Genomic DNA, 57,671 nt, shown 5'->3' with positions numbered 1-57,671 from the left:
TGTGTTCGGTAAATTCAGCCGGGCTGTTGCCGGTATCAATCGCATATTGTTCCGCTGGCAGACCAAAAGCATCCCAGCCCATCGGATGAAGCACCTCATAGCCTTGCATGCGTTTCATACGGGAAAAAATATCTGTCGCTGTGTAGCCTTCAGGATGCCCGACATGCAAGCCGGCTCCTGATGGATACGGGAACATATCCAGTGCGTACACTTTTTCCTTATCTGAAAAGGTATTGGTTTTAAATGTTTGATGTTCAGCCCAATAATCCTGCCATTTTTTTTCGATTTCCTGATGGTTAAAACTCATGTGCCTTCCTCCTGTTATTCATTTTTAACAACTCGTGCATCGTTCTATAGAAAAAACTTCCCATCCCAAACGAAGGGACGAGAAGTTTATCTCCCGCGGTACCACCCAAATTAACGCATTACTCGCGCTCACTTGTTTCCTTAACGCGGAGTTGACGGCAAAGATTACTGCTATTCATCTTCGCAACTTAAAGGTGAGTTCACAAACTCTCAGGGACAGTTTTCACCAGCCACTGTCTCGCTTGACCTGTGGGAGTTTCTTACTGATCCTTTTCATCGTCGTTCATTCCTGTATAGTTTGAAGTTTAACCAAGACGTTGGATTTTGTCAAGATATGACAAAGCCAGTTCTTCCCAATCGTTTGCCTTTCATGCTAAAATATGAACAATGGGAAAGCGAGGTTCGCACAAATATGTTAAAAGGAATCATTAACTATTCACATCATTTAATGGAAGAGGCCGTCATTCAGGGGGACACGGTCATTGACGCGACATGCGGAAACGGTCACGATACTGTTTTCCTCAGCCGGCTTGTCGGTGATGAAGGCCATGTGTTTGGCTTTGATATTCAGGATCAGGCGATTGCCAATACCCAAGAACGCCTGAGGCAAAACGGCCTGACGAATACGAGGATTATAAAAGACAGCCACAGCAATTTCATCCATCATATACCAGTTGATCAATTGACCAGGCTGGGTGGTGCAATTTTCAACCTTGGCTTTCTACCTGGCAGTGATAAGTCGATCATTACCCAAAGTGAGACAACAATATTGGCAATTGAAGGCATCCTGTCACATATGAAGCAAAATGGTATGATCGTACTCGTCGTCTATCATGGACATGAAGGCGGAGATCTGGAACGTGAGCAGCTTATGCGCTATGTCCACCTGCTTGATCAAAAGCTATATCACGTCCTCTACTATGGCTTTATCAATCAAAAAAATGATCCCCCGTTCATACTGGCTATCCAAAAGAGAAATTAAAACATGGGAAGCCCGGGCACAGTTCATGCCCGGGCTTTTGTCATGCGGTGATACAGTTTTGTATTCCAGTGAAAAAACCGTGCCTTATACCCGCTTACCCGCAGTAAATCACTGGTTATGTCCAACCCGTTTTCAAGACTTTTCACTTTTGGATCTCCTAAGTACAGCCCGACCAGTCCATGGTGAACCATCTCATGAAACGTGTGGTCAGGCAGATGCTGCACATGACTGTCGGCCTGTCTGATAAAATAAATCAGCCGCTTTTTCATGCGATTCTGGTTGTCGTAATAATGACAGAAGTTCAAATCACCCTCACGTCTGTCTTCGTCCTGATCAATATAATAATCCAACAATATATGTAAACCCTGCATAAATGGAAAATAGCTTTCAGTGATCGTCTCCGCGAATCCTACCGTCATTTTTCTACCCAGTCCATACGAGACAAGGCAGAAAATCCCCAGCGTCGATCCGGCAGCCGCCGAAAATTCATACCAGTACAGCGGCGAATCAACTGTATGGTCATGATACCAGTTCACAAGCCTTGGTACCCGCTCTTCCAGCCTGACATGTTTATGCACCTGCAAGTCACTATAAAGCTGTTCCAGTTCCAGCAAATGGCAGTGGATCACGTGATACGAGTCCAAGTGCCGCATTGTTTTCTGACACGTCCGCACCAGATCGGCTAAATATTCACCATCCCGCTGTTCCGCACGTAATGCATAATAATGCTTAATCGGGTTTTTCTCCGTCAGAGCATCAGCCATCGCCTCATGCAGCAATCGAAAATCATCCGGATCCATTGATGTGCTCCGATCGCACAGGTTATCCAAATAGTCACTGATGGTCTGATAAGCCACAATAAAACGGATCGCCTCGTGCCATCTGTAACCGGCAAGTAAAGCATAAACAGCCCCACCCAGACAATGGAATCGCTTTGAGTCGATACTTGCTAGTGCCTGTCTGCGCAGTTCTTCATCAGGGATTTCGCGAGCCCGTGTCTCCCAAAATTTCAATTCTGCATTGACGGCCGGGAAAATTTTGCGGTAAACAGCCGCCATTAATGTCAGTGGTGTCTTTGGTATGCTGTAACTCAACACCCATTCCTCCGATCATTCGATTCGAGTCCGAAACATTTGCTATACTATTTATATCACCACATTTTAGAGGGGGATTCAAATGATTCAGCCATACAAACATAAACAACCCGACATTCATCAATCGGTTTTCATCGCACATGATGCCGATGTTATAGGTGATGTGACCATCGACGAACAGTCAAGCATCTGGTTCAAATCCGTCATCCGCGGGGATGTGGCGCCGACACGAATCGGAAAGGGCGTCAATATTCAGGATTTGTCTTTGGTTCATCAGAGCCCGGATATGCCTGTTACAATAGACGATTATGTAACTGTCGGCCATCAGGTAACACTGCATGCCTGTATGATCCGCAAACACGCCCTGATCGGTATGGGCTCAATCATTCTGGATGGGGCCGAAATCGGCGAGTATGCTTTTGTGGGCGCCGGAAGCCTTGTACCACCCGGCAAAAAAATCCCGCCGCACACGCTTGCACTCGGAAGACCTGCGAAAGTTGTCCGGGACTTGACTAAAGCCGATTATCAGGAAATGGAACGCGTCTATAACACATACATTGAAAAAGGTAAGTACTACAAGAGAAACCTTTAATCAGCGAGCGGAGGGAATCTACGAAGATTCCTGTGGGAAAAGGCATAGGTGAGCCCCCAGCAAAGAGCGATACTTCCCACGGGTATGCTTCGAGTTGCGAGGAGTACCGCTTCACAGAAATCACTTGCAATACGACAAGAAACCCATTAGCGCGAGGTGGCTCACCAGCCGCCCACGGAAAGTAGTATATATCGAGAGCGGCTTATATACACCAGCTTACATATGGTTTTCACCAATATAAACATTGCTCAGCCTCTTCATAAATATGTTAAGACGTGAGGATTTAAAACACGCACTTATACAATATGTTCAGCCGCCAGATCAGACCGGTTCAATTCATCAATATCAAATTTCTTTTCCACAAAAATCTGATGCCAGAGCATAAATACGAGAACTGTCCATAGTTTACGGCTGTAATCTCCTTTTCCCTTACAATGCGCTTCAAGCAAGTCAAGAACATACGACTTATACAACAAATAATCGGTCTCACTTTCATGAATCAGCTGTTTTGCCCAACCGTTCAACTCATTCTTTAACCAATGACGAATCGGCACCGGGAATCCCAATTTTCTCCGATCAAGCACGTGATCCGGTATGATCCCGCGGGAAGCTTCTCGTAAAATGCGTTTCGTCGTACCATCAGCAATTTTCAAATCAACTGGTATTTCACTGGCCACGCGGAACACTTCTTTATCCAAAAAGGGCACACGTACCTCAAGTGAGTTTGCCATCGTCATTCGATCTGCCTTTAATAAAATGTCACCGCGCAGCCATGTATGAATGTCAACATACTGCATCTGGCTGACTAGCGGATAATGGCTGACATCATCAAACAGATTTCTTGTTATTTGCTGATAGGTCAAGTCTTGCTTCCAATTCTTCAGAAGACCCTGTTTTTCATCGTTCTCAAACATTTTTGCATTCCCGATGTAGCGCTCCTGCAAAGGGGTTGTCCCACGTTCAAGAAAGCTTTTGCCGCGAACACCTTCAGGGATAGCGTCAGCGACCTTTGACAGAAGGCTTTTGGCCGGTCCAGGAATCGACTGGAACATTTTCAAAGACTCTGGTTCATGATAAATGTTGTATCCGCCGAACAACTCATCGGAACCTTCTCCGGACAGTGCAACCGTAACGTGTTTACGTGCTTCACGTGCCAAAAAGTACAATGGCACACACGCCGGATCTGCCAGGGGGTCATCCATATGCCACATAATTTTCGGAAGCTTTTCCACATATTCCTCAGGTGAAATCGTATAGGCGATGTTGTCAACCCCCAGTTTATCAGCGGTTTCTTTAGCAACATCCACTTCCGAATAGCCTTCACGCTCAAACCCGACTGAAAATGTCTTAATATTCGGGTTGTATTCTTTGGCCATGGCTACAATAATGGTCGAATCAATCCCTCCAGATAAAAAGGAACCCACCGGTACATCACTGCGCATGTGCATCTTCACCGAATCGTACATCACGTCCTGAATGCGCCTGACCCAATTACTTTTATCCATCAGCACTGGAGCGAACGTTGCATGCCAATAACGATGGAAAGACACAGACTGACCCGGTTTTTTAACAAAATAATGACCTGGCTCAACTTTTTTGATGCCCTCTGTCATGGTCATAGGTTCCGGGACATATTGGAAACTTAAATAATGCTGCAATGCTTCATAATCCACTGCCTCATTTTCCATCATGACTGTCATACTTTTCTTTTCTGAGGCAAACAGGGTCCCCTCTTCCGTTTCACGGTAAAATAACGGCTTAATGCCGAACGGGTCACGAGCTCCATACAATGTTTCGTTTTCTTTATCCCAGACAAGGATGGAAAACATGCCGCGCAAATAGCGAAACGCCTGCTCTTTATGTTTGGCAAAGAGGGCTGCAATCACTTCTGTATCTGATTCGGTTGCAAAATGGAAACCCTGTTCCAGTAAATCATTGCGCAACTCGACATAATTATAGATTTCGCCATTAAAGATTAGCCAAAATTTGTCATCATCATAGCTCAAAGGCTGTTGTCCGCTGTCAATATCAATGATACTCAACCGTCTAAACCCGAACGAAACATAATCATCATGATAATACCCTTCGTCATCAGGCCCTCTATGTGTCACCATATTATTTTGCTTTTTAAAATAATCTTGCTTCTGGTTATTTGGGGTAATGGGATGATTGCGGATCATACCAATAAAACCGCACATGTTGATTCCTCACTTTCTCCTCGTTCTTTTTTACCACAGCTATAAAATTATATCATAAGTGATGCGGACATACGTGAAATGCCGTTAACTTTTTCAGTTTCTCAAAAATAAGTTTTCCTGACAAACAAGCACCCTACTCAAGGATTCATATAATGAACGATTTTACATCGAAAAGGTTTTTAGAAAAACTCGGCATTCGCCTCGTCTTATAGCGAGTGCCGAAGTTTTTCTTATAAGGTCAACCATAATTTATACATTCTGACGTTGCAAAGAAAAAAGATGCGGACACCGCCGCACCTTTTCCTGTTTCCGGGCTTCACGATTCACTTTTCACGAGCGCCTGCAACGTTTCCGTCTTATCGATTTTCTCCCACGGGAATAAAATATCGGTTCGCCCAAAATGGCCGTATGCTGCGGTATTTTTATAGAGTGGCTTTTTCAGATCCAACATCCGGATAATACCAGCCGGACGAAGATCAAATACTTTCCGGACCGCCTTGACCAGTTCTTCTTCACCAACAGTGCCCGTGCCAAACGTATTCACGGAAATCGACACCGGCTCTGCGACACCAATGGCATAAGCAAGCTGTACTTCACACGTTTTAGCCAACTCAGCCGCCACAATATTTTTGGCAACATAGCGTGCTGCATACGCTGCCGAGCGATCAACTTTTGTATAATCTTTTCCGCTGAATGCACCACCGCCGTGACGCGCATAACCGCCATACGTGTCAACGATGATCTTTCTTCCTGTCAATCCTGCGTCACCCTGTGGACCGCCGATCACAAAGCGGCCTGTCGGGTTAATGATATAATTCGTGGTTTCATCCAGCAGACTCACCGGAACAACCGGCCGAATGACATGTTCAATCAGATCTTTCTCAATTTGTTCTGTTGTCATATCCTGATGATGCTGTGTGGAGATAACGACGGTATCAATTCTGACTGGCTGATCATGTTCATCATATTCAACGGTAACTTGGGTTTTCCCATCAGGACGCAAATAATTCAGAATGTTTTCTTTGCGGACATCTGCAAGCCGTTTTGCCAACTTATGCGCCAGCGAAATCGGCAGCGGCATCAGTTCCTCTGTTTCATTGCAGGCAAATCCGAACATCAGCCCTTGGTCACCTGCACCAATGGAGGCGATTTCTTCATCGCTCATTTTTCCTTGCCGTTCTTCCAATGCCGTATCAACGCCGCTGGCAATATCAGGTGACTGTTCATCGATTGCCGTTAGCACAGCACATGTTTCAGCGTCAAAACCGTATTTTGCCCGAGTGTAGCCGATATCTTTAATGGTCTGCCTGACAATCGCCGGAATATCCACATATGTTGTTGTGGTGATCTCCCCCGATACCAGTACCATTCCTGTTGTAACTGTTGTTTCACACGCAACACGGGCATTTGGATCGTTTGCCAGCATTTCATCCAATATCGCATCCGAAATCTGATCACTAATCTTGTCCGGATGCCCTTCTGTCACAGATTCAGATGTGAACAAACGCTTGTTTATAGCCATGTGGCTATGTCCCCCTTACAAATTGGTACGGAACTCTTTTTCAGTATATGATCATGACGAATTTATTCCTTAGAAAAACTCGCATTCACTCGTTTTTCAAGTGAATGAGCAGTTTTCTTACAAGTTCATCCATAACTTATACTTTCTGACGTTATAAAAACAAAAAAACCTTCCCTGCATCATGAGGAAAGGAATCTGAGGCCTTTCGCTCTTATTGTTCAAGGACTGATCCTTGCATCAGATTAGCACCTTTTCACACGTTGTGATGGTTGCCGGGTTTCATCGGGTCTGTCCCTCCACCAACTCTGAATAAGAGAGTATCCGTTCGGAAATAATCGTATCGGAATCTCCGAGCGATGTCAACTGTTTCACCGGATACTGAACATTCACATGAAAATTTCATATAATTAATTACAAAAATAGTATGGACTAATATATCGAATGTGTTATACTAATAATCAAATTAAGTCATGATGATTGTTAAGTTTGATTGAATCCACGAAAAGGCAGGTATCCAAAATGAAAACTGAAGAAGATGCCCTTTTAACGAAAGATTTGTTAACGCATCACAATATACAGACGAACCTTGCAGTACCGAAATTAGCTGAAAAAATCCTTGAACGTAACGAAGGTGTGCTTAGTGCTACCGGTGCAGTATGTGCCACCACTGGGATGTATACGGGCCGCTCACCGAAGGATAAGTTCATTGTACGGGACGACATGTGTGATGAATTGATTGATTGGGGTGACATTAACCGCTCCATCGATGAAGCATCCTTTGACAAACTTTTGAAAAAAGTGACCGCTTATTTGCATGATCAACAGGAGCTGTTCCATTTCAAAGGGTTTGCCGGTGCTGACCCAAGCCACCGCCTGCCAATTGACGTTATTAATGAATATGCGTGGCATAACCTGTTTGCACGTCAGCTGTTCATTACACCGACTGATGAAGAATTGAAGAACCATGAAACGGGATTCACGGTCATTTCTGCCCCGACATACAAAGCGGATCCCGCAGTTGACGGAACGAATTCCGAAACGTTTATCTTAATTTCATTTAAAAAGCGGATTGTGCTGATCGGCGGAACCGAATATGCCGGTGAAATCAAAAAGTCGATCTTTTCCGTCATGAACTATCTTCTCCCGCAAAACGATATCTTGTCAATGCACTGTTCGGCCAACGTCGGCCAGGAAGGTGATGTAGCGTTATTCTTCGGGCTGTCCGGAACCGGTAAAACAACCCTGTCCGCCGATCCATACCGGCGGCTGATCGGTGATGATGAACATGGCTGGAGCCCAAATGGTATCTTTAATATTGAAGGCGGGTGCTATGCCAAGTGTATCAATCTGTCGCAAAAAAAAGAACCACAAATTTACAACGCGATCCGGTTTGGCTCCGTTCTGGAAAACGTCATCCTTGACAAGGACTCCCGTGAACCCGACTATGACGACACATCGCTGACAGAAAACACACGGGCAGCTTACCCGCTGGACAATATTGATAATATTGTGTCACCTAGTGTTGCCGGTCACCCGAACACCATTATTTTCCTGACAGCCGATGCGTCGGGTACGCTGCCACCAATCAGCAGACTCTCCAAAGAACAGGCGATGTATCATTTCCTAAGTGGTTATACGAGCAAACTGGCTGGCACAGAACGAGGCGTGACACAGCCCCAGGCAACGTTTTCCGCTTGTTTCGGTTCGCCGTTCCTGCCGCTGGCGCCATCGAGATACGCTGAAATGCTTGGTGATAAAATCGACCAGTACAGTTCCAGTGTCTTTCTAGTAAATACTGGCTGGACCGGGGGGTCATATGGTGTCGGAAATCGTATGAAGCTTTCGTATACCCGGGCAATGGTACACGCGGCCTTGGAAGGTGAACTGAATAATATCGAAACGGTGACAGACGATATCTTTGGCCTGAATATCCCGCTGCATGTACCGGGGGTACCGGATGAAGTGCTCGTTCCGCGAAATGCCTGGGGCGATCAACAAGCGTACGATACCGAAGCACAAGAGCTTGCGAATAAGTTTCATAACAACTTTAGCAAATTCACACAGGCAAGTGACGCAATCCGAAACGCGGGCCCGGTATACCAAGGTTAGTTAGTTGAAGTACATTCTGCAAAACGTGTTTCCTCATCCCAAAAGGATTTAATATATGAAGGAAAATATCGGCAGCTCTATGCTGGCAACCGGTCTCATGAATGGAGACCGGTTTTTTTGCGGAAGCCTCCCCCCTCCCACCTTCTAGCATCCGACATCACGTTTCTTTATTCATAGGCATTCACACATTTTCTCTGGGCGCATAAACTATGTTGACATAACACCATTCTGATGTGAAAGGGACGAATACTATGAAAAAACGTTTCTGCATTGCTTTATTTTCGAGCCTTCTACTTATCATAACAGCAGCTTGCGGCTCCGGCAGTCAGACGTCCAACATTCAATTGGCCGAAGTGACACGTTCAATCTTTTATGCCCCCCAATACGTTGCGATTGAAAAAGGCTTTTTTGAAGAAGAAGGGCTCGCCATTGAACTTCAGACAACATGGGGCGGCGATAAAACCATGACGTCATTGCTTTCGGACGGTGCAGATATTGCACTTGTCGGATCGGAAACTTCCATTTACGTTCAGGCCCAGGAGTCAAAGGACAAAGCCATTAATTTTGCCCAATTGACGCAGACAGACGGCACATTTCTGGTTGCCAAGGCACCGAAACCTGACTTCAAATGGGAAGATCTCAGAAACAGTACATTTCTTGGACAGCGTGTCGGTGGTATGCCGCAAATGGTCGGAGAGTATGTGCTCAAGCAGCATGATATTGATCCGCATGCCGATTTAAATCTGATTCAAAATGTTGATTTCGCGAATATCCCGGGTGCATTTGCTTCCGGTGACGCCGAATATGTCCAGCTGTTCGAACCGACTGCAAGCACGTTTGAAAAAGAAGGGAAAGGACATATTATCGCTTCGTTTGGAAAGGAATCGGGCCATGTTCCATATACGACTTTTATGGCAAAAGAAAGCTTTATGAACGAAAACAAAGAAACGGTCAAAAGCTTTACGAAAGCGGTCTACAAAGCCCAGCAATGGGTACAGGAACACAGTGCAGAAGAAATCGCTGAAACGATCCAGCCGTATTTTGAAGATACTGAACCGGAAATGCTCGCCGCTTCCATTGACCGCTACAAGAGCCAGGATTCCTTCGCCACAGATCCGATTCTTGGTAAAAAAGAGTGGAATAACCTGAAAGACATTATGGATGAAGCCGGGGAATTACCGGAAGATGTTCCGTATGATGAACTTATCAACACAAAGATAGCTGAGGAAGTCATTGGAAACTAAGGAGGAGAACGTATGTCATTTCTTACCTTAGATCATGTATCACATCATTATTTCTCCAAAAAAAATTTCACAAAGGCACTCGACGATATTACGTTTTCGATTAAGGAAGGTGAATTTGTTGCACTTCTGGGCCCAAGCGGGTGCGGAAAATCAACGATACTCTCCATCATTGCAGGTATTATCGAACACACCGCCGGAGAAATCTATGTGAATGATCAGCCATTGCAACAGGCTGAACTAGATATCGGATATATGCTGCAGCAGGATTATTTATTCCCGTGGAAATCGATTATCGATAACGTATTGATTGGACCCAAAATCAGTCATGACCAGTCAGAAGAAACAAAGAAAAATGCAGTGGATCTGCTGAATCAGGTCGGATTATCCGGCATTACTGAAGACTATCCGGACTCCCTATCCGGCGGGATGCGGCAGCGGGTTGCACTCGTTAGAACCTTAATCACCAATCCCAAAATTTTGTTGCTTGATGAACCTTTTTCAGCCCTCGACTATCAAACCAGATTAAAACTGGAGGATCTTGTCTGGGAGCTACTTGGTTTATACAGTAAAACATCGATTCTCGTGACACACGATATTGGTGAAGCCATTGCGATGAGTGACCGCATTTTGCTGATGGATGCCAATCCGGGTTCGATTGCCAAAACGTTTGAAGTGCCTGTGGAGCTTCGTAATGAAAAGCCGTTTCTCGTACGACGGCATCCAAAATATCAAATTCTGTTTGATAAAATATGGGAAAAACTTAACAAAAATGAAGCGAATTCGCTGCAACATGAGGTGGTGGAATCCCCAAATGAAACATGAATCCGATCATCAATTGTTTGAAAATTATCAGCGTAACCTAAAGCGCGAGAAAAAATTCGTTCTTGTCCTGCAGCTGATTATACTCGTTTCGTTTTTCGGATTCTGGGAATTAGCCAGCAGCATGTACTGGATTGATCCGCTCATATTCAGTTCCCCTTCTGAAATTTACAGCGTCCTGTTAGACAAATTTTCAGATGGGTCAATGCTTACTCATCTGCAGGTGACGCTGTTTGAAACAGTTTTGGGATTTCTGATCGGGACCATTCTTGGCATTATCATGGCAACTGTCTTATGGTCATCCGAGCGGTTATCCAACATTATGGATCCCTATTTGGTTGTCATGAATGCCATGCCTAAAGTTGCATTGGGGCCGATTATCATCGTAGCCATAGGTCCCGGCTATTTATCGATAATTACCATGGGAGCCATCATTTCCGTCGTGATTACGACATTAGTGGTCTATTCGGCGTTCAGGGAAGTCGACCCAAACTATGTGAAAGTATTGAAAAGTTTCAAGGCATCACGCGGCCAAATTTTTAAGGAAGCTGTGTTTCCGGCCACTATTCCAGCTATGATTTCGACGCTTAAAGTGAATGTCGGACTGTCATGGGTAGGTGTCGTCGTCGGGGAATTTCTCGTTTCCAACGAAGGACTGGGTTATCTGATCGTTTATGGCTTCCAAGTATTCGACTTTTCACTTGTCATGTCAAGCCTAATCCTCATCTCTATTTTTGCTGCCGTGATGTATAAAATCATTGAGCGCATCGAAACATTTTTGATTAAGCATACCAAATAAGTCTTATTCAAAGGAAAGGATCAGATGGGATCATAAAGGATGCAGTTCCGGGAAAGAAAATGCTAATATCAAGGATAAAACACCTGGCTGGCATCCTTTTCATCTGTAAAATAACAATCAAAAATAGCAAACAAAAATGCTCAGACATAGGTACCCCCCTGAAAGTTAGAGGAAACACCTGGCTTTTGGGGATAATCACCGTCATCTGAGCGTTTTTGAAATATTATTATTTTGTATGTTATTCCACAATTGCGCCCGCTGTTGGAAGAATACTTATGTAAACATAAAGGCTTCTATATTTAGACTATTTTACCAAAAAAGAGATACTAAACCATCTGTGATTTGCATCCCTAAATAATACATTATTACTACTCCCTCTCCCAAAACGGAACCTCCTGGACTATTACCGGTTCCTTTTCCTTTGTTTACCGATAAATTTCATGCAGTGCTTTAATACGTCATCTTTCATAATAAAGCTATATTGCATATTTCGTTTAACATTCGTTGGAATTTTGGCAAGCTGAACAGGGCCTTCTGTTTCATAATAGCTCCCCTGTAGGGTCAGCTCCCTAATTTCCGCAAAATAAACATTCTTAATGATTGTGGCACCTTTACCAGCGACAATGTATTGGCCAACATATCGGATAGATTCAACTATACCGCCAGTCTCTTCCTTCACTTCCCGAATTGCTGCCTCTTTTGCGGTTTCATTTTCCTCAACCTTGCCGCCCGGAAACTCCAGACCGCGCTCCTTATGTTTCGTCAAAAGCCACTTACCGTTATGACGACATATAACCCACACGTGTTTCGGGTCCCGGGAGAAAGGATGGTCATCAAATGATAGTGTTACGTCATTACGATAATAATCTGTAAATCGATACATGTTTTCAACTGCTTTCATCATTCGTTCAATTTAATTGTGATCAATACTGGTTATCGTCCATTGATTATCTTCCCACGTGAATTCAAATGTTACGGTGTATGTTCCGTACAGGTCGGTCTGATTCGTCTGGACAACTTCCACCGTATTGTCATCTTTTTTTATCTTATCATAGTCATGTTGTTCTTGAAACCATGGCGGCGTTTCCGTTGGTTTGATATATAGTCCGTCAGATTGTTCATCAAAATAATACTGGACATACTTGGAAGCCACTTCTTTTGCCGCAATTTTTTCAAATTCGCCTAGCAGATCACTTTTCGTATCATAATGGATCACTTTATTCCGATTATCCGTTTCTTGTAAAAGATTGTCCATAAATTGATCAGTCATGGAGGTAATTTGTTCATGGGAAAGGTCGTGTTGAACGTTATCTTTCACCGATTCTGGTGTCTCCTTTACCCCATTTGACCATGCTACTTCGGACAGTTGATGACTTTGGGATGATGTATTGGTTGAGTACACTTGTTGTGCACTTGATGGCATAATAATGGATACGGATAGTACGATGGCCATTCCTAAAACGAAGCTTGTATACCTGAACCCCTTATGATTGATCACCGTTTAGCCCTCCCTCTATAATGTATAAGCCTATTTATGGTATATTATTCCTCTTTTTAGTGTCTGGCTAAACATCAAAACAGGAATAAGCGTTTTTTTCTTATTCCTGTTTTTCATCACATTCGGCTATCTGTTAAAATACCTATGTCATCAATGTGTTTTTTGGTTTCTTTATCCCCGAGTTCATAAATCATTTGAAACGCTTCTGTTACACCAACATCGTAATCGTCATTCGGTTTATCATTGTGGTATGGCATGATCGGTACATGAGATCGGAAAAAAGACCGCATATCAGAATCATGCATCCCATCCAGTTTACCTCTCAATGTTCGAATCTCGTCATCAGTGGCAAAAATAATCAGTGCGTCATTATTGTCGTATTTGATTTGCGAAATCTCCTGGCTTCCTAAATTGACATAATATTTATTTTTCATGATCCAGCACCTCCCGTTATTAACGTGCCTCAAACAGGAAGACTTTATGATACATTAATTGCATATTCTGCGCCCGATGCAGGTAGTACAGGTAGGTAAGAAAAGCGCAGGGAACCTTATTCACCCCTGAAAAGCTTAAGCAAGAATTTGTAGTGGTGGGTTTTGCCACGTAAAATGATTGCTTAGAACCTCGAGGGGGTAGACGCTGGAACTGCACATGGCCATTGCTGACAAAGAGCTTCATATAGCCGAAAATTTTATTAAAAAAACCCGTCAGTCCGTTCAGACCAGCGGGGTGCGTTATCTTATTCAATTAGCGGCTGACTGTTGAAGCCCGGCCTTTTCAGCCAATATACAGCGTCCTCTTCCATGCGGAATACACATCGGCGTGCCGAACATCGGATCAAAAGTCACATCACACTTCATTTGAAAGACGTCATGCACTAAGTTGCACGTGACAATTTCTTCCGGTCTTCCCTGTGCAAAAACATCCTTATCTTTGATAGCAACAATATGATGAGCATAACGACAGGCAAGATTTAAGTCATGCAGCACCATGACAACTGTCCGTCCGTCTTTTTCATTCAGATCGAACAAAAGATCAAGAACATCAATCTGGTGTGTCATATCCAGATATGTCGTCGGTTCATCCAGCAAAATAGTGTCCGTTTCCTGGGCAAGGGTCATCGCAATCCAAGCACGCTGCCGTTGGCCACCTGATAATGAATCAACCGGACGATCTTTGAAGGCCAGCATGTTCGTCGCTTCAAGTGCATGGTGGACAGCATTTTCATCTTCCTTTGACCATTGCTTCATAAAGCCGCGATAAGGGTGTCTCCCCTGTTTCACCAATTCCATAACACTCAGACCATCAGGTGTCGCTGGACCCTGCGGCAAAATAGAAAGTTGTTTGGCCACATCTTTCGTGCCCATCTTCGCAATGTTTTCCCCATCAAGCACAACATCACCGCCTTTGGGTTTTAACAAGCGTGCCAGTGAACGAAGCAACGTGGATTTTCCACAGCCATTGCTGCCGATAAAGACGGTGATTTCTCCTTTAGGAATGGTTATGTTTAAGTCATCGATTATGATGTCGTCACCATATCCGAGTGTCAAATCCTTCGCTGATAACATCTGCATCGGAATCTCTCCCTATGTCGTACATAATCTTTCCCTAATGTATATTCAAGTCCATTATCAACTTAATCTTCTACCTACAGTTTATTTGGTTTTAGCCTGTAAGTCAATGACTTTGAAAATCATTATCAATAAGATAATTTTGTAACTTGATTCTTACAAGTTTATTAGAGGCATTCCGTGGTAATTCATCCACAAAATAAATTTCTTTTGGTATTTTATAGCCAGCAAGATGGTTTCCGGCAAACGCTGAAATGTCATCCGCTGAAACAGCCGGATCATCGGCCACTACAAAAGCAACTGGAATTTCGCCCCACTTCTCATCCGCTTTTCCAACAACACCAATTTCACGAATCCCATCAAGCATAGTCAGGGCCTTTTCAATTTCCGTCGGGTATATATTTTCACCGCCGGAAATAATTAAATCTTTTCGCCGGTCAACAACGTATAAAAATCCTTCCTGGTCTATATAGCCCAAATCACCCGTTGCCAGCCAGCCGTCCTGAATGGCCTTCTGGGTTGCCTTATCGTTATTGAAATAGCCGTTTGTGACCATCGGACCCTTGACTAAAATTTCCCCAACTTCACCGGGAAATGCGTTAATCTTCAATCGGGCAGGAAACAGTGGTTTACCGGATGAGCCGATTTTTGCCAGTGCTTTGCCTGGGCTGAGGGTTACGATTTGTGAAGATGTTTCCGTCATACCGTATGATTGAAAAACAGGCAACTGACGGGCTTTCGCCTCCTCAAGCAATGCTTCCGGTGCAGGACCGCCACCAAGCAGCAAGCACCTAAGCGTATCGGGATACCGGTCATCACCCAACTGATTGATGAGATCTTTGAGCATCACCGTAACGACAGAAGCAATGGTAACACCTTTGTACATAAGCGCTTCATGAAATAGATTTTTATCATATGTCTCCAGCATGTAAACCGGGATACCGTAGATGACACTTCGCAATAGAATCGATAAGCCGCTGACATGAAACATGGGAACGGCACCCAGCCACTTATCCTGTTTATTGAGACCGAGATTCAACATTGATCCAACAGCACTCCACCAGTGGTTACCGTATGTATGGACGACACCTTTTGGAAAACCGGTCGTACCTGAAGTGTAAATAATCGTAAATCCTGCGTCCAGATTTATTTCCGTACATAGCTCACCCTGTTGTTCATGAACATTCCGGACTTCAGTAAAAGTCGCTATTGCTGCAACCAGCTCCTCGCCGTTATTCTGCGCGAGAACTAGTTCAACTTCTGCATCGTTGAGCTGGTAGTTCAGTTCCTGTTTCGTTAACCGAGTATTCAGCATCACTGCCACCGCTTCAAGATAAGTTAACGCATGGATGGCAACCACCATATCGATGTGGTTGCCGGACAGTATTCCAACCTTTGATCCTTTTTGAACACCCAGTCCCCTTAGTTTTCGGGCAAAGGATTGACTCTTTTCTTTTAATTCCAGAAATGTATATGTTGTTCCGTCCGTAAGCTCTATTGCGGTTTGATCAGGGGCCAGATCAGCCTGTTTTGTCAGCCAGTGGGGAATCATTTCAGCCATATTGACTACCTGCTTTCATAATAATGATAGAATTTTATAGGCACAGCGGTCATTAACCTGTTAATGAAAAGCCTTTGCTGGCGAGCAGCAAAGGCTTTTTTCAAAGTAACGTTGCCAATTACGGAAAGCGCGGGAATTGCTTGAAATCCGGTTTCCGTTTTTCTTTAAACGCATCGCGGCCTTCTTTTGCTTCGTCCGTTGTATAATAAAGCAATGTCGCATCGCCGCCCATTTGCTGCAGTCCGGCCAGCCCGTCTGTATCTGCGTTGAACGAGGCTTTCAGGAAACGGAGGGCAGTCGGCGATTTTTGCAGCATTTCTTCACACCACTGCAATGTTTCCTCTTCCAGTTTTTCCAGCGGTACAACGGTATTCACCAGTCCCATTTCAAATGCTTCATTGGCATTATACTGGCGGCATAAGTACCAGATTTCCCGGGCACGTTTATGACCAACCATCCGCGCCAGCAAGCCGGCACCATAACCTGCATCAAAACTGCCTACTTTCGGACCGGTCTGTCCGAAGACGGCATTATCAGCCGCAATGGTCAGGTCACAAACGACATGCAGCACATGACCGCCGCCGATTGCATAGCCGGAAACCATGGCAACAACAGGCTTCGGAATCGTCCGCATCAGTCTCTGGAGGTCCAGAACATTTAAGCGTGGCACCTGGTCTTCACCAACATATCCGCCATGCCCTCTAACGGTTTGATCGCCACCAGAACAGAATGCCTTGTCCCCTGCACCTGCTAATATAATGACTCCAATTGACGAGTCGTCCCGCGCATCCGCAAACGCATCAATCATTTCATTGACGGTCAGCGGTGTAAACGCATTGTGCTTTTCCGGACGATTCATAGTCACTTTGGCAATACCATTATACTTTTCGTAAATAATTTCCCTGTACTTTTTCGCTTCTTCCCATTGTACTGTCATCGTTATCCTCCTTTAATTCATGGCTATGTACGGCCAGTTTCGACAGATTTTAGAAATCCACTTACGATTTTACCAAAAATCGCTGGCTGTTCCACGTGAATTGCATGACCGGCATGTTGAACAACGGTAAGTTCAGCGGATGGCATACGTTTTGCCATCGATTGATTCATATTAATAAATTTTTGATCGTATGCGCCGGCCAGCAGCAAAACCGGAAGAGTCAGATTTGGAAGCTCTTCCTGCCACGAAGGCTGTGATCCTGTCCCCATCAACCGGAGTGACCGGGCGAGCCCTTCTGCTGATTGAGACAGGCGCTCTTGACGAATGCCTTTCCTTATGACTGCCGGCAATTGTTTTTGGGACTGAAAAAGCGGGATATTCTCCCAATAATCGACGAACGCTTTGATTCCGCCTGTTTCAATCCGCTGCGCCAACTTCTCATCATGCTGACGGCGTTTTTGCCGCGCTTCTGCATCAGCCAATCCCGGCGAGGCGCTTTCCAATGTCAGGGACTTTACTCGTTCAGGAAAAACAAGTGTAAATGACAGAGCGGCGCGCCCGCCCATCGAATAGCCAATCAGGTGGACTTTTTTCCATTGTAGGACCTCCAGCAAACCGGCTAAATCTCGGCAAAAATCGTCCATGGTTCTGTTCGGACCTTGCTTTGTCCTTCCGTGGCCAGGCATATCAATGGTAAGTGTCTGAAAATCCTCCAGCCAGCCGGAAACCATGTCTGACCATGTGCCACCCGTGCCGGTGAAGCCATGCAAGAGGACAACCGGCTCTCCTTCACCATTCAGTTCATACCAGTAATCAGTGTCATTTATCGTCAAATACACGTTATCATTCCTTGTCCGATCGAAGTGCGTCTTCAATCTGCTGCCATTTGTCACGGTGCCATTCCAAGTTTGCAGTACGGTCTGTTTTCACTTCAATAATAGACAGGCCGTGATCGTGATAACTTTCGTCCAACGCCTGTTTCAATGCAGCTTCACCTAAAGGCTGTCGATAGGTTCCCCCGTAAAGGTCAGCCACTTGCTCGAACGCAATGTCCAACGGTGTGCCGAATAACGCTTCAAAATGGGCTTCATGGCCGGCTTGCGGTAAAAATGAAAAAATACCGCCACCATTGTTGTTGACCACAAGAATCGTAATATTCAGCCCGTGATGTTTGGCCGCCAGAAGCCCGTTCATGTCATGGAAAAAGGACAAATCACCAAGCAGAAGCGTGACAGCTCCACTCGCAGCTGCTGCTCCCATTCCGCTTGAAACCATACCGTCAATACCATTGGCCCCGCGGTTTGCCAGCACCTCCACCGACTTAGGAGTGGACATAAAAAATGTGTCCAAATCCCGTACGGCCATACTGTTCCCGACATAGATACTACTTTTATCCGGAATCACATCCAAGAGACAGCGGACAGCCTCCCCTTCCGTGACAGCATCCGTATTATCAGGTTCCAATAAATGGCCTTTGGCGGTCTGATTCATTTGCTGCCAGGTTTGCAGCCAGTCCGCATCAAATGCCTCGTCCGTCATCGATGCCAAATCCCTGCACAACCATGTGGCATCGGCATAAATCATTTCTGTCTTGTTACCAGCAGGCTCGCGGTACCCGGCTGCATTTTCCACTACAAACTGTGGGATGTCACCATGCTCCTTCACATAGAAAAGATATGGTTTAGAAACCGGCATAGCCCCAAAGCGAATGATAAAATCAGGCTGAAGCTGTTTCCGGATGGATTCACTTCTTAAGATTGTATCATAGCTTTCAATCACCACATCTTTAGAATGCCCGCCTGCCCTTATTTGTGATAACGGATCAGCCAGAATCGGTACCTGCCAGGCTGCAGCCAACTCGGTCACAGCAGCAGCAAACGCTCGATCAGTTTGCGGTCCGCAGACAATTAGCCCTCTTTGAAAAGACTGCCATGTGCTCTTGAGCGTTTCCAACTGTTCCTGACGTAGTCTTCGCTTCCCGTCAACGTTAGCGTAAAAAGGTTTTTCGCCTCGTGCACCCCACACATTTTCCAGTGAAAAGTCGGGAATTAATGGCTCGCGGAATGGAAAATTCAAATGAACGGGGCCTGGGTTGTTTTCTTTTGCCGTATTAACCGCCCGCGATGCTTTACCCCGCGCATAAGTGAGCATGCTTCCTTCCACTTGCGGCAGCGCCATGTCATGGAACCATTTGGCATAATCACCGTATAGCCTGATTTGGTCGATTGCCTGCGGTGCGCCGGTATCACGCAATTCGTGTGGTCGATCAGCAGTCAAAACAACCAATGGCACCCGACTGTAAAAGGCTTCAATCATCGCCGGATAATAATTGGCAGCAGCGGTTCCTGATGAACAAACAAGGGCGACGGCATGCTGCTTCTTTTTGGCCATTCCCAATGCAAAAAAAGCAGCCGAACGTTCATCAATCACCACCCAATGCTCCAACTCAGGGTGCTCAGCTATCGTCATAGCCAGGGGTGTAGAGCGGGACCCGGGTGAAATAACAACATCGGTCAGTCCGTTTGCCGCAAGCTCATCAACAAAATTTGCCGTATAACGCGTTAATTCTTCAGTATGGTTCATCGTTCAACCTCCCAGTACAGACAACATGGGCAGAAATTTAATTTTCGTTTCTTCATATTCGGCCTCCGGGTCTGAGTCGCGTACAATCCCACATCCTGCAAATAATGATGCCTGATCTCCCTGAATAAGTCCGGAGCGGATCGCCACCGCAAATTCGCCATTGGAATTACTGTCAAGCCAGCCGACAGGTGCCCCATACCAGCCGCGGTCCAGCCGTTCATGATCCCGGATAAATGCAAGTGATTTTTCCCGCGGAACACCCCCGAGCGCTGGTGTCGGGTGCAGCTTTCCAACAATGTCAAAAATACTGTAGCCTTCTTTCAATCTCGCTGTTACAGGTGTATACAAATGCTGCAAATTCTTCAACGGATATAGAACCGGCTTATCCGGCACGTCAACGGCGAGGCAATAGTTTTCCATAGACTGTCTAATCATCCGGACAACAAAATCATGTTCACTTCTGTTTTTTTCATCCTGAAGCAATGTATTGCCGATCCGGTCATCCTCTTTGTTCGTTTCCCCACGCGGTGCTGTTCCGGCCAAGCAAGTGGACAAAACGACATCTTTTTCCTGTTTGACTAACCTTTCCGGTGACGAGCCGACAAAGCAATCACCATCACGCTCAAAAGCAAACACATAACTGTTCGTTTGTGTTTCAATTAAATTATTTAAGATCGGGGTTATGGCAGCGTTGTCCCGCAGTTTCACCTGTAACTCCCTGGCAAGAACAATTTTATCTGCATCGTCCTGTTTAATATAATCGGTGGCACGTTTGACCGTCTCTTTCCACTCCTCAGGCGCAACATCCGCTGTTGATTCAACACCGTTTTCCCCGTGAATGTAACCTGAATGGTCGAACAACCTATTTTCCATCCATTTGACCCGTTTGGCCAGTTGTTCCGGATGATCGTCTTCTGTCACCTGGATATTAAACGTTACATAACAAGTATCTCTTTCCTTCGTTAACATCAATGCCGGGATAAGGAATGACTGATGGCTGAATTTTTTCCATCTTTCTGATTTTCGGATGGTCGGATCAAACGACATACCGCCAATCGTGAGCAATCCTGTACCAGGCGTCCCATATGGGTTATGAATGATTGATTCATCCACCAGTTTCCGCCAATTCCTCTCTATTTGTTCGATACTATCTGCTCCGTCTGCTAAATCATAGGCACTGCCGACACCGACAATATAAAACGCTTCAGCAGTACTCGACCAGAATGTCCGGTTCATCGGTAACTGTTCAGCCGCTTCAAAGAAAAGAAGCGGATTAAAATCATCTATCTTTTTGGTCATGCTTAATAATGGTGTTGTATGATTATATTTCGCCTCATTTACGGCTTGATCAAGCAACGTGTGAAGTGTTGTTTCCTTTACTTCTATCATCTATATAAACCTCCGAAACATTCTACCATTTCAATGTAACACATCTATTTTATTCTTTTTTGTCATGTTCCTCAAGAAAATCCACCTAAACCTGCTCATTGGATGACTTTTCCCGATTGACACCCTCCGGGGAATTGCCTAAACTTAAAGAGACACGTAAAAGGAGCTGTTCAAAAAGTCCGGTGAAAATGACTCGTCGATAGAGACTATATCCCCCTTTTTGAACACGCAGTATAAAGGAGAGGGGAACCTTGAGTACCACAACATCTATCAAAGAAGAACTTAATGAAAAAGGCGGTTTCCAAATATGGTGGAGGCTGTTGCGCCCACATACGCTGACCGCTTCCATCATTCCAGTATTTGTCGGGACGATGTTTGCACTTACTGGTCATCATATAAACATACTACTATTTCTGGCCATGCTGCTAGCATCCATCCTGATCCAAACGGCCACAAATATGTTCAATGAATACTATGATTTTGTGCGCGGGCTGGACAACGAAAAATCAGTGGGGATCGGTGGAACGATTGTCCGTGACGGTATTTCCCCTAAAAAAGTTCTTGGACTGGCACTTTCATTTTTTGGTATCGCCATGCTGCTTGGAGTGTATATCTGCATCGAATCAAGCTGGTGGATAGCTGCCATCGGTTTAATATGTATGCTTTTTGGATATTTATACACTGGAGGGCCTTTACCGATTGCCTACACACCATTCGGCGAACTTTCTTCCGGTTTCTTTATGGGAACGGTCATCATTGGCATCAGTTACTTTATCCAGACCGAGACACTGACAACATCTGTGATTTGGCTGTCCATCCCAATCGCTATTTTTATTGGCGGCATCATGATGTCCAATAACATTCGTGATTTGGACGGCGATAAGGAAAACGGCCGAAGAACAGTCGCCATCCTTCTCGGCAGGAAAAATGCTGTACGATTCCTGGCGGCCATGTTCAGCAGTGCCTACTTTTTGACAGCATTCTATATTTTTGCAGGTGTTCTACCAATATGGTCCATTCTGGCATTTTTGAGTATTATTAAAGCCGCAGATGTCATCAAGAAATTCCGTGGCAAAACAAAGCCTCTGGAAATGATGCCAGCCATGGCTGCAACAGGCAAGACCAACACACTATATGGATTGCTGCTTGGCGTTTCACTGTTGGTCAGCAACTTTTTCTGATTGAAGGAGAGGACAATAAATGGCATTTGAAAACACATTAATGGAGTCGCTTGGAATTGAGACGGTGACACTCGATGAAGATCGGGTCGTCATGAAGATGCCTGTTGACCGCCGAACACTTCAACCGGCCGGTTTTCTGCACGGGGGCGCAAATGTCGCCCTGGCTGAAACAGCCGCCAGCGTGGGCGCCACTTTAAATGCCGACCTTGAAAAATTCAACGTATTCGGCATAGAAATTAATGCCAATCACATTAAAAGCAAGCGCGAAGGCACCGTGACAGCAACGGCAGAACCAATTCATAAAGGCAAAAAAACAATGGTATGGGGCATCCGTATAACCGATGAGCATGATCATCTGATATGTACATCTCGCTGTACGATTGCTATTGTTCACAAGTAATCGAAAGGAGTCTTTCCAATGCTAAACACAGAAGAATTTAAAAAACGGTTGCTGAAAATGAAACAAGATACCGAAGCGAAAATGGAGGCAGGTATTGGATCCAGCCCAAATGATGTGACCGGCGACCTAGCCGATTATGATAACCATCCGGGAGATATGGGAACTGAACAATTCGAACAGGAACGGCAAGCCGGCCTTAACATGGACAGAGCTGAACAATTAAAGGAAATAGATGACGCCTTGGAACGGATTGAAAACGGAACATTTGGATTAAGCGAAAAATCTGGAAAACCCATACCGGAAAAACGGCTTGAAGCAGAGCCCACAGCAAGATACCGTGTTGACGAACAATCATGAAGGACTGTCTAAAGGGACAGTCTTTTTTGATGGCTGGGGGTGTCGTCGATGTTTGCGGGTTTACCATTGATGATTGCACTTCTACCGTTGATGTTTGTGCCTCTACCTTTGATGTGTGTGCCTCTACCTTTGATGTTCCGCTCATACCATTGATATCAGCCCGTTCACCCTCGATATGCGCCCCTCTTCCGTTGATACCAGCCCGTTTCACCCTCGATATGCGCCCCTCTTCCTTTGATACCAGCTCTCCTACCATCGATGCCCACGCACCTACCGCTGATTCGTTTCCAAAAAACAATTAAAAAGGGAGAGTCTTTATCCTTAAAGACTCTCCCACTTAAGCTATGCTGCGAGATTCGCTTGTTTTTGTTCTATCCAAGCCTTCATTTTAATAAATAACGGGATAAACAACAGGCCAACAATAACGCCTTTTAGAAGATTAAACGGCAAGACGCCTGCTGAGACTGCCACCCATTTCGCAGTAGCTCCCGCCATTTCAGGAGCTCCGATAAACCAGGCATATGCCGGCAGAACCACGTAATAGTTCAGCACACTCATGCCGATTGCCATAACCATTGTTCCGGTTACCAGACCCGAGATAATACTTTTAACACCCTTAAATTTATGATAAAGGATGGCCACAGGTGCAATAAACATCACTCCCGCCAGGAAGTTTGCTGCCACACCAATCGGATCGGCCGCACCTGAAACAAGCAGATACAGTAGGTTCTTAATCCCCTCAACAACCACCCCAGCCAATGGTGAAAAAATAAGTGCTGCGATCAGTGCAGGTACTTCACTGAAGTCAATTTTTAAATAAGGCGGCAGGAACGGCAATGGGAAATTTAAGAAAAACAGTACCAATGAAATTGTTCCAAGCAGCGCCAGTATAATTGTTTTCAATAGTTTTGATGATTGGGCATTCCTCTGCATCATCATTATCCTCCCTCATCCTGATCGATTCACATCTCTGTCTGATGAAGGATAAGCCGTTTCCTGCAGTAATACGTAAGTAGTGGTGTTGTCGCCATGCCATCAATTTGATTAAATCCCAGATAACATCGTATCAGCACAACTATAAAAACCCTAAAACCTATTCAGGGCTTTAGGGTATTATTCACAGGAAATATCAAGGTACAAAACTGCACCAATTTCACGACTTGTCATCTTCTCCCATCCAGACTGTAACTGTCGGTTCCGGAATCACACCGGATCCACCGCCATGCCTTGACAAAGCGGGTCACGGACTTGAAACATGCAATCATGCTCCTTACCGTCGGTCGGGAATTGCACCCTGCCCCGAAGATGGAATCGATATGTTGTTGTGTACTTATTCTAACTCAAGTCTGATAAAATGGCAATAGTTATGCTTTACCTTTGTGTGTCATCTTTTTCCCGATCTAGTTGGAACGCCATTTCTCAGCACTTTTTGTACACTTTCCATGTCTACTGTCGATCATGTGAATACTATGTAAATGAAAATCCCCTGGACTGCATCCGTGTAGCCCAGGGGATTTTTTATGCAAAAACCTAATTATTCACCGTCCACATTAATGAACAATTGACCATCAGCTGTCTCGCGTGTTTCGTTGCCAAAGTCATCGGCAACTTTTACCTCAATGACAGCACCTTCTGCCACAACATTGTTGGTAGCTGTCCAGTAGCCGACATAGTGGCCGTCAGACATCTCCATCATTGGCAGTTCGGTCACATTGGTACGTTGAACGGCTGTGGCATTTGTCAGCGGCATATGGATAGAGAATGTAGCATTCTGTCCAGGCTCACTGTCAAATTCGATTTTGACACTTTCTCCTGCTTCTAAATTCGTATCATCTGTCGGCAGGAGATTCTCAATCGTTGGCGCGACGTAATCCACATCAATGGTGACTGCTTCGGTTGCTGTATTCCCTGCCAAATCATTGGCGACTACTTCAATTTCATTTTCGCCATTATCAAGCAGGATTCGCTGTGAATAGGATCCATCGTCTGCCACGTCAGCTTCACGCCCATTGACTTCGACGGTGTCCAAATTGGCATCGTCAACCGAACCCTCGACGGTGACGGTTTCACGATTGGTTTTATCGCCGTCTTCAGGATTGGCAATCGTGATCTCCGGACTGGCTGTATCCAAGGTCACTTTTACAGGTTCGGATTCTCCTGTTTCAGCACCATCCATTATAGATACTGCTTTCAATTCATTGTCACCCTCGGAGAGCTCCATAGGAATGGCAAATTCACCGCTATCGTCAACCTCAGTTGTCCCGGCTTCTTCGCCGTTATTCAGCAATTGAATCGTTGTCGTTGGTGAAGCTGTGCCCTCAACGGTTGTCTCCGCTTCGTTCGTGATCAGATCTGACTCCGGTGACGTAATGACCGGTGCTTCCACTTCATAGCTGACACGGGAACGGATCATATAGTTTCCTTCATCCGCCGGTGACTGTGACCATGTTCCGCTTACTTGCTGATAGCTGCGCTCGGCGTTCGTGCTGCTTTCATCCGTTGCAAGCCCTGGAACGTTCGGGTTAGCGCCTGTCTGAACATAGACCATATAGAAATCACCGTCAACTGTGATATTGTGCTCCCTCAGGTCAACAACTGTCCATTGATCAAGATCACGAATGGCTTCAGCTTCGACAGGACCGGCAATTTTTTCACCCGGCGTGCCGTCATCTCCTTTTGCATCCCATACTTCAACCGCGAATTCAGTTCCACCGGGGTCAGGGAACTCAGTATCATGGAATTGGAAAACACCATCCGTTACAACGGCTGAATCTTTTCCTTCTGGCAGCGACATTTTGACTGCCCACTTGTTGCCGGCGTCGTAATATGCCCGGGCATTCTCAGCAGTGCCGTCGTCATAACCGATTTCTCCGCCAGGATACGTGTAGAACGGTTCAAGTTCGATATCCTGTTCCTTATCTTCATCAAGCGTAATTTCCACTTCTTTACTGTAGTAATCTTTTGCCATCACTTTAAGCGTATAGCTTCCTTCATACCCTGTAATCGAATAATCACCATTTTCATCGGATTCGACAGGGGTGACGTTGGCATCTTCCACAAGCAAAACAGACGCACCTTTAATCGGCTCACCTGTTGCTTCATCCGTAATCGTACCTGAAACAGTAGATTGTGGAACTTCATCAAGTGTGAAGTTGGCCTGTGCGGAACCATCCGCTTCAAGAGTGACAGTCTGTTCTTCCGATGCAAATCCGTATGACTCTGCTTTCAGCGTATAGGTTCCTGCCGCATGGGACATGGAGTACTCACCGGTAGCCGGATCAGTCATGACGGACCTTCCGCTTTCCAGTACACTAACTTCCGCACTGATTGGCAGTAGGTTCGGGTTTACGGCATCGTCATTTTCAGGCAGATCTTTTTCTTCTGGCAATACAGGATGAATCTTATTCGGATCCACTTTTTCTTTTAATCCTGCTTTTTCGTTTGCCTTAATAACACCCAGCCCCAGGCCATTTCCATTGTGAATACCATTAAACAGACGATTGTTGCTGCCATTATTGCCTTTGGCTTTACTGTTTCCTTTGTTTTTGCCTAATGAAACTTTGCTGCTTTGAGACGTATCGGACAGTGCTACATCGTCAATATACCAGCCATCACGTGTCACACTTCCATCAGTTGTCACATTAAAGCCGATATATATCCGTTGGCCGCTGTATTCCGATAAATCAACTTCAGCACTTTCCCATCCGTCTGATTCACCTTTTATTTCCGATAGCTGCGTCCATTCTTCCTGGTCAGTTGAAACAAATACATGGGCAAAATCGTACGCTCTTCCGGAATCATATATTTCCATGTCATGCCATTGATTGAATTGCAAATACGTATTTCCTTCAGGCATATCAATTGGTGGCATAACAAGTGTTGCATTCATGTCACTGCCATATTCACCATCCAGGTTGGTTGCATAAACGTTCTCACCGGATGCTGCATTTTCGGGACCGGATGTTGGTGTGCCCAGCTCCCAGCTGTTATTTTCACCAAATGATGTCCAGCCTGTAGGGTCATTTTCAAAGTCCTCTGCATACCCTGTTGAAATACCCGGTTGTACGTCAATAACATACTCCTCACTAGTCACATCATTCTCACCGAAATCACGGACAACCCATTGATATGTCAGCGAATCTGCCGTGATTTCCTCACCTGGAATGGTGGCTATATAATCGCCTTCCTGAAAATCACCGGATACACGGTCAGCTTCAACTGTCTGCCATTCGCCATCCGTATCCTGGTATTCAAGTTCGACTGATGCCACGCTGGTGTTGTCGCTGGCCTGAATCGTCAGGTCAAGATCCATCCCCGCATAGGTTTCCGACGGTGCTGCATGATCGAATACGGGAGCTTCATTATCTTCTCCCTGCTTCGATACCTGGCCTTCAATCGTACCAATGCCGTCTTGTAGTGCGTTTACAGCATCATAGGCGTTGACCAAACCATATCCAAACCCGTTGTTCGGGGATTCCGGATACGTACCATTCGTTAATGGGGTAGCTGTATCCATCAGAACCTGCTCCATGTCATCAACGGTAATGTTCGAATCTACCTGACGCAGAAGGGCTGCGACACCTGATGCAGCCGGTCCTGCCATTGAAGTTCCGCTCATAGCACCATACCCGTCACCAGGTAAAGAAGAGCGAATACCAACTCCAGGTGCCGAAATATCCGGCTTAATTTCGTCATATGGTGAAGGACCTTCCAATGAAAAACTTGCTAAATTGTCATCACTATCTGTTGCACCTGTTGCGAAAGACTCCGGATAATTGGCCGGTGTCGCAACGGATCCAGGTCCGCCCGGGTTAAACAAATCGGTATTACCTGCCGAAAATTCAGGGAATATGCCGGCAGCCCGCCAGTTAGTCACTACATCGCGATACCATTCGTCAAGACCTGGTCCACCGCCCCATGAATTGTTGACAACATCGGGGGCTAAATCGGCACGCGCGTTTCCATCCGCATCGGTCGGTGCCATGATCCACTCAGCAGCTTCTAACAAATCTGCGTCTGTTCCGCCGTCTTCCGTGAATGCTTTTACTGAAATGAACTCCGCTCCCGGTGCAACGCCTACCTGATTGTCACCATCCGTTTCATGACCGACCATTGTTCCGATGGTATGGGTTCCGTGCCCTTGGTCATCATACGGCTCTGATTCGCCAGCTGTTGCATCAAACCAGTTAAAATCATGATCAACTTCACCAGTCGCTGGATCATATCCACGGTAGTTTTCCTTCAGTGCTGGATGATCCCATTGCACACCCGTGTCAATGCTTGCTACAACACTGCTTGATCCATCAATGCCCATATCCCATGTTTCCGGTGCACCGACACGCTCCACGTTCCATTCAACGTTGGCAACCCCGGATTCAGGAGCCTTGGCATCTTTTGTCTCAGGTACTAACAATGTTCGTGTTTCGTTCGGTAAAATCTTTTCAACTTCTTCAAAGCTTGCAATTTGTTCAGCAACATCTTTGGTTGCCGTAACAGCCATACCATTCACAATATGGTAGGTTTGGACATTTGCTGCATTCCCTTTATCCGATTCTTTCTGCAAAAAAGTCTTAACATGCTGCTGTGATTCAAGTGCAGTCGACTTCAGTTCAGAGATAACCGCTGAACGCTGCATAAATTCAGCTTTTTGTGCGGTCATATTGGCAGATTCAGCCTTTTTCCCGGCCTGCGCTGCCGCCTTTTTCGAATCAGCCTTTTCTTTAAATTTGACAAGGAAAGTTACCTTTTCATTGTCTTTAAACTGTTTTTGCAGCCGTTCACTAACCTTTACGGCAGCAATTTCCCGGGAGTTTTTGAAAGCTTTATGCGGCTTGCTGTTATGATCAACAGATTCAGCAAAAGCACTTCCAGGAGCCATCAAAGAAAAAACCATTAACGCGGACGCTGCAATACTAAAGGCTTTCGTTCGACGCTTTCTTCTCGGCATTGTTTCTCCTCCCCTTTTGGTTAATAAACTGCCAACCGGCCCCCCCTTCTAGAAAAATGCGTGTCGGCTCATCGGTGCCTTTTATGAAGAATGAATCTATGATGTTACTGTCACTATAATAGAAATGATAGAAAAAATGTGTCGATTTGTGTCGTCTTATATCTGAATTTTCGGAATTGATAGGAAAGTACTGTACCATCGTTCAGTTCACATCAACAAAAGTACCACATTTTGTAATAATAACAGGACATGAAAAGTAGCAAAAACCACCTGCGTCAGTCTTTTAGCCAAAAGGCCGCCCTTATTCCCATCGACATCTTTCATAGAACAGATAGAAAAAATCAGGTAAATTGTCACATTAAATCTATTTGTCATGATTTTTCTATATAAAATCACAAAATGACCCAGTAACAATTTCTCATTTTATGCAGAATTAGATCTGACACAGGCATTAAGAACTAGAAATAAGCGCGTTCATAGCAGTACTTAAAGACCACCGGGGATAAGGCAGAAACAGGTTAAACGTTGTAAAACTATGACGGCATTTTCTCTGTTCCTTGGGTACATATTTCCAATGAAGACCTCTTGCTTCGTTTTTCTGATGTAAACGAAGCTGTAACAAAAGTATTTAAAGCAAAGAGAAGTGGAAACATCGTGGACGACCAAAACTTCGTAGGATTTAAAAACCCCAAACCTGGAACCAGGTTTGGGGCATTTACAAGTTCAACCTTTTAGTCAAGCGGGTTCAGGCTTTCTTCACCGGTCAGTCTACTGAGCATCGTTACAAGAAATTCAATTTCTTCATCGATATCCTTCAGACTGGCGGTTTCAACCGGGGAATGCATATACCTTAATGGAAGGGATACCAGTGACACAGGCACTCCCGGACCTGACAGCCGCATACGGTCTGCATCTGTCCCAGTCATCCGTGGTGTCAGTTCATACTGGACTTTCATATTCAACTGACGAGCAGTTTTTTCCAATAATTGATTAATTTTAATATTTATCGGTGCCCCTTTTGCAAGTACAGGGCCACCATCAAGTCTGACGTCACCATGCTTATTTTGATCAACGGCAGGGTAATCGGTCGCAAACGTCACATCACAGGCAATTGCCATGGTTGGTTCCAGACCTGCTGCCGCAAAATACGCACCACCCATATTCGTTTCCTCGTTGACGGTGCTGGCTGCATACACCCCAACGTTGCAGCCTTTTTCTGACAACTGCTTCAAGACCTCAGCTACGATGAACGCGCCTGTCCGGTTATCAAGGCCGCGTCCTGATACATAGCGGTCCATCAAGATTTCCGGGTCTGTTTTATAAACGGCCAGGTCCCCTATTTGCACATGTTTTTCGGCTTCCTCTTTTGTCTTATAGCCACAGTCAATAAACAAGTCTTCCAGGCTGAAGTCATCTTTCAGTCCACCATGATGCTGGGCGTTGACACCGATCACACCTGTCACCTGATCACTGAATCCGAGTATCGTAACCTTCATGCCGACCGCTGCTTTTGGGTTGATGCCGCCCATTTTATCAAAGTGCAAAAACCCGTGATCATCAATCCGATTAATGACGAGCGCAATTTCGTCACAATGCCCTGCCAGCAGCACCTTGAATGGTGCATCCGGATTCAGAACGCCGATCGCATTCCCGGCATTATCCGTTCTGATTTCATCCGCGAAATCCTTCACATAATTGATCCATTTTTTCTGAATCACCATCTCACTGCTGGATGGCGATGGTGTATTTAATAATTCCATCAAAAATTTCCTGTTTCCTTGTTCCATTGCCAATACCTCCTTAATAAATTGAACCAAACCGAATGTTCTCAGACAATTATCCTGCTAAAGCATATCAGATTTCACAAAAAAATGCGCGGCCTACATGAGCTAGAGAGCACTTTTGTTTACGACATATCAGCAATTGGGTACACTTTATGGAGAAATTTTAAAAAGGAGTGGCAGACTTTATGGATTTGAATCAATGGTTTGAAAAAGGGATGGATCCTGATACGTACATTGAATCCATGCAGGAAAACAAAAACAACCTGTTACATATCTATAATCACTTCACTCCGCCTGAAAACGACGCATTTACTCAAAAACTGGCGGAGAGAAACTTGCGTGTTATCGTACTCACAGAAGATTGGTGTGGGGATGCCATGTTGAATATCCCGGTATTGCTTCATATGGCGGAACAAGCGGATACACCGGTTAAGCTTCTGCTACGGGATCAAAACCTGGAGCTGATGGATCAGTATTTAACAAACGGCACTTCCCGTTCTATCCCCATCTTTATTTTTATTGACGAAGATGGAAATGAGGTTGCCAAATGGGGGCCGAGGGCTGAAAAAATACAACAGTTTGTGGATGAATCCCAACAAAAACTGCCATCCAAAGAAGATGAAGACTATAAGGAAAAGGCAAGAGAAATGTACCTTTTCATGTCAAAAACATTCCGGGATAACCCCGATTTCTGGCAGGACGTTTATGCAAGCATTCAGTCAACACTCGAAACGAATGTAGACCTGTGAATGACTGGTCTGTATAAGTGATGACTTCCTTTGCCCATACTAACGGTGTGAAATTTGTTATAGGCAAAGGTGACAAACATGAATCTTGAATCTTTCAAACATATTTTCTACCGGATGCCGGTTGTCGTCAGGCTTTTGCTTGCCGTATGTGTGCTGATGCTGTTTTTCGGAACCATCATCCACCTAATTGAACCACAAGAATTTCCAACAGTGTTTGACGGTGTATGGTGGGCATTTGTTACAGGCGCCACAGTGGGTTATGGCGATTACATTCCATTGACAATCATAGGCAGAGTTGTTGGCATTTTAATGATACTCTCCGGCGGTGGAATGCTCACATTCTATATTACAACGCTTGCAGCCAAAACGATTAACCATGAAAGCGACTTGTCAGAAGGAAAAGTTTCATTTAATGGCAAAAATCACATTGTCATCGTCGGTTGGAATGAGCGGACCAGACAATTGGTCGAGATGATTGCGGATAAGGACGCGAATCAGGAAGTGGTTTTGATTGACCGGACACTTAGTGAGCTGCCATACAGGCATTATCCAGTTCATTATATCCATGGTGATCCAAGTGAGGATGCCGTATTGGTGCAGGCCAATATCGAGGAAGCTGAATCGGTCATGATCAGTTCCGATATTACCATAAAAGAACGTAAAGCCGATATTGACACCATCCTGACAACCGTAGCAGTCCGCGGCAACAATCAGGATATACCCATCAATGCGGAAATCCTGACCATCAGCCAGGTTGAAAACGCGATTCGTGCCGGTGCTGATACTGTCATCGGATCGAATGATTTTATGAGCACATTATTCTACCATGAACTTTTTCATAAAAAATATACACGGCCGTTCGAAACCGTCTTAAATCTTTTGAACGAACAGCAATTTTCCCATATCAAAACGCCGGAGGAACTGGAAGGGAGCTCGTTTAGAGAGGGGGTTGACTTTTTCCTGGACAACCATGAGCTATTGCTCGGTATTATCCGTGACGGTAATTGGATGATGAATCCGTCTCAGGAGATCATTCTTGACAATGACGATACACTGATTATACTATCAGCCTGGTAATAGAAGCTTTTTATCACTTTTTCCCCTGTCCGGCTTCAAGGTTCTCGGGAGGACAGATGTTGGATGGTCATGTCTGGTACGTTCCCTACAAGATCCGTTCTATCAGTGTTTTCTTTTTATCCTATACAAGCGAATTCGGATGATCGACCCGTGCCGTCACACCTTTCTCACGAATAGTCTTTCTATTTTTTGCTCGAATTCGGTATTTATGCTAAAATGTTTTATTGTGTGAAAATAATCGAATAAGTTATAGGAGTGTTCAACATGATAGACAATTTTGAAGCGGGTCAGATTTTGGATGGCAAAGTAACCGGTATTCAGCCATATGGTGCTTTTGTCGCGCTCGATGAGGATACACAAGGATTAGTTCATATTTCCGAAGTAACACACGGTTATGTTAAAGATGTTCATGATTACCTGGCAGTCGGTGATGATGTGAAGGTAAAAATCTTAAATGTGAATGCTGACAACAATAAAGTGTCGCTATCAATCCGTGCAACCCAGGAGCCGCCCAAAGATAATAAGAACAACCCCAGCCAAAAGAGTCAGGACTCAAAACAGCAGGATCAGGCAAATACAGGTTTCAATACGTTAAAAGACAAACTGGACGAATGGATCAAACAGTCGGAAGAACGCGAAGAAAATTTTAAAAAATAATGGTTCTTAAACAAAATCTAAGGTTGATAAATAAAAAGAGTATTTTATGTAGGCGATCGCTACGAAAAAACACTTGGTGCTCGTCGTGTTGGAAGTTATTTCGGGGAAGCAGCACTCCTCGCAACTCGCAGTTTACTCGGCAGAAGTTTTGCTCGTCGCTTTCCGTGGGCTTGTCCTCAGCTTTCTTTATTGTTCTCACTTTTATTCATTCGTTTCAACCATAGATTTTAATGTTGATCCAAAATAATAAGATCGAATCAAGAGGCTTTTTCGTAACTACATGTGAAAAAGCTTCTTTTTTTAAGATGGTTCATTCTTGATTCAGCCGTGTTGTATCGGGTAAAGTAAAATAGAATGCTGAGGCTTTTTGAACAACCTTTTAAGGAGGATACCATGACACATATCAACTTTTCCTATAATGAGGCGTTGAATTTTTTTGACCACACAGAGCTTGATTATCTCTCTGAATATGTTGAATTGGCACATGATAAGCTCCACCAAAAATCCGGTCAGGGTAATAGCTTTTTAGGTTGGATGGATTTACCGGAAAATTATGACCAGGAAGAATTCAGACGGATTAAATCAGCGGCAGAAACAATCAGAAAGAATTCAGACGTGCTACTCGTCATCGGGATTGGCGGTTCATACCTTGGAGCTAGGGCGGCCATCGACATGCTGACGCACTCATTTCAGAACCTGCTTGCTGATGAACAACGGAATGCACCACAGGTTTTGTTTGTCGGAAATCATCTGAGTTCCACCTATATTCATGAATTATTTGATCTTCTTGAAAACAGGGATGTATCGATAAATGTCATTTCCAAAAGCGGTACAACAACCGAACCGGCGATAGCCTTTCGCATCTTCAAGAAGTTCCTTGAAGACAAGTACGGAAAAGACGAAGCCAAAAAACGGATTTATGCAACAACCGACAAGGAAAAAGGGGCATTGAAAACCGCGGCTGATCAAGAAGGGTATGAAACGTTCGTAATTCCTGATGATGTCGGCGGGCGCTATTCAGTGCTGACAGCTGTCGGTCTGCTGCCGATTGCCGTGAGTGGCGTATCCATCGACGACATCATACAAGGTGCCAAAACCGCCATGAACGATCTGTCGGAGCCATCCCTTGCTGATAATCCAGCCTATCAATATGCGGCTGTCCGGAATGTTTTATACAATAAAGGCAAAACGATTGAAATGCTGATCAACTATGAACCACATTTGCAGTATTTCAGTGAATGGTGGAAGCAGCTCTTCGGTGAGAGTGAAGGGAAAGATCAGAAAGGTATCTTCCCGGCGGCAGCCAACTTCACGACTGACCTGCATTCGATGGGACAGTATATTCAGGACGGACGACGCGATCTGTTCGAGACCGTCCTACATGTAATCAACCCGAAAAAAGATTTGACATTGGAAGCTGACGACGAAAACGCTGATGGCCTAAATTATCTGGCTGGAAAAACGCTGAATGACATCAATGATAAAGCATACCAAGGAACGTTGCTCGCTCATACCGACGGCAGCGTGCCGAATCTTGTGATCGAAGTGCCCGAACTGAATGCTTACACGTTCGGCTATCTTGTTTACTTTTTTGAAAAAGCCTGTGCCGTGAGCGGTTATCTGCTGGGCGTTAATCCATTCAATCAGCCCGGCGTTGAAGCTTATAAGAAAAACATGTTTGCCCTGTTAGGTAAGCCTGGATTTGAAGATGCAAAAGCGGAATTGGAGAAACGTCTGAAAGCGTAAAAAGACAAAATCCCCGACAAGACACGGGATTATACTGTGAACGAGGATAGCGCTTTTTGAAGAAAATATCTCAAATTTTTTTATTAGATTATGTTTATCATTTTAATCACCGGGTAATACTATAAATGTAAGACTTTCTCGTATTCCCCCTGTAAGCAAGGCATTCTGAATGCCTTGCTTTTTTTTCGTTGTCTGGGAAATTCCAGATTGAAACTGCTGTAAATAACTGGCAGCCTTATCAGCCACGTCCAGCGACTAGCAAACTTCACACTCCTCCACTACGATAAGTCAACATCGGTTCGCCACAGGCTCACCGTGTTTCCTTTATCTCATTGCGGAGTGCTCCAGTTTGTACGTCGCTAAACGGGCGCTTGCGCTTTTGTTTTTCATTTTTGGCGGATTACTGACCATTACACGCGGGATAAAAGAATGCTCAAACGGTTAATCTTTTCTGGATTTTGCAGTATAATAGTGGTCAGGTCCTAATTTATACTTAATTTACAAGGAGGTTAACGATGGGAATTTTTGAAAATGTATATAATCGTAATAACACGCGCTCGGTCAAATGGGACATGCGGAATACTGTATTCCAATCCGATGATGTGCTGCCTATGTGGGTGGCCGATATGGACTTTAAAGCACCACAGGCGGTTAATGACGCTTTAATCAAACGTGCTGAACATGGCATTTTTGGCTATACCATTATTGATGATGATGTAAAAAATCCAATCATCAACTGGGTGTCCAAACGACACAACTGGAAGATAAACAAAGAATGGCTTTCATTCAGCCCCGGTGTCGTAGCCAGTTTACATATGGCCGTTCAGGCTTTTACGAAACCTGGAGACAACATTCTGATTCAAACACCTGTCTATACACCTTTTTACAACGTGATTGAATCACATGACAGAAAAATTGTAAAAAGCCCGCTGCAAAAACAGGACAACTATTATCAAATTGACTTTGCGGATTTTGAAGAAAAACTAAAGCAGGGCATTTCAGCATTTATCCTGTGCTCGCCGCATAATCCGGTTGGACGTGTCTGGAAACAAGAGGAACTGCAGGAAATAGCGCGGCTGTGCCTGAAATATGATGTGCTGATTCTGTCAGATGAGATCCATGCCGATCTGATTTATCCAGGTGAAACGCACATTCCGATTGCTTCCCTGTCAGAAGACATTGCAGCCAATACGATAACGTTTATGTCACCATCGAAGACATTCAACCTGGCCGGTCTGCAGGCATCCTATATTATCACATCTGACAAAAAGACAAAGGAAACCCTTGACAGCCAGCTCCTGAAACAAGGACATAACATGCTGAACACCATGGGCAATACGGCACTGGAAGCAGCGTACCGTTACAGTGAAGAGTGGCTGGACGAGCTGAAGAGTGTGCTGCAACAGCATAAGGAATATGTCACTTCGATGCTGGAAGAAAAAACCGATATACTGACTGTCACGCGTTCAGAAGGCACTTATTTGCTGTGGATCGATTGCAGCAAACTACAATTGGACAGCGACGCTTTAAAGAAATTTATGAACGAAACAGCCAAAGTCGGACTAAACGCTGGGGTGGATTATGGTGAAGAAGGTAAGCTATTTATGCGTATGAATATTGCCTGTCCACGAGAAACACTTGAAAAAGGTGTCAAACGGCTGATTAGTGCCGTGAACAACCAGTAATTTCAAAATAAGGGTGGACCCACTTCGATGTGGGTCCACCCATTTACCATTTTTTAGTTTTTCGTTAGTATTCCGACGGCAACTCTGTTTTTCTGCTCTTCTGCTGATTCTTTCGCCCTTCTGCCGATTCTCCCGCTCTTCTGCTGATTCCCGCGCTCTTCTGCCGATTCTTGTGCCCTTCTGCCGATTCTCCCGCTCTTCTGCTGATTCTCCGCCCTTCTGCCGATTCTCCCGCTCTTCTGCCGATTCTTCCGCTCTTCTGCTGATTCTTTCGCCCTTCTGCCGATTCTTCCGCTCTTCTGCTGATTCTTTCGCCCTTCTGCCGATTCTCCCACTCTTCTGCCGATTCTCCCACTCTTCTGCCGATTCTCCCACTCTTCTGCCGATTCTCCCACCCTTCTGCCGATTCTCCCGCTCTTCTGCTGATTCTCCGCCCTGTTCGATTCACATTTTCCGATAAACCATTATTCTTCCTGTTTCTCATTAAAATCAGTCGGATCTGTTGGTGTTTCTGATGATTTCTTTTCATCCTTGGCAATAAGACCGCACGCTATTCTGGTACCGGATTCGCCTCCAGGCTGACTAACACCATCATCCTGCCCCTCATGGATAATGAGTGATGTACCCTCCCCGCTAAGGAGTGATTTTTTCCCATCCATTAACGTTGCCTCTGGAAGCATCAACTCAGCATCCACGAGTCCGTCCGAATTCGTTTCAATATTCGGCAGATCTCCAAGGTGTGAGCCTTCCGGATGCATCAACCCATGCTGATTGCCGTCAGGATTAAAGTGGTTGCCGGCAGATGTGAAGTCCGGCTGATCACATTTCGGATACTCATGAACATGAATACCGTGGTATCCTTCCTCAAGACCTTCAAGCTTGATTTTAAAATCAACACCGCCATCTCCCTCTGTTAACTTGACCGTCCCAATCATATCACCCGATGAATTATACATATCGACAGTCCGCGATGTTTCATTATTTCCCTGACAGGCCGTCAAAAATACTAATAGCATAATCATACATAATACCCTTTTCATGAGTGGTGCTCCTTTGCAGATAATTTATTTTCAGTATCTGCAAATCAGCTAAAAATAAACAGGCCCATTTTTGAAACAAGCCTGCTTTCACTCCCGGTCTTCAGTTGTATATTCTCCCTGCCCGTATTGCTCATCAACCTTTTTCGCTTCTTTTTTGGAATACTTTATAAAAAAGTACATAGTCAGTACCGCGCCGATCATAAAAATGATCAGTATGATAACACCTGGAATATATTCCGATTTATCTTCCGGAAAATACAAAAATTCCATCATGATTGATCACTTCCTTTACCTTTATTATAGCTTTCCTGAAATACAAGCCAAACCAGAAACATAACCATTGCTGAATACGCTTGAAATTTGGCACAATGGTAGAAAAGGGGGTTACCAAAAATGTCAGTTTCCATTGGAGACATTGTTCAAGTCAAATATAATTCAGGAAAATACATAGGTGAAGTGCTGGAGGATCGTGGTGAACGCTACTTGGTAAAAGTTTACGCCGTTGCACAACATCCAAAACAAGGTGATCTGCATAATCCAGGTGAGACGGAAGGCGTCGTTTTTCAAGAACGTAAAGCTCTTGCACATTATGAAAAAATGAATGTCGTCAAGTCTGCCGTTAAAAACTTTGACGGAGAATTACCGGATTATCAAACATCACTGCAAAAAGCCGTCGACGAAGCAAAAGAGCAGCTTTCCCAAAAGGATTCTGCATACAACCAACAGTCCCTGAAACAAATTGAAGAACTTGAACAGCACACCTACACAAAAAGTTATTATAGATAAAGCGAAACTTCATTCAACAAGGCGATCTTTCCTTGTTGAATGTTAGTTGAGCCGAATCGGGCTTTTAAGGTCAGTTAGCCACCGCTCTTTGGCGGGTTACTGACCTTTACATGCGGGATAAAGCGAAACTTCATTCTGTGAAACGGTTTTTTCACTGAATGTTAGTTGAGCCGAATCGAAACATCACATGTTAAAAAAATGATAATGGAGCCAGGGGGCATTCACCCTGGCTCCACCATTTCATGGACACGTGTTGCGTCGGGAAAGTATGATCAATTTCGGCAATTATTCACCAAGATGTTCGTTTACTACCTCGGTAACACCTTTAATCGCTTCTGCTTCATCCCCGCCGGTTGCGGTAATTTTTACTTCAGCATCTTTAGGGATTCCTAATGACATGACACCCATAATCGATTTAAGGTTAACATCCTTGCCATTATATGAGATCTCGATTTCCGATTCAAATTGTCCCGCTTTATTGACCAGTAATGTTGCCGGACGTGCATGCACCCCGGTGTCCGCTGTGATTGTGAACGTTTTTTCCTGCATTGATTTTCATCCTTCCAAAATATAAATTCCTAACGTATGTATTCCGCTTACAATGAAATACTATACATTATTATTATATACAATAATGGCGGTTTTTGAAATATAAAAGCAACAAATCCTGTGTCATTTTCGTGAAATTTGTCTTTAAACAGCCGATGTGGTACCGTGATTTTGAATGAATTTGTATGCAGGAGGTTCGTAAAACATGAGTGTACATATAGGTGCAAATAAAGGTGACATAGCTGATAAGATTTTGCTGCCGGGTGATCCGCTAAGGGCAAAGTTCATTGCCGAAACATTTTTAGACGATGTGACGCAATATAATCAGGTACGCGGTATGTACGGTTTTACCGGCACATATAAAGGTGAACGGATCTCCGTTCAGGGGACCGGCATGGGCGTTCCATCCATCTCTATTTACGTGAACGAGTTAATTCAGGAATATGATGTGCAGAAATTGATCCGTGTTGGTACGTGCGGAGCCATCCAAAACGATGTCAAAGTCCGCGATGTTATTCTGGCTCAAGGCGCAACAACCGATTCACAAATGAACCGTATGAACTTCAACGGAATTGATTATGCGCCACTAGCCGATTTTGAATTGTTAAAAAATGCATACGATACCGGCAAGGAACAAGGCTTGAATTTACAAGTCGGGAATGTATTCACCAGTGATACATTTTACCGGGATAATGCCAAAGACGTCAATGAGCTACTGGCCCGATACAATGTTCTGGCAGTCGAGATGGAAACAACCGCATTGTATACACTTGCGGCCAAATTTAGCCGTCAAGCACTTACGGTTCTAACCGTATCCGATCATATTCTCACAGGCGAAGAGACGACAGCCGAGGAACGCCAGACAACCTTCCACGACATGATGGAAGTTGCGCTTGATACAGCCGTAAAATAAAATGAAAGCTCATTCAGCAGGTATAGTTTCCTGCTGAATGTTTGTTTAGTTCAATAGAGAGCGTATATGTGGGAATATCCACACCGTCCTAGTTGATGTTCACCCTCCTATCATCGATGTTCGGTTCACTATCGCTGATGTTCGCTCCTCTACCGTTGATATCCGCCTCACTACCGTTGATCTTCACCCTTCTACCATCGATACCAGCCTCACTACCGTTGATCTTCACCCCTCCACCATTGATGCCAGCCTCACTACCGTTGATCTTCACCCCTCCACCATCGATATCCGCCTCACTACCGTTGATCTTCACCCCTCCACCATTGATACCAGCCCCTCTACCGTTGATGTTCACTCCTGCCCAAGGGATGCTGACCACATCTAAGTGACCACTATTCCACCCTTCTTGTCAACCTACTTAAAAAGTGGTTGACAATTAATTGGATTCTATTTATGATCATTTATAAAGAGGAGGGCTTAGATTGAAAAGACTACGCACAATTGACTTAACATTTGGCGCCGTCTTTGTTTGCCTGATGGCTATCGGGGCAAACATTACGGTATGGTTTCCATTCCTTGCCTTGCCGATCGGCGGTGCAACTGTACCTTTATCCCTGCAGACATTTTTCGCCACCATTGCTGGACTGATGCTTGGTAAAAGGCTTGGGGCCATTTCGATGATAACATATATTTTAGTCGGCATGGCAGGCGTTCCGGTGTTTGCCCAAATGAAGGCTGGACCGATGCAACTGATCTCCCCGACCGGCGGGTTTATTATTTCCTTTATAGTCGTGGCGTTTTTTACAGGTCTGATTGCTGAGCGAAGCAGTAAACCTTCCGTTCCAAAGTACGGATTGGCAGCCGCTATTGGACTGGCTTTTAATTATGGGATCGGGGTTACCTATATGTATGCTGCCATGAATACGTGGCTCGAATTAACCATTTCCTACAGTGTTGCATGGAGCAGTATGATCCCCTTTCTGGTAAAGGATATAGGTTTAGCCTTCCTTGCCGCCTTGTTTATGGTGAGCCTTGTCAAGCGCGTCCCATCACGGTGGCTATCAACTGTAAAAGCTTCCTGACCTAGCCGGCACCAGTTATGCCACCGGGAAAATCAATTCAAATCAGTTCATGCTTTGTTTGTCAAAATAAACCCTGATTATGCTAAAATGATTTTATACATTTAAATGGGTCGTTTTGGTTTAGACGACAGAGAGGATGTCCTTCATTCATGGACTTTTTTGCAAACTTCCCGCTATGGGCAGCGTTATCTGCTATTGTTTTCGCGCAGGTCATTAAAATTCCGATCCGGCTGGTTGCGACTCGTGAGTTTAAACCCAGTCTGGCTTTTTCAACAGGCGGTATGCCAAGCAGTCATTCCGCTGCTGTTGCGGCACTGACGACTGGTGTTGGTATTGCTGAAGGAGCAGATTCAGTCATGTTTGCCATATCGACTGTTTTCAGCGTAATCATCATGTTCGATGCTTCTGGGGTTCGCAGACAGGCGGGTGAACAGGCGATTGTGGTCAACCAATTAGTGGAGGATGTCCAGTATTTTATGGAAGGTGCGAAAGACTGGAACCGAAAAGAAGTTTATCAAAAACGAAAAGAATTGAAAGAGCTTCTAGGCCATCAGCCGATTGAGGTGTTTTTCGGCGGGGTATCCGGCATAGCCATTGCCTTTTTCCTTTTCCAGTTTTATTAAAAATACTACAGCGAACGATGCCGTGGCGAGGTTAAAATTATATCTTCCCTTTAGAAATAGCCGCCTCACCTTACCGTGAAGCGGCTTTTCTTCAGCTTTCAGTAATCTGGTTCCGGAAGACTTGCATCGACTCGTTTTCATTCAGGTTATTCAACGTCTCTTCGGTCAGTTTCCCGTCACCTTCTTCAATAATATAAACCTCAATTTCCTTTTTGCCCCATTCGGAATACACATCTTCAACCGTCTCATAATAGAGATCGATTTTGTTTCCATTAATGGCACCGCCTTTATCGGCAACAACGCCATACCCATAGTCGGGAATGTACATGATGGTGCCAAGCGGATAAACATCCAGATCAGCTGCGATAGTAGAGTACAAGTCTCGTTTCACTTGTACGCCTGAATACGTGATACCATATTCCGGATGATCAGCCGTTTTACCGGTTGATTCCACTCCGGCAGTATACCCCGTCGCCATAACCGTAGCACTTGGATATTGCTCTGTATTGACATACTCTTCCAACGTTTTCGGTCCTTCAATATATTCGCTGGAAATATATCGTTCTTGTTGTTCTTTAATATTCAATCCCTTTTCCTTTACCGCTACTTCTTTATGTTCGGCTTCACCTTGTGGTATGGCGGCCGATACGGTTTCATTTTCGACTACCCAGGCTTTCACATCTGTCAGGGTAACATTTGAAATGGACGAAAATGTTACGTACAATGCCCCTAGAAATAACAGCGACATCATGGACCTTCTCAATAAAGCTAACTTATTCAATGATAACACCTTTCCGGCAGCATGCAGATTTTGCTGTAACAGTTCCGCACGATAAGTCCGTCAGACTGTCATCCTTGAAATAACTGCCTACTTGGACAGTGTTACCAAATCATCATTTAATATACGATAAAATTTTAAAAATTAATGCATGAGATTAGCCGTCCGATTATTTTTCGGAAAAAATTAAAAAGATGAACGAAAACCATTCATCAGTTGCTTGGCAGCCTTAGTAAATGTTCAAAACGGAATCAAACCGGACGTTGGGACACCCATTTATATCAAATGACATCAATAAGCGTTAACCCGCTTTATATGGGTTAACGCTTCTCTTTTTCCAACCCTGCTAAAACATTTGGTATCCGTTCTTGCGCAAAAACTTAATCACAAACCCGGAAACAATTGTCCCGGCAAATCCTGCCCCCAGAATGCTTATATCAGCAATGGTTATCTTCGTCAATCTGGAAAATGCTGTGGCAAATGACTCCCCTGGCGCAGTAAAATATGCCGTTGTGGAGATATTATCAACAATCATCAAAACAATAATCGGATAAATCCAAGCCATGAGCCAAGTACGGCGCAGCAGCATATTTAATATAAATGCCAGTCCAAAAAATATGACAAAGAACAATATAACAGAAACAACAAACTGTATCAACGCTGTATCTCCCTTCGCCTATGCATACAGCCATCATTTTATAACAAATAAGCGAAAAAGCAAAGACAGCAAGCTTGCCGTTTATACTCTAATAAAAAATATTGAATTTACCCTTCCGCATTAACAATCCAACCCCTCCTAATTTCAGCAGATAGCGGTTATCAATGATTTTTTTCATAATGACTGCTTTCCAGCCAAACAACTTCCAGTTATTGAAAATATCACCGATTGCGTCGCCACGACCAAGAGACGCGACGGTTCCCAGCAGATTCGGTTCAAATGACTCAAGTTCCCCATTTCCCTGTACAAGTGTTTTAACATTATTTGCAACCGTTTCGGCTTCCTGAATGGCGATTTGGGCAGTTGGTGGATAAGGTTTGCCAGTTTGTTCGTTCATAATCAATGCACAATCACCTACTGCAAATACGTCATCCTGGTCCGGTGCGCGCATATCAGAACGCACTTCAATTTTACCGCGATTGTGCTCAAAACCCGATTCTTCCACAATGGAGTTAGCACGCACGCCTGCAGTCCAAATGGTCGTATATGTTGGGATTTCTACTTCTTTCCCGTCTTTTTCATAGATAACTCGATCCGCCTGACATTCCTTCACCATAGCCCCGGTCATGAATTCGACCCCGCGTGATTCAAGTGAGTTCATGGCATATTCTGCCAGCTGCGGGTCAAAGCCGGGCAGAACGGTTGATTGTCCTTCTATATTAATAATTCGCACCATTGATTTATGAATATCATATTCTTCACAAAGTTCCGGAATCCGGTTTGCCAATTCACCCAGAAATTCAACACCTGTAAACCCACCGCCACCAATAACGATATTGAGCCTGCCTGGATTTTTTTCATCTTCATGGTGATACATGGCAAAATTATATTCCAGATGTTCTCTGATGAGCCGGGCATTATTAATATTGTCAATCGTAAATGCGTGCTCTTCCAATCCAGCAATGCCGAACGTCTCCGCTTCAAACCCCAGCCCAATGACCAGGATGTCGTAGGGCACTTCACCGTTCTTCAGTTTAACTTTCTTTTTTTCTGGTTTAATCGAAACGACCGTGTCCAATACAAACTGAACTTTATCCATATTCACGACATCCTTAATAGGAATTCTCGTCCGGTCATGGTGCAATGTACCCGCCGCATTTTCGTGCAGCCAGGTTGTCTGATAATGATAATCGAATTTATTAACAAGCGTTATCGTTGCTTCATTACTGTTCAGGATTTTTTGCAGCTTAACGGCTGTCATGACTCCCCCATAGCCGGCACCTAATATGACAATGTCCGGTTTCTTCATGATCACTTCCACCTTTGCAAGTCTATTTATCTTTATATAAGAACAATCCATTACAAGAAATGATTTTGTAACACAACTGTAATCCATTCCATATCTTATGCTTTTTCCGATCATGTTTCAAGACGGATCATGTCATTCAGTCAAATCCGACTTTTCTCAATTTAATGATGCATCCTGGACGACTCTTCCGCTCTTCTGCCGATTCTTCCGCTCTTCTGCCGATTCTTCCGCTCTTCTGCCGATTCTTCCGCTCTTCTGCCGATTCTTCCGCTCTTCTGCCGATTCTTCCGCTCTTCTGCCGATTCTTCCGCTCTTCTGCCGATTCCTTTGCTCTTCTGCCGATTACTCCGCCTCTTCTGCCGATTCTTCCACTCTTCTGCCGATTCCTCCTCTCTTCTGCCGATTTCTTTGCTCTTCTGCCGATTACTCCTCCCTTCTGCCGATTCTTCCGCTCTTCTGCTTCCTGTTCACCCTTATAATCGAAATGAATCCGGAAAAGGGGGCATCTTCTAACAAAATTTTTATATGCCCCCTCATGAGAAAATGTTTCGATTATAGATATAAAGAGGGGCTGATTGCGCCCGCCAGAAATTTCCTGGCCGTTGCATTTAATGGATGATATCACGCACTGCAGTTGAATCAATACACATATACGACCAGTTTATGGTACGATAAGCGTGGTGTATTCATGAAAACTAATTAATGGGGGGACATCCATGTCAAATAACATATACGACATAACCATTATTGGAGCTGGTCCCACTGGTCTGTTCACCGCTTTTTACGGTGGCATGCGCCAGGCAAGCGTTAAAATAATGGAAAGTTTGCCACATACTGGCGGGCAATTGACAGCCCTGTATCCAGAGAAAGATATATATGATGTTGCCGGGTTCCCGAAGGTTCGGGCTCAGGATTTAGTGGACAACCTGGAAGAGCAAGCGAGAATGTTTGACCCGACCATTGTTTTGGGGCAATCCGTTGAAGGTGTGGAGCGCCTCGAAGACGATACATTTAAATTGACTTCCAACACTGGCGAAGTTCACTATACCAGAACGATGATTATTACGGCAGGCAATGGCGCATTTCAGCCACGGCGTTTGAATGTTGAGGGCTGTGATCAATTTGAAGGTGTGAATTTACATTATCATGTACAGGATATGCACGCCTATCAAGGGCAGCACGTCATGCTCCTTGGCGGCGGTGATTCGGCAGTGGACTGGGCATTAATGTTGGAGCCGATTGCCGAAAAAGTAACACTGGTACACCGGCGGGACAAGTTCAGAGCACACGAACACAGTGTTGAACGATTGATGAATTCCAGTGTTGACATTGCAACGCCCTACATACCGACTGCCATCAGCGGTAACGGAAAGGTGGAAAGTGTTACGTTAAGCGAGGTTAAAGGGGATTCAATAATGGATGTCAATGTTGATGCAGTGCTCTGTAATTATGGCTTCGTATCAACGCTCGGTTCCATCAAAAATTGGGGACTCGAGATCGAAAAAAACAGCATTGTGGTTAATTCGCGGATGGAAACGAACATCCCGGGCATTTACGCGGCCGGTGACATTACCACCTATCCCGGAAAAGTCAATCTGATCGTTACCGGATTCGGGGAAGGACCGACAGCGATTAACAACGCCAAACAATACATTGATCCGAAAGCACGCATCCAGCCAAAACACTCAACAGCAATGTTTTAAATGGAAGGCTTGGAAATGACTCCAGGCTTTTATCAATGTATTTGTTACGTCTCCATCAAAGCCGCCGAATGGTGGAGAGCAAAGTTCACGATTGACCTGTCCGACATTCTCATGTCTGTACAAAATCCTGAATCTGCCTATTAATAAACGTCGCATTTGCCTTGCTTTTCAGCAAATGCGACGTTTTCCAAAATCGAATTCTTTTGTTTCAGCATTTTTCCGGTGAACCTACACGCCGGTCCGTCCTGAATGAAGACCCACACCCACATGATACAATGGCATTCGGATTATCGATTGAAAATCCGCCTCCCATCATGTTTTGCTTGAAATCAATGGTTGTTCCTTCAATAATCGGAACGTCCTGCTTATTGATGACAACCGGGATGCCATTTATGTCCTCAACCATATCCAATTCTTCATTCACATCATGATCAAACCCCAATGAATAGGAAAGCCCGCTGCAACCGCCGCCTTGTATACCAAAACGCAGACGGGCGCCCGTTTCCTCTTCCTTCATCATCTCTTTTACCTGACCGGCAGCGCCTTCTGTGATTGAAATAACCATATTGATATCCTCCTTTACGAGATTTAGTCCATTCAATTGTTACTATTAAGTATACAAACTATGAGGCGATGAATCAATGATTAGACCTCAGGGAGTCAGGGCGTCTGACCCCCTGTCAATGAAAAATCCTATTGACCAACAGCTCCATGTTTGTCCAGCTCCCGGTAAATCGTTTTTAACCTTGGAATGCCTTCAGCAACAATTTCATCATTAATGAGAACCAGCGGGTAAAAAAACTCATCATCTAAAATACGCTCTGCTAATTTCTGGTGCTGTTCATTGTCTGGAGGCTGTTCAATATCAATATACTCATATGAGATGTTACTATCACGATATTTTCTGCCGATTGCCGCCTGCAGCCACTCATAGGTATCCCATGATCCAGGTGCACCGACACAACTAGCACAAATCTGTTCTGCCCCTAAAACCGTAATCAGGATATCGTCAGTCATTTCAGATCCCCCTAATCTTGTCATTAATTTCATTTTACAAAAAGCCTGATGAAAGATACAATAAAAGTAACTGAAAGAATAAACGAATGGATGGATTTTTTAAGCCATCCCCCGTATAATGATAGTAAGATAAATGTGTTCAAAAACTGATAGTGATTTGAACAACCTCTGGAAAGGAGCAGATGGATTATGCAAGAGCAAGTACAGGAAGTATTAACCAAGCTCCGCCCGTTTTTATTGCGCGATGGCGGTGATGTCGAACTGATTGATGTGGATGATGATGGCATTGTTCTTATCCGTCTGATGGGCGCTTGCGGCAACTGCCCAAGTTCCACCATTACACTAAAAGCCGGAATTGAACGTGCACTGCGGTCCGAAGTTCCTGGCGTTACAGAAATTGAACAAGTATTTTAAAATAGATATGGAGGAAGGCAGACAATTAAGAATCTGCCTTCTTTTTTCATCAATTGACCGGGGTAATCACCCGCTCTCCATTCATAACAGCTTGCAGGTTATCAAAGCAAAGCTCAATCATGCTGGTCCTGGTAGCTGCACTTGCTGAACCAATGTGTGGGAGACAAACGACATTGTCAAGCCCTAAAAGCGGATGTTCCGGGGAAATCGGCTCGTTTGTAAACACATCAAGCCCGGCAGCTCGGATTTCTCTGCTTGTTAGAGCTTCATACAATGCTTGCTCATCCACCGTTCCGCCGCGGGAAACATTGACAAAAACGGCCGATGATTTCATTTGCTTAAAAGCATCCTGATTAAATATTTCGGATGTTTGTTCCGTTAATGGAACCAGTGATACAACAAAGTCTGCCTCCTGGAGCAGTTCAGGGAAATCGCTGTAAAACGCCCCCAATTCCTGTTCTGCATGGTTCTTCCTTGAACGATTATGGTACAAAATGGACATACCGAACCCCTTGGCTCGTCTCGCTACTGCCTCTCCTATTCTGCCCATACCGACAATACCGATTGTTTTGTCGTGAATATCAGATCCGGCCAGTAAATAGGGTGCCCAATAGTCCCACTTGCCTTCGCGGATATAATCAGCTGCTTCCACTATCCGGCGTGCTGTTGCCATCATCAGCGCAAATGTTAAGTCCGCCGTGGTTTCTGTCAGAACATCGGGCGTGTTCGTCACAACGACACCATGTTCACGAGCGGCATCGACGTCGATGTTATCATAGCCAACCGCCATGTTCGCCACAATTTTTAAATGTTGGGCAGCAGCAAGGAACTCCCGATCAATCGATTCAGTTATCAAACATAACACACCATCAGCAGCGGCCACTTCACGTAAGAGCACATCCCGCGGTACAGGCACGTTTTCCTTATCCCACATGCGAAATGTGAACGAATCCTGGTAGGGCCGCAGCAACGCATCAGGAATTTTTCGGGTTATATAAATGACTGATTTCATGACGTTTCACTCCATTCTTTTCCGCAAATAACGGGCGGTGACCCCCACCTCAGGACATTAAGTGAAACCAGAGAAAGGCAACCGCCCGCAAATGGCCAATTAATTAGGCTCTACAGCCAGTGTAACACAGGAATCTGTAGTTCTTCACAATGAATGCCGGCATTTTCAAAAAATAATCCCAGTCTTTTTTCATATTCAGACTGCTGCTTCATAATGGTCGACAGTTCTGAATGCGCAGCGTCGTGATGGTCAGCAGCAAAACCACGTTCAATCAGATCAAATACATGGATCGGGTATAGGAGACGTGCATACAATAATCGCCAGCTAAAAATGGATAAAGGCCTTACGTGCTGATAATCATCTAAAAACGCACGTATCTCGCGCATCGGATCACCTTCCTGCAATAACTTGTTGCGGATATATTCCGCCAGGTCCCTGGTCGGGTGGTCGTAAGCCAGATCATTCATCCATAGCACGCGGTTTTCAAGCTGCGCGTGATACCTTCTAAATACAATAGTACCCTGATCCGCTTCGTGAAACCGCTGTTCGGATTCGCTTTCCTGCATGTATTGGATTGCATTTTCGCTTATGCCAATTACATATGGCAAAAAATCCATCAGCGTACGGTAATAGGCGTTCGGGTGATCATTCGCTGCCGTCACTATTCTTTCTTCATATGCTGTTAGCTTTTCAATCCATAAAGTCCGCCATTGACCATAACTTGAAATGGCCTGTGGTTCATACTGGTATACCGAACCCGTCGCATGAAAACGAGCCAGTTGTTCTCCGCCGAATGATGTTTCAGGAGCAGTATTCTTTACCCGCAGTACCATCCAGTAACTGTCATGATATGGTGTATACCACTCACCCTGGTTGTTTGGTACAGGTATGGCCATGTGGTTGTAATGATTTTCCTGCAAATAATAAGCTAAAGCTGCTTGCTCCATATGTATGACTTCCTTCTGTTTGGCAGAAATGGTAAAATAAACATAATTCGCATCTTTAAAGCCTTCCGTGCCATACCACACTGTTTTTTCTGGTGCCTGGATGCCATAATATGCTGCTAAGAAATCTCTCAATACGGACACTCCTTTCTGTACGATTACTAATATATATGTCAGGAAGCGCTCCATTTTTACTATTTAAAAGAAAAGGTGATTATAGTGGATAATAATACGAAGAAAACCAAATTGGAAATGAAAGCACGTGAATGGCTGTCAGATCGCGGTGTTACCATAAACGATATAGCAGATCTTGTGTATTACCTGCAGGCGGACTACCATGATAATCTGAGCATGGGGGACTGTCAGTTCAACGTGGAACAGGTTCTTGGCAAAAGAGAAGTGCAAAACGCTCTGTTAACCGGTATTCAGCTGGACCGACTGGCCGAAGAGAAAAAACTTGACGAACCCCTCCAGCGAACCATTGAGATTGACGAAAGCCTGTATGGCATTGATGAAATCGTTGCGTTTTCGATTGTCAATGTGTATGGATCGATTGGGTTCACCAATTACGGTTATATTGATAAACAAAAACCGGGCATTTTGAAACACCTAAATGATAAATCCACAGGAGAGTGCCACACATTTCTGGATGATATCGTCGGGGCCATTGCGGCTGCCGCATCAAGCCGGCTTGCACATGCCGCGGCAGATGATGAATTATTGGATGAGTAAAAAGGTGTAGTGCTCCCAGACGTTTCGGACACTTTCGGAGTGTGTTTTAGCCTTGAGGGACTTTCTATCCGACGTTTTGGACACTTTCGAAGGGCGTTTGGGCGTTTAGAAGCCTTCTATCCGACGTTTTCATAACTTCCGATGGCTATTCGGGACTTGATAACTTCATCGTGCATTAAAAAAGACTGGCAAGTTAACCAAGTCTTTTTTTGCACATATCAAATATATTCAATCCACGATTTTAAATCACGGACATGATAAGTCGGCATTTTGTCAAAAGTTGATAAATCAGTATAGGGCGTTACACCGGTGAATACCATCAGTGTATCCAACCCGACATTAATCCCGGCAAGAATATCAGTATGGTAGTTATCACCGACCATCAATGTTTCATGTTTTGCCGTTCCAAGCTGCTCCAATGCCTGTTCCATAATAATGGATTCCGGCTTGCCGATAAAAGTCGGGTTCACACCGGTGCTGACCGTCACCACGGAAGTAAGAGCACCATTACCGGGTTCCAGTCCGCGTTCGGTCGGCAATGCCACATCACCATTTGTGGAAATGAAGGCAGCCCCATTGCGAACTTCCCGGCACGCCCCGGATAATTTCTCATAATTGAGATCTCTGTCGATGCCAAACACGACCACATCACAATCTTTTTCAGTAATTGTGTGCCCTTCTTGATTCAATGCGTCATAAAGTCCTTCTTCACCGATCACATAACAGCGGGCACGATTGTTCAGCTGTTTGATGTATTTGGCCGTGGCCATGCTTGAGGTGAAAATATGTTCAGGCGTGGCGTGGATTCCCATTTGCTGCAGTTTATCGGAAACCTGCAGTGGTGTTTTAGACGAATTATTTGTTAAAAATAAGTACGGGACCCCCTTCGATGCCAATGTGTCCACGAATTCAGCGGCGAATTCAATCGGCTCATCGCCCCGATACATGGTTCCATCCAAATCAATTAAATAGGCGCTGTAGTTTTTCATATTGTCCATCACCTTCTTAAAAAGCCTTATTCATTGGTAAACGCATTGGCAACGCCCATCTCATTATCCAAATAATGTCTGATATGTGAACTGAATTGATTCAATGTATCCTGATGTGCCCAAATCGTATCGGCTAACAGTTGATGGTCGATCGTTAAATAGTCCTTAACCACCATTTTCCGGAGCCCAATAAGCGCTTTATAATCCTCTTCATCGTTTTCAGGAAGAACATTTTCATCAATCAGTATATCGATAATATCATCAAAACTGCCGGGATCGCGCATTATAAAGCCATCGATCATCATATTGCCGACATCAAGCATCGATTCAATCACCATATGTACAGTGCGTTCGAGATATAATTTTTCCGCAAACGTATCAAATGAATGCCTGCTCACTTCAGCCAACAGCCTGTCCACATAGTGTAATGTTTCTTCAATCTTCTTTCGATCAACAAAATACATCGCTAACCCTCCATACATTTCTTCCATCATATCATTAAAAAAATGAACGGCGAAACAAAACATGATATAGTAAAGGAAATAGCCAATTTCGGAGGGAAACACGTGGAAAATAAATTCAATTATCTAAAAGACGAGGTTGTAACGAGGAAAATCAGATACGTTAGTTTCATGAGCAGGCTTAAGCGTTACGATTTTGCATTCATGAAAAATGAAGAAAACCCTGACAAGTATACCGTCATCCATCTGCAAAAAAACCGCTTTGCCGTGCTGAGTAAAGACGACCTGGCTAAAAAAGGCGAAATCGAGCATACCTTTCATGAGTCGGAAATGGAAGCTGATGAGATACGGGCGTTTTTGCGGGGAGTTTTGTAAAGAGACAGGGAAGCTGCCATTCGACATCTTCCCTGTTCCATATTCAATCACTTTTCCCATCATTAGCGGTGTTGTCCTCAAATTTTTCATTAATGGACTTCCTGGCTTCGTTAATATTCTGTTCACTGATTTCTTCCAATGTGACTTCCAGTTCATCAACTGTTTCGTCGATTTCGTCGATAACAGCTCTCCTTCTGCTTTTCAGTTCCATTTTCTGGTCAAATGTAATGACTTCAACATCTTCCATGACATTACCTAAACGATTGAGGTTATTGCTGGTACCCATGGTGGTGAATGACCAATCGTTATGCAGACCCATAATATCAAAACTGTTATCCACTTCCATCGCATCTACATCTCTCATCGCATCCTTTTTCCAATCTTCCTAGGCCTCCAAAACCTCTTCGGCACGCTCAAATTCCTCTTGAAGCTGATCCTGGTCATCAGCCTTTGCAAAAATGCCGCCTGACACATCGGCCATTTGTTCCAACTGCTTTTGTGCTTCGGCATCTGTCTGGAATCCAATAATATTGATGATTGGCTGAGCATTTGACTCAGACAGTGATTCAGCTACCTCTACAGGATCGCCGCCACACGTTTCGATTCCATCGCTGACAACATAAATCAAATTGGTGTTATTTTCGGCATCAAATTTCTTCAGCGCGTCCTCTGATTGTTTCAAAGCATCTGCAAGCGGCGTCCATCCTTTGGGATCAAACTGGCCCAGCGCATCCTGAAAGTCTTCTGATGAATCAAAGCCGTATACCTGTTCAATAGCACCGCACGACATTTCTTTGTCACTATCAGCACCCGTCCCCTTATGGCCATAAACGCGCAAAGACACATTTACTTCTTCCGGGGCTTGTGCCAAAAATTCATCAATTGATTCCTTAGCAAGATTCATACGGGTTTTTCCGCCTGCATCTGCCGCCATACTGCCACTCGCATCAAGGATGACCTCAATATTATAGTTTTCTTTGAAATGATAACGCTCATCAGGTAAATCCGGGTTGCCAAACGATGCGAACTCCCATTTCTTAATGGTATCTTGCGGATTCGGGTAATTTTCAGCCACAAGCCAATACATAAATCATAAATATGTCTCATATTCCTCGTCAGTGGGATTGTCACTCATTGGTCCCAGTTGTTCAAATTCTTCTTTAACCTCTTGTTCTAAATCATATATACTTTCGTCCCCTGCAAAAGGACCAGATGTTTGCTGCGCTAATCCCTCTACATCTGTGGGGATTGGCGAGAGATCGTCGAGCCCGATTTCCGAAGCCGCTTTTGTATCTTGATCTTCTTCATCATTCGCTTCAGCTGACTCATCGTTATCATCTTGGCTATTCTCACTCTGTTCTTCTTCCGGCTCCGATTGCGACGCTTCATTTGCATCGTCACTGCAGGCAGCCAATATAACAATTGACAATACGGCGATCATTGATAAAAGCCATTTTTTTCGCATGTAACCAGCCCCCCTCATTATCTTAATTGTTTTTAAAAATTGAAAGTCTATTATCCCGAATCCCTGTGACGATAATTATACCGGTAGTAAATCACCCGCTCCTTTATAGTAAAAGAATACTGACGATGGACAGGGAGGGGTATGCATATCCCCCCAAATTCAATCAACGGCTTCCTCATATCGTTTTTCTATTTCATCATATTTCTCAAAAAACTCATCCCGATTGGATTCAGCCAATTCCAGATACTGTTCCCGGGCTTCGTCTGCAATGTTCAGATAATAGTCCCGATACTCACCTGAGTATTTCAAATAGACATCCCTTTCAATTATTTCATTGTCATGCAAATAATTGTTAGCAGCTTTTAAATTTTTATGTTCGCGGCTCATACGACTTTTTTGTTCATTATGCCAATCATGCAACTGGTGCTTTAGTGTATCGTTCAGTTCATGAACGGTTTCTTTCGCATCACTTTGCCAATCTGACCAGATTTCCGCCATATCCACAGTCTGTTCAAATTCCGCGGTAAGATCTTCCTGGCTTTTCGCATTCACATATCTGCCTTCAGAGGCCTCAGCCATGTCTTTAAGCTGTTTCAGTCCTTCATTATCGACCTGATAGCCGATAATATTCACAACGGGATCGATATTCGAATCATTCAGTGACTCGATCGTTTTTACAGGGGAACCGCCACATGTTTCAACACCATCACTGACAACATAGACAATGTTTGTGTTGTTCTTTCCATCATATTCCTGAAAGTCTTCTTCCACTTGTTCAATCGCTTTAGCCATAGGTGTCCAGCCGGCCGGTTCAAATTGATTCAGCGCATCGGAAAATTGATCACTGTCATATGTACTCAGGGGATAAACTTCTTCAACTTTAGAGCAGGATTTTTCCTTGTCAGCATCACTGCCAGTTCCGACATGTCCGTAAACCCGGAGTGAAATATTGGCTTGTTCCGGCAAATTTTCCACAAACTGATTAATCGATTCTTTGGCAAGTGCCATTCTGGTCTCCCCATTCTCGAGGTTCGCCATACTTCCACTGGAATCCAAAAGAATCGCAACATTATAGTTTTCTTTTAGCTGAACGGATTCAGAATCCCCGCTTTCCGGACCATTTAATTGCATGGACTCCCATTGATCAAGTGGAACATCCACCTTGCTTAAATCTTCTTTAAATAACGAAAACAAATAGCGTTTTACTTGCTCTATCTCTTCATCAGAACTATCTTCGGTTAATTCGGGAAAATTATCAAGCACTTTTCTGACTTCATCGTGTTCTGCAAATTCCCTCGAATAAGTTGTATCACCGGAGAATTCACCAACAATTTCGTATGACGCTGATTCGGCAAAAGATGATGGTATGGCAGGATAATCTTCCATGTTTTTCGTCTCACTATTTGCCTTATCTGCGGATTGCGTGTCATCTTCATCGCTTTCACCTTTTGTCCTGGCATCTTCACCCTGCTCTTCATTCTCCTGTTCCTGCTTTGGTTCGGATTGCGATTCTGCATCCTCGTCATCACCGCAGGCGGCTAATAGGACGATTAGGAGCAGAGTAACTCCCAACAAGAGCCCCTTTTTACGCATAAATATAACCTCTTTTCATTTTTTATTTAACACGGGGATCTAGTAGCTATGATTTCGTGTGTAAGAACCCCTTGCCCCGTTTCACATCAGATCACTTAACATTCAAATTGTATTAACCGCTGTCCCGGACCCGTTCATCTTGGCTTTTACTGGACAGATGATACACCAACCGGCGCAAACTTCCCTTCCCCCATAAATAAAAGAGGTAACTTGGCAGCAAGAACAGTGGAAGCGACAATAGAAATAAAGCAACGGTCCCGGTATATTCATCTTTCACGTTCCATGAGATCAGGAAAAATTGAATCAAAAAACAAATGCCGATTCGCCATAAATACGCAACCAGACTTGAAAAGTAACTTCTATTGTCAGGATATAATGCGACATAAACAGAAAAAGTCACACCATATAACATAAAAGCTGTTAATACTAGAAAGTCCTCGATTGCCAGGGCGAGCAGAATAAAGGCAAGCACCTGCATAACGACAACATTTAGCGGGAAAATGGCAAAACGCATAGAAAACGACCTTTTACCTGTGGCTTTCGCATCTTCTCTGCTTTCTCTTGTCATGGCCTGGTGGCGTATGGCTATAAAAATATAATAAAGAATGCCCAATGGCGCTATAACAAGACTGAAAAGGTATAGTAATAGATGAACGAAAAATATGAATCTGTAAAAGAACATGGAAACAGATGACTCGTCTTTGTCCATTTTATACCTGAGCCGGAATCCCAGCAGAACATCCCAGATGACTTTTGCGAAAGGATACAAGATGAACGAAGCGACAAGCAACGGTGTATTGCCTTCATCATCTGACCAATGAAACATGAGAAACGCAGCAACCGTCAGCAGCAGACTAATCCCATACGATTGCAGCAGATATTTACCGTTCACCTGACTGCGGGCCTTTTGTCTCTTTTTATCGGCTTTCATTTGCCGCCGGATGCCGTGTTGTCTGTTAAGGATTGATTCCGCTGTCGCAGCTTCATTCACGGCATCATAAAGTTCATGAAAAGACTCGCGGGCTTCAAAAGTACGTCTGTCCAATTCGCGCACCAATCTGTTCCGATCCTTGCGCTTAACCTGCCCCCATCCAATATTGAACGGCCTATAGTTCATCACATCATTCATTTTATTAAACCATAAGGCAGCTTTGGACATCCGGTCACGGTATTTTTCTTCATCATGCAACATAATTTCTATGATTTTATTAAAACCAACACTTCGTATATCATAGCCTTCGATATCTTCCCATCTCAGGGGGACAGCGTTATTGGATGAGGCGCCGATTATTAATACTTCTTCGGTTAAAATGAGGTAAGGTTTCGATCCAAAAATCGTTTTAAGTGCCATAAAGATCAAAAAGCCAAAAAACACTGCCAGGGCTGCTCCTAACCCGCTCATTAAAAAGTCCCCTTCTTTAAAGGCAAAGACGCCAACCACAGCACCCATCGCCATAAAGACCGAGCACATAAGAGACAGGAAAATATTTTTAATCCTTGGTGGATAAAAGTATAATGTTTGGGCGCTTTCCATAGTACCCTCCAGATGACCTGATCGATAAGTATATCCAGTATAATGCAAACAGATTTCTAATAGAATATATTACCACACCAATTGCGGACCAGAAACCCAACCGCGGAAAGGAAACAGCAGCACCAGAATTATTACATGTTAGTATATACTTTAGAATATTTGCCTTTTGTTAATCCAAATTATCAATTGCCTCTTGAAAGCTATCTTGTAAATATTCATCAAAAGTTGTATATCTGGTTACTTCTTTTTTGCTTATATCATCCCAACGAATAATATTATATTCCCCTACTGTGTTTAAGCAGTAAACAAACTCATCAAAATCTTCAATAATAACGTGTTGCTGATAAAAGATGAACAGATAGCTTAGATGAATAATAGATAGCAGCTTGCCATCCTAATCCTGTTTCATTGGGTTTCAGTATCTGATAGAGAATCCAATATTAACTATATCACGGGCAGCATTCAGACCGGCAAAACCCAATTTTCCTCTTTAATATATTAACGGGTCTTCATTAAATTGCAGAAATGCCTCTAAATCACCCGGAACCTCTTTCCAAATGGTACTGATAATCATTTGAAAAGACGACCCACAATTTTGGTTTCCTCATTTTTTTGCTCTAATCTCTTCAATCAATCAAATACTTTTTCCGCAACATCCCTTTTATTAACTTCGGAAATATCAAGATTCAAATACAGAACAAATTCATGCATGAACTGGTCCGGGATTTTCATCCTTATATTTTTGTAACGTGGTAACGCTTCTTTTTCAGGCGTATATCCACTAGGAGCCTTGGACAGAAGTATTTCAAAAAATCCCGCTTCATTTCACTACAACCTATTTTTATGTAAAAAAATGGAAATGATTTAAAAAAGGGTATGCCAAATAAGCTTCACGTTTATGTCATTT

59 protein-coding genes, 2 riboswitches and 1 other annotated feature (1 of these 62 running past the window's edge) are annotated in these 57,671 nt (G+C 44.2%); of the genes, 22 read left to right on the top strand and 37 right to left on the bottom strand.

Going from position 1 to position 57,671, the window contains the following annotated elements; genetic code table 11:
* Positions 1–307 carry the beginning of a leucine--tRNA ligase gene (leuS, locus tag E4U82_RS10490; RefSeq protein WP_135110148.1) on the bottom strand. It extends 2,108 nt beyond the left edge of the window, so only the first 307 of its 2,415 coding nucleotides appear in the window; its start codon is at positions 305–307; its stop codon lies off the left edge, out of view.
* 70 nt (positions 308–377) lie between these two features.
* Positions 378–592, bottom strand: a binding site (T-box leader).
* Positions 593–718: 126 nt separating this feature from the next.
* Here leuS and mnmM point away from each other — a divergent pair.
* Positions 719–1,288, top strand: coding sequence for a tRNA 5-(aminomethyl)-2-thiouridylate-methyltransferase MnmM (gene mnmM, locus E4U82_RS10485; protein WP_135110155.1), 570 nt, complete (start codon positions 719–721; stop codon positions 1,286–1,288).
* Between the two features lie 23 nt (positions 1,289–1,311).
* Here the strand turns inward: mnmM and E4U82_RS10480 are convergent, their stop codons facing one another.
* On the bottom strand, positions 1,312–2,382 hold the full coding sequence (locus tag E4U82_RS10480) for a tetraprenyl-beta-curcumene synthase family protein (protein ID WP_280688773.1): 1,071 nt from the start codon (positions 2,380–2,382) through the stop codon (positions 1,312–1,314).
* A gap of 82 nt (positions 2,383–2,464) precedes the next feature.
* On the opposite strand from E4U82_RS10480, the gene E4U82_RS10475 reads away from it, so the two are divergent.
* The gene (locus E4U82_RS10475; protein WP_135110147.1) at positions 2,465–2,974 is read left to right on the top strand and encodes a gamma carbonic anhydrase; all 510 of its coding nucleotides are present in this window, start codon (positions 2,465–2,467) and stop codon (positions 2,972–2,974) included.
* Positions 2,975–3,270: 296 nt separating this feature from the next.
* On the opposite strand, the gene asnB is transcribed toward E4U82_RS10475, so the two are convergent.
* Positions 3,271–5,172, bottom strand: a complete 1,902-nt coding sequence (gene asnB / locus E4U82_RS10470) for an asparagine synthase (glutamine-hydrolyzing) (RefSeq protein ID WP_135110146.1) — start codon at positions 5,170–5,172, stop codon at positions 3,271–3,273.
* A 316-nt stretch (positions 5,173–5,488) separates the two neighbouring features.
* Positions 5,489–6,694 (bottom strand): methionine adenosyltransferase, encoded by a 1,206-nt coding sequence (gene metK / locus E4U82_RS10465; protein WP_135110145.1) that lies wholly within the window; start codon positions 6,692–6,694, stop codon positions 5,489–5,491.
* A 208-nt stretch (positions 6,695–6,902) separates the two neighbouring features.
* Positions 6,903–7,010, bottom strand: a riboswitch (SAM riboswitch).
* A gap of 203 nt (positions 7,011–7,213) precedes the next feature.
* On the opposite strand from metK, the gene pckA reads away from it, so the two are divergent.
* The 4 genes from pckA (at position 7,214) to E4U82_RS10445 (ending at position 11,665) form a co-directional block, all read left to right on the top strand.
* Entirely contained in the window at positions 7,214–8,803 is a 1,590-nt protein-coding gene (gene pckA / locus E4U82_RS10460; RefSeq protein WP_135110144.1) for a phosphoenolpyruvate carboxykinase (ATP), read from the top strand.
* A 251-nt stretch (positions 8,804–9,054) separates the two neighbouring features.
* On the top strand, positions 9,055–10,047 hold the full coding sequence (locus E4U82_RS10455) for an ABC transporter substrate-binding protein (protein ID WP_135110143.1): 993 nt from the start codon (positions 9,055–9,057) through the stop codon (positions 10,045–10,047).
* A 12-nt stretch (positions 10,048–10,059) separates the two neighbouring features.
* Positions 10,060–10,869: an ABC transporter ATP-binding protein gene (locus E4U82_RS10450; RefSeq protein ID WP_135110142.1), complete on the top strand. Its 810-nt coding sequence runs from the start codon at positions 10,060–10,062 to the stop codon at positions 10,867–10,869.
* Positions 10,859–11,665, top strand: coding sequence for an ABC transporter permease (locus tag E4U82_RS10445; RefSeq protein WP_135110141.1), 807 nt, complete (start codon positions 10,859–10,861; stop codon positions 11,663–11,665). The genes E4U82_RS10450 and E4U82_RS10445 overlap by 11 nt, the downstream gene beginning before the upstream one ends.
* A gap of 403 nt (positions 11,666–12,068) precedes the next feature.
* Here E4U82_RS10445 and ytkD read toward each other — a convergent pair whose 3' ends face one another.
* The 9 genes from ytkD to E4U82_RS10400 form a co-directional block, all read right to left on the bottom strand.
* Complete coding sequence (ytkD, locus tag E4U82_RS10440; protein ID WP_135110140.1) at positions 12,069–12,548, bottom strand: RNA deprotection pyrophosphohydrolase; 480 nt, start codon at positions 12,546–12,548, stop codon at positions 12,069–12,071.
* A gap of 30 nt (positions 12,549–12,578) precedes the next feature.
* Positions 12,579–13,163 carry a hypothetical protein gene (locus E4U82_RS10435; RefSeq protein WP_135110139.1) on the bottom strand — a complete coding sequence of 195 codons (585 nt, stop codon included), beginning with the start codon at positions 13,161–13,163 and terminating at the stop codon, positions 12,579–12,581.
* Positions 13,164–13,279: 116 nt separating this feature from the next.
* The gene (locus E4U82_RS10430; RefSeq protein WP_342447731.1) at positions 13,280–13,597 is read right to left on the bottom strand and encodes a hydrolase; all 318 of its coding nucleotides are present in this window, start codon (positions 13,595–13,597) and stop codon (positions 13,280–13,282) included.
* 309 nt (positions 13,598–13,906) lie between these two features.
* Positions 13,907–14,737 carry an ABC transporter ATP-binding protein gene (locus E4U82_RS10425; protein ID WP_135110138.1) on the bottom strand — a complete coding sequence of 277 codons (831 nt, stop codon included), beginning with the start codon at positions 14,735–14,737 and terminating at the stop codon, positions 13,907–13,909.
* A 103-nt stretch (positions 14,738–14,840) separates the two neighbouring features.
* Positions 14,841–16,295 carry an o-succinylbenzoate--CoA ligase gene (locus E4U82_RS10420; protein WP_135110137.1) on the bottom strand — a complete coding sequence of 485 codons (1,455 nt, stop codon included), beginning with the start codon at positions 16,293–16,295 and terminating at the stop codon, positions 14,841–14,843.
* 118 nt (positions 16,296–16,413) lie between these two features.
* Positions 16,414–17,232, bottom strand: coding sequence for a 1,4-dihydroxy-2-naphthoyl-CoA synthase (gene menB / locus E4U82_RS10415; RefSeq protein WP_135110136.1), 819 nt, complete (start codon positions 17,230–17,232; stop codon positions 16,414–16,416).
* 23 nt (positions 17,233–17,255) lie between these two features.
* Positions 17,256–18,071 carry a 2-succinyl-6-hydroxy-2,4-cyclohexadiene-1-carboxylate synthase gene (gene menH, locus E4U82_RS10410; RefSeq protein ID WP_135110135.1) on the bottom strand — a complete coding sequence of 272 codons (816 nt, stop codon included), beginning with the start codon at positions 18,069–18,071 and terminating at the stop codon, positions 17,256–17,258.
* A gap of 4 nt (positions 18,072–18,075) precedes the next feature.
* Positions 18,076–19,815: a 2-succinyl-5-enolpyruvyl-6-hydroxy-3-cyclohexene-1-carboxylic-acid synthase gene (menD, locus tag E4U82_RS10405; protein WP_135110134.1), complete on the bottom strand. Its 1,740-nt coding sequence runs from the start codon at positions 19,813–19,815 to the stop codon at positions 18,076–18,078.
* Positions 19,816–19,818: 3 nt separating this feature from the next.
* Positions 19,819–21,204 (bottom strand): isochorismate synthase, encoded by a 1,386-nt coding sequence (locus E4U82_RS10400; RefSeq protein WP_135110133.1) that lies wholly within the window; start codon positions 21,202–21,204, stop codon positions 19,819–19,821.
* A 251-nt stretch (positions 21,205–21,455) separates the two neighbouring features.
* On the opposite strand from E4U82_RS10400, the gene E4U82_RS10395 reads away from it, so the two are divergent.
* Genes E4U82_RS10395 through E4U82_RS10385 form a run of 3 tightly spaced genes read left to right on the top strand, consistent with a single transcriptional unit; the run spans position 21,456 to position 23,142 of the window.
* Positions 21,456–22,385 carry a 1,4-dihydroxy-2-naphthoate polyprenyltransferase gene (locus E4U82_RS10395; protein WP_135110132.1) on the top strand — a complete coding sequence of 310 codons (930 nt, stop codon included), beginning with the start codon at positions 21,456–21,458 and terminating at the stop codon, positions 22,383–22,385.
* A 19-nt stretch (positions 22,386–22,404) separates the two neighbouring features.
* Positions 22,405–22,785 (top strand): hotdog fold thioesterase, encoded by a 381-nt coding sequence (locus tag E4U82_RS10390; protein WP_135110131.1) that lies wholly within the window; start codon positions 22,405–22,407, stop codon positions 22,783–22,785.
* A gap of 18 nt (positions 22,786–22,803) precedes the next feature.
* On the top strand, positions 22,804–23,142 hold the full coding sequence (locus E4U82_RS10385; protein ID WP_135110130.1) for a TraR/DksA C4-type zinc finger protein: 339 nt from the start codon (positions 22,804–22,806) through the stop codon (positions 23,140–23,142).
* A 342-nt stretch (positions 23,143–23,484) separates the two neighbouring features.
* Here the strand turns inward: E4U82_RS10385 and E4U82_RS10380 are convergent, their stop codons facing one another.
* The 3 genes from E4U82_RS10380 to E4U82_RS10370 form a co-directional block, all read right to left on the bottom strand.
* The gene (locus E4U82_RS10380) at positions 23,485–24,075 is read right to left on the bottom strand and encodes an ECF transporter S component (protein WP_135110152.1); all 591 of its coding nucleotides are present in this window, start codon (positions 24,073–24,075) and stop codon (positions 23,485–23,487) included.
* A 228-nt stretch (positions 24,076–24,303) separates the two neighbouring features.
* Positions 24,304–24,453, bottom strand: a riboswitch (FMN riboswitch).
* A gap of 223 nt (positions 24,454–24,676) precedes the next feature.
* On the bottom strand, positions 24,677–29,089 hold the full coding sequence (locus E4U82_RS10375) for a S8 family peptidase (protein ID WP_135110129.1): 4,413 nt from the start codon (positions 29,087–29,089) through the stop codon (positions 24,677–24,679).
* 731 nt (positions 29,090–29,820) lie between these two features.
* The gene (locus E4U82_RS10370; RefSeq protein WP_135110128.1) at positions 29,821–30,876 is read right to left on the bottom strand and encodes a M20/M25/M40 family metallo-hydrolase; all 1,056 of its coding nucleotides are present in this window, start codon (positions 30,874–30,876) and stop codon (positions 29,821–29,823) included.
* A 182-nt stretch (positions 30,877–31,058) separates the two neighbouring features.
* Here E4U82_RS10370 and E4U82_RS10365 point away from each other — a divergent pair, with 182 nt between their 5' ends.
* The 5 genes from E4U82_RS10365 to E4U82_RS10345 all read left to right on the top strand — a co-directional run bounded on the left by E4U82_RS10365 (position 31,059) and on the right by E4U82_RS10345 (position 36,787).
* Positions 31,059–31,622, top strand: a complete 564-nt coding sequence (locus E4U82_RS10365; protein ID WP_135110127.1) for a thioredoxin family protein — start codon at positions 31,059–31,061, stop codon at positions 31,620–31,622.
* Positions 31,623–31,700: 78 nt separating this feature from the next.
* Complete coding sequence (locus E4U82_RS10360; protein WP_135110126.1) at positions 31,701–32,699, top strand: potassium channel family protein; 999 nt, start codon at positions 31,701–31,703, stop codon at positions 32,697–32,699.
* Positions 32,700–32,963: 264 nt separating this feature from the next.
* Complete coding sequence (gene yugI / locus E4U82_RS10355) at positions 32,964–33,356, top strand: S1 domain-containing post-transcriptional regulator GSP13 (protein WP_135110125.1); 393 nt, start codon at positions 32,964–32,966, stop codon at positions 33,354–33,356.
* 393 nt (positions 33,357–33,749) lie between these two features.
* The gene (locus E4U82_RS10350) at positions 33,750–35,102 is read left to right on the top strand and encodes a glucose-6-phosphate isomerase (protein ID WP_135110124.1); all 1,353 of its coding nucleotides are present in this window, start codon (positions 33,750–33,752) and stop codon (positions 35,100–35,102) included.
* Between the two features lie 515 nt (positions 35,103–35,617).
* Positions 35,618–36,787 carry a MalY/PatB family protein gene (locus E4U82_RS10345; protein WP_135110123.1) on the top strand — a complete coding sequence of 390 codons (1,170 nt, stop codon included), beginning with the start codon at positions 35,618–35,620 and terminating at the stop codon, positions 36,785–36,787.
* A 53-nt stretch (positions 36,788–36,840) separates the two neighbouring features.
* Here E4U82_RS10345 and E4U82_RS10340 read toward each other — a convergent pair whose 3' ends face one another.
* The 3 genes from E4U82_RS10340 to E4U82_RS10330 form a co-directional block, all read right to left on the bottom strand.
* The gene (locus tag E4U82_RS10340) at positions 36,841–37,182 is read right to left on the bottom strand and encodes a hypothetical protein (RefSeq protein WP_135110122.1); all 342 of its coding nucleotides are present in this window, start codon (positions 37,180–37,182) and stop codon (positions 36,841–36,843) included.
* Between the two features lie 69 nt (positions 37,183–37,251).
* Positions 37,252–37,827 carry a superoxide dismutase family protein gene (locus E4U82_RS10335; RefSeq protein WP_135110121.1) on the bottom strand — a complete coding sequence of 192 codons (576 nt, stop codon included), beginning with the start codon at positions 37,825–37,827 and terminating at the stop codon, positions 37,252–37,254.
* A gap of 87 nt (positions 37,828–37,914) precedes the next feature.
* Positions 37,915–38,100 carry a hypothetical protein gene (locus E4U82_RS10330; RefSeq protein WP_135110120.1) on the bottom strand — a complete coding sequence of 62 codons (186 nt, stop codon included), beginning with the start codon at positions 38,098–38,100 and terminating at the stop codon, positions 37,915–37,917.
* Between the two features lie 120 nt (positions 38,101–38,220).
* Between E4U82_RS10330 and kapB the strand changes: the two genes are divergently transcribed.
* Complete coding sequence (gene kapB, locus E4U82_RS10325; protein WP_135110119.1) at positions 38,221–38,613, top strand: kinase-associated lipoprotein KapB; 393 nt, start codon at positions 38,221–38,223, stop codon at positions 38,611–38,613.
* Positions 38,614–38,898: 285 nt separating this feature from the next.
* On the opposite strand, the gene E4U82_RS10320 is transcribed toward kapB, so the two are convergent.
* On the bottom strand, positions 38,899–39,162 hold the full coding sequence (locus E4U82_RS10320; protein ID WP_135110118.1) for a phosphocarrier protein HPr: 264 nt from the start codon (positions 39,160–39,162) through the stop codon (positions 38,899–38,901).
* 205 nt (positions 39,163–39,367) lie between these two features.
* On the opposite strand from E4U82_RS10320, the gene deoD reads away from it, so the two are divergent.
* On the top strand, positions 39,368–40,075 hold the full coding sequence (gene deoD / locus E4U82_RS10315; RefSeq protein WP_135110117.1) for a purine-nucleoside phosphorylase: 708 nt from the start codon (positions 39,368–39,370) through the stop codon (positions 40,073–40,075).
* 88 nt (positions 40,076–40,163) lie between these two features.
* Here deoD and E4U82_RS10310 read toward each other — a convergent pair whose 3' ends face one another.
* On the bottom strand, positions 40,164–40,454 hold the full coding sequence (locus E4U82_RS10310; protein ID WP_135110116.1) for a hypothetical protein: 291 nt from the start codon (positions 40,452–40,454) through the stop codon (positions 40,164–40,166).
* 103 nt (positions 40,455–40,557) lie between these two features.
* On the opposite strand from E4U82_RS10310, the gene E4U82_RS10305 reads away from it, so the two are divergent.
* Positions 40,558–41,157, top strand: a complete 600-nt coding sequence (locus tag E4U82_RS10305; protein WP_135110115.1) for a biotin transporter BioY — start codon at positions 40,558–40,560, stop codon at positions 41,155–41,157.
* A gap of 149 nt (positions 41,158–41,306) precedes the next feature.
* Complete coding sequence (locus E4U82_RS10300) at positions 41,307–41,780, top strand: divergent PAP2 family protein (protein ID WP_135110114.1); 474 nt, start codon at positions 41,307–41,309, stop codon at positions 41,778–41,780.
* Between the two features lie 91 nt (positions 41,781–41,871).
* Here E4U82_RS10300 and E4U82_RS10295 read toward each other — a convergent pair whose 3' ends face one another.
* From E4U82_RS10295 to E4U82_RS10280, 4 genes are all read right to left on the bottom strand, one after another.
* Entirely contained in the window at positions 41,872–42,528 is a 657-nt protein-coding gene (locus E4U82_RS10295; protein ID WP_135110113.1) for a 3D domain-containing protein, read from the bottom strand.
* Positions 42,529–42,904: 376 nt separating this feature from the next.
* Complete coding sequence (locus tag E4U82_RS10290; RefSeq protein ID WP_135110112.1) at positions 42,905–43,216, bottom strand: YuiB family protein; 312 nt, start codon at positions 43,214–43,216, stop codon at positions 42,905–42,907.
* Positions 43,217–43,304: 88 nt separating this feature from the next.
* Complete coding sequence (locus E4U82_RS10285) at positions 43,305–44,525, bottom strand: NAD(P)/FAD-dependent oxidoreductase (RefSeq protein WP_135110111.1); 1,221 nt, start codon at positions 44,523–44,525, stop codon at positions 43,305–43,307.
* A 136-nt stretch (positions 44,526–44,661) separates the two neighbouring features.
* Positions 44,662–45,150: a hypothetical protein gene (locus E4U82_RS10280; protein WP_209300559.1), complete on the bottom strand. Its 489-nt coding sequence runs from the start codon at positions 45,148–45,150 to the stop codon at positions 44,662–44,664.
* 91 nt (positions 45,151–45,241) lie between these two features.
* Here E4U82_RS10280 and E4U82_RS10275 point away from each other — a divergent pair, with 91 nt between their 5' ends.
* The gene (locus tag E4U82_RS10275; RefSeq protein WP_135110109.1) at positions 45,242–46,228 is read left to right on the top strand and encodes an NAD(P)/FAD-dependent oxidoreductase; all 987 of its coding nucleotides are present in this window, start codon (positions 45,242–45,244) and stop codon (positions 46,226–46,228) included.
* Between the two features lie 208 nt (positions 46,229–46,436).
* On the opposite strand, the gene E4U82_RS10270 is transcribed toward E4U82_RS10275, so the two are convergent.
* Both E4U82_RS10270 and E4U82_RS10265 read right to left on the bottom strand, forming a co-directional pair.
* Positions 46,437–46,793 carry a HesB/IscA family protein gene (locus E4U82_RS10270; RefSeq protein ID WP_135110108.1) on the bottom strand — a complete coding sequence of 119 codons (357 nt, stop codon included), beginning with the start codon at positions 46,791–46,793 and terminating at the stop codon, positions 46,437–46,439.
* A gap of 128 nt (positions 46,794–46,921) precedes the next feature.
* Positions 46,922–47,245 carry a YuzD family protein gene (locus E4U82_RS10265; RefSeq protein ID WP_135110107.1) on the bottom strand — a complete coding sequence of 108 codons (324 nt, stop codon included), beginning with the start codon at positions 47,243–47,245 and terminating at the stop codon, positions 46,922–46,924.
* A gap of 189 nt (positions 47,246–47,434) precedes the next feature.
* On the opposite strand from E4U82_RS10265, the gene E4U82_RS10260 reads away from it, so the two are divergent.
* Entirely contained in the window at positions 47,435–47,659 is a 225-nt protein-coding gene (locus E4U82_RS10260; RefSeq protein ID WP_135110106.1) for a NifU family protein, read from the top strand.
* Between the two features lie 49 nt (positions 47,660–47,708).
* On the opposite strand, the gene E4U82_RS10255 is transcribed toward E4U82_RS10260, so the two are convergent.
* Both E4U82_RS10255 and E4U82_RS10250 read right to left on the bottom strand, forming a co-directional pair.
* The gene (locus E4U82_RS10255) at positions 47,709–48,671 is read right to left on the bottom strand and encodes a 2-hydroxyacid dehydrogenase (RefSeq protein WP_135110105.1); all 963 of its coding nucleotides are present in this window, start codon (positions 48,669–48,671) and stop codon (positions 47,709–47,711) included.
* 110 nt (positions 48,672–48,781) lie between these two features.
* Positions 48,782–49,759, bottom strand: coding sequence for a protein kinase family protein (locus tag E4U82_RS10250; RefSeq protein ID WP_245183554.1), 978 nt, complete (start codon positions 49,757–49,759; stop codon positions 48,782–48,784).
* 75 nt (positions 49,760–49,834) lie between these two features.
* On the opposite strand from E4U82_RS10250, the gene E4U82_RS10245 reads away from it, so the two are divergent.
* Positions 49,835–50,347: a phosphatidylglycerophosphatase A family protein gene (locus E4U82_RS10245; RefSeq protein WP_135110103.1), complete on the top strand. Its 513-nt coding sequence runs from the start codon at positions 49,835–49,837 to the stop codon at positions 50,345–50,347.
* A gap of 218 nt (positions 50,348–50,565) precedes the next feature.
* Here the strand turns inward: E4U82_RS10245 and E4U82_RS10240 are convergent, their stop codons facing one another.
* Positions 50,566–51,336: a TIGR01457 family HAD-type hydrolase gene (locus E4U82_RS10240; protein ID WP_135110102.1), complete on the bottom strand. Its 771-nt coding sequence runs from the start codon at positions 51,334–51,336 to the stop codon at positions 50,566–50,568.
* A 26-nt stretch (positions 51,337–51,362) separates the two neighbouring features.
* Complete coding sequence (locus E4U82_RS10235) at positions 51,363–51,800, bottom strand: DUF86 domain-containing protein (protein WP_135110101.1); 438 nt, start codon at positions 51,798–51,800, stop codon at positions 51,363–51,365.
* Between the two features lie 102 nt (positions 51,801–51,902).
* Here E4U82_RS10235 and E4U82_RS10230 point away from each other — a divergent pair, with 102 nt between their 5' ends.
* Positions 51,903–52,172, top strand: coding sequence for an SAV0927 family protein (locus E4U82_RS10230; protein WP_135110100.1), 270 nt, complete (start codon positions 51,903–51,905; stop codon positions 52,170–52,172).
* A gap of 43 nt (positions 52,173–52,215) precedes the next feature.
* Here E4U82_RS10230 and E4U82_RS10225 read toward each other — a convergent pair whose 3' ends face one another.
* The 6 genes from E4U82_RS10225 to E4U82_RS10200 all read right to left on the bottom strand — a co-directional run bounded on the left by E4U82_RS10225 (position 52,216) and on the right by E4U82_RS10200 (position 57,092).
* Positions 52,216–52,536 carry a hypothetical protein gene (locus tag E4U82_RS10225; protein ID WP_135110099.1) on the bottom strand — a complete coding sequence of 107 codons (321 nt, stop codon included), beginning with the start codon at positions 52,534–52,536 and terminating at the stop codon, positions 52,216–52,218.
* A gap of 21 nt (positions 52,537–52,557) precedes the next feature.
* Positions 52,558–53,259 (bottom strand): VWA domain-containing protein, encoded by a 702-nt coding sequence (locus E4U82_RS10220; RefSeq protein WP_135110098.1) that lies wholly within the window; start codon positions 53,257–53,259, stop codon positions 52,558–52,560.
* A gap of 3 nt (positions 53,260–53,262) precedes the next feature.
* Complete coding sequence (locus tag E4U82_RS10215) at positions 53,263–53,637, bottom strand: hypothetical protein (RefSeq protein WP_135110097.1); 375 nt, start codon at positions 53,635–53,637, stop codon at positions 53,263–53,265.
* 159 nt (positions 53,638–53,796) lie between these two features.
* Positions 53,797–55,230: a vWA domain-containing protein gene (locus E4U82_RS10210; protein ID WP_135110096.1), complete on the bottom strand. Its 1,434-nt coding sequence runs from the start codon at positions 55,228–55,230 to the stop codon at positions 53,797–53,799.
* A 112-nt stretch (positions 55,231–55,342) separates the two neighbouring features.
* Positions 55,343–56,764, bottom strand: a complete 1,422-nt coding sequence (locus E4U82_RS10205; RefSeq protein WP_135110095.1) for an STM3941 family protein — start codon at positions 56,762–56,764, stop codon at positions 55,343–55,345.
* Between the two features lie 169 nt (positions 56,765–56,933).
* On the bottom strand, positions 56,934–57,092 hold the full coding sequence (locus E4U82_RS10200) for an SMI1/KNR4 family protein (protein ID WP_245183555.1): 159 nt from the start codon (positions 57,090–57,092) through the stop codon (positions 56,934–56,936).
* Positions 57,093–57,671 lie beyond the last annotated feature (579 nt).

This window comes from Lentibacillus salicampi, assembly GCF_004565465.1.
Taxonomy (GTDB): Bacteria; Bacillota; Bacilli; order Bacillales; family Amphibacillaceae; genus Lentibacillus; species Lentibacillus salicampi.
This window is presented reverse-complemented; position numbering and strand designations above follow the sequence as displayed.

Coding starts and splice junctions, on each gene's coding strand:
- E4U82_RS10205 (WP_135110095.1), bottom strand. CDS start 56,764: ATGGAAAGCGCCCAAACATTATACTTTTATCCACCAAGGATTAAAAAT.
- E4U82_RS10400 (WP_135110133.1), bottom strand. CDS start 21,204: ATGATAGAAGTAAAGGAAACAACACTTCACACGTTGCTTGATCAAGCC.
- E4U82_RS10265 (WP_135110107.1), bottom strand. CDS start 47,245: ATGACTGACGATATCCTGATTACGGTTTTAGGGGCAGAACAGATTTGT.
- E4U82_RS10385 (WP_135110130.1), top strand. CDS start 22,804: ATGCTAAACACAGAAGAATTTAAAAAACGGTTGCTGAAAATGAAACAA.
- E4U82_RS10255 (WP_135110105.1), bottom strand. CDS start 48,671: ATGAAATCAGTCATTTATATAACCCGAAAAATTCCTGATGCGTTGCTG.
- menB (WP_135110136.1), bottom strand. CDS start 17,232: ATGACAGTACAATGGGAAGAAGCGAAAAAGTACAGGGAAATTATTTAC.
- E4U82_RS10370 (WP_135110128.1), bottom strand. CDS start 30,876: ATGGAACAAGGAAACAGGAAATTTTTGATGGAATTATTAAATACACCA.
- E4U82_RS10210 (WP_135110096.1), bottom strand. CDS start 55,230: ATGCGTAAAAAGGGGCTCTTGTTGGGAGTTACTCTGCTCCTAATCGTC.
- E4U82_RS10240 (WP_135110102.1), bottom strand. CDS start 51,336: ATGAAAAACTACAGCGCCTATTTAATTGATTTGGATGGAACCATGTAT.
- kapB (WP_135110119.1), top strand. CDS start 38,221: ATGTCAGTTTCCATTGGAGACATTGTTCAAGTCAAATATAATTCAGGA.
- yugI (WP_135110125.1), top strand. CDS start 32,964: ATGATAGACAATTTTGAAGCGGGTCAGATTTTGGATGGCAAAGTAACC.
- E4U82_RS10380 (WP_135110152.1), bottom strand. CDS start 24,075: ATGCAGAGGAATGCCCAATCATCAAAACTATTGAAAACAATTATACTG.
- E4U82_RS10430 (WP_342447731.1), bottom strand. CDS start 13,597: ATGAAAAATAAATATTATGTCAATTTAGGAAGCCAGGAGATTTCGCAA.
- E4U82_RS10270 (WP_135110108.1), bottom strand. CDS start 46,793: ATGGTTATTTCAATCACAGAAGGCGCTGCCGGTCAGGTAAAAGAGATG.
- E4U82_RS10345 (WP_135110123.1), top strand. CDS start 35,618: ATGGGAATTTTTGAAAATGTATATAATCGTAATAACACGCGCTCGGTC.
- E4U82_RS10215 (WP_135110097.1), bottom strand. CDS start 53,637: ATGCGAAAAAAATGGCTTTTATCAATGATCGCCGTATTGTCAATTGTT.
- E4U82_RS10360 (WP_135110126.1), top strand. CDS start 31,701: ATGAATCTTGAATCTTTCAAACATATTTTCTACCGGATGCCGGTTGTC.
- E4U82_RS10220 (WP_135110098.1), bottom strand. CDS start 53,259: ATGTATTGGCTTGTGGCTGAAAATTACCCGAATCCGCAAGATACCATT.
- menD (WP_135110134.1), bottom strand. CDS start 19,815: ATGAACCATACTGAAGAATTAACGCGTTATACGGCAAATTTTGTTGAT.
- E4U82_RS10285 (WP_135110111.1), bottom strand. CDS start 44,525: ATGAAGAAACCGGACATTGTCATATTAGGTGCCGGCTATGGGGGAGTC.
- E4U82_RS10350 (WP_135110124.1), top strand. CDS start 33,750: ATGACACATATCAACTTTTCCTATAATGAGGCGTTGAATTTTTTTGAC.
- E4U82_RS10225 (WP_135110099.1), bottom strand. CDS start 52,536: ATGAGAGATGTAGATGCGATGGAAGTGGATAACAGTTTTGATATTATG.
- E4U82_RS10445 (WP_135110141.1), top strand. CDS start 10,859: ATGAAACATGAATCCGATCATCAATTGTTTGAAAATTATCAGCGTAAC.
- asnB (WP_135110146.1), bottom strand. CDS start 5,172: ATGTGCGGTTTTATTGGTATGATCCGCAATCATCCCATTACCCCAAAT.
- E4U82_RS10275 (WP_135110109.1), top strand. CDS start 45,242: ATGTCAAATAACATATACGACATAACCATTATTGGAGCTGGTCCCACT.
- metK (WP_135110145.1), bottom strand. CDS start 6,694: ATGGCTATAAACAAGCGTTTGTTCACATCTGAATCTGTGACAGAAGGG.
- pckA (WP_135110144.1), top strand. CDS start 7,214: ATGAAAACTGAAGAAGATGCCCTTTTAACGAAAGATTTGTTAACGCAT.
- E4U82_RS10420 (WP_135110137.1), bottom strand. CDS start 16,295: ATGGCTGAAATGATTCCCCACTGGCTGACAAAACAGGCTGATCTGGCC.
- E4U82_RS10390 (WP_135110131.1), top strand. CDS start 22,405: ATGGCATTTGAAAACACATTAATGGAGTCGCTTGGAATTGAGACGGTG.
- E4U82_RS10235 (WP_135110101.1), bottom strand. CDS start 51,800: ATGTATTTTGTTGATCGAAAGAAGATTGAAGAAACATTACACTATGTG.
- E4U82_RS10260 (WP_135110106.1), top strand. CDS start 47,435: ATGCAAGAGCAAGTACAGGAAGTATTAACCAAGCTCCGCCCGTTTTTA.
- E4U82_RS10450 (WP_135110142.1), top strand. CDS start 10,060: ATGTCATTTCTTACCTTAGATCATGTATCACATCATTATTTCTCCAAA.
- E4U82_RS10335 (WP_135110121.1), bottom strand. CDS start 37,827: ATGAAAAGGGTATTATGTATGATTATGCTATTAGTATTTTTGACGGCC.
- E4U82_RS10365 (WP_135110127.1), top strand. CDS start 31,059: ATGGATTTGAATCAATGGTTTGAAAAAGGGATGGATCCTGATACGTAC.
- E4U82_RS10425 (WP_135110138.1), bottom strand. CDS start 14,737: ATGCAGATGTTATCAGCGAAGGATTTGACACTCGGATATGGTGACGAC.
- E4U82_RS10375 (WP_135110129.1), bottom strand. CDS start 29,089: ATGCCGAGAAGAAAGCGTCGAACGAAAGCCTTTAGTATTGCAGCGTCC.
- E4U82_RS10475 (WP_135110147.1), top strand. CDS start 2,465: ATGATTCAGCCATACAAACATAAACAACCCGACATTCATCAATCGGTT.
- E4U82_RS10320 (WP_135110118.1), bottom strand. CDS start 39,162: ATGCAGGAAAAAACGTTCACAATCACAGCGGACACCGGGGTGCATGCA.
- deoD (WP_135110117.1), top strand. CDS start 39,368: ATGAGTGTACATATAGGTGCAAATAAAGGTGACATAGCTGATAAGATT.
- E4U82_RS10295 (WP_135110113.1), bottom strand. CDS start 42,528: ATGTCGCTGTTATTTCTAGGGGCATTGTACGTAACATTTTCGTCCATT.
- E4U82_RS10330 (WP_135110120.1), bottom strand. CDS start 38,100: ATGATGGAATTTTTGTATTTTCCGGAAGATAAATCGGAATATATTCCA.
- E4U82_RS10455 (WP_135110143.1), top strand. CDS start 9,055: ATGAAAAAACGTTTCTGCATTGCTTTATTTTCGAGCCTTCTACTTATC.
- ytkD (WP_135110140.1), bottom strand. CDS start 12,548: ATGTATCGATTTACAGATTATTATCGTAATGACGTAACACTATCATTT.
- E4U82_RS10300 (WP_135110114.1), top strand. CDS start 41,307: ATGGACTTTTTTGCAAACTTCCCGCTATGGGCAGCGTTATCTGCTATT.
- mnmM (WP_135110155.1), top strand. CDS start 719: ATGTTAAAAGGAATCATTAACTATTCACATCATTTAATGGAAGAGGCC.